55 protein-coding genes and 5 tRNA genes (1 of these 60 running past the window's edge) are annotated in these 57671 nt (G+C 59.3%); 30 read left to right on the top strand and 30 right to left on the bottom strand.

Going from position 1 to position 57671, the window contains the following annotated elements:
* The 5 genes from CQ017_RS08810 to CQ017_RS08790 all read left to right on the top strand — a co-directional run.
* Positions 1-952, top strand: partial view of an ABC transporter substrate-binding protein gene (locus CQ017_RS08810; RefSeq protein ID WP_105553403.1) — the 3' portion only. It extends 380 nt beyond the left edge of the window; only the last 952 of its 1332 coding nucleotides appear in the window; the start codon falls outside the window, past its left edge; its stop codon occupies positions 950-952.
* A 59-nt stretch (positions 953-1011) separates the two neighbouring features.
* Entirely contained in the window at positions 1012-2172 is a 1161-nt protein-coding gene (locus CQ017_RS08805; RefSeq protein WP_105553402.1) for a carbohydrate ABC transporter permease, read from the top strand.
* The gene (locus tag CQ017_RS08800) at positions 2165-3049 is read left to right on the top strand and encodes a carbohydrate ABC transporter permease (RefSeq protein WP_105553401.1); all 885 of its coding nucleotides are present in this window, start codon (positions 2165-2167) and stop codon (positions 3047-3049) included. The genes CQ017_RS08805 and CQ017_RS08800 overlap by 8 nt, the downstream gene beginning before the upstream one ends.
* Complete coding sequence (locus CQ017_RS08795; protein WP_105553400.1) at positions 3049-4467, top strand: GH1 family beta-glucosidase; 1419 nt, start codon at positions 3049-3051, stop codon at positions 4465-4467. The genes CQ017_RS08800 and CQ017_RS08795 overlap by 1 nt, the downstream gene beginning before the upstream one ends.
* Before the next feature lie 82 nt (positions 4468-4549).
* Positions 4550-5569 (top strand): LacI family DNA-binding transcriptional regulator, encoded by a 1020-nt coding sequence (locus CQ017_RS08790; RefSeq protein WP_105553399.1) that lies wholly within the window; start codon positions 4550-4552, stop codon positions 5567-5569.
* A gap of 70 nt (positions 5570-5639) precedes the next feature.
* Here the strand turns inward: CQ017_RS08790 and CQ017_RS08785 are convergent.
* Positions 5640-5713, bottom strand: a tRNA-Arg gene (locus CQ017_RS08785).
* Positions 5714-5903: 190 nt separating this feature from the next.
* On the opposite strand from CQ017_RS08785, the gene CQ017_RS08780 reads away from it, so the two are divergent.
* Together CQ017_RS08780 and CQ017_RS08775 are read left to right on the top strand one after the other, a co-directional pair.
* Positions 5904-7139 carry a sensor histidine kinase gene (locus CQ017_RS08780; protein WP_258133560.1) on the top strand — a complete coding sequence of 412 codons (1236 nt, stop codon included), beginning with the start codon at positions 5904-5906 and terminating at the stop codon, positions 7137-7139.
* A gap of 95 nt (positions 7140-7234) precedes the next feature.
* Complete coding sequence (locus tag CQ017_RS08775) at positions 7235-7909, top strand: response regulator transcription factor (RefSeq protein WP_105553397.1); 675 nt, start codon at positions 7235-7237, stop codon at positions 7907-7909.
* A gap of 16 nt (positions 7910-7925) precedes the next feature.
* Here the strand turns inward: CQ017_RS08775 and CQ017_RS08770 are convergent, their stop codons facing one another.
* From CQ017_RS08770 to CQ017_RS08730, 12 genes are all read right to left on the bottom strand, one after another.
* Positions 7926-8786, bottom strand: coding sequence for a hypothetical protein (locus CQ017_RS08770; RefSeq protein WP_105553396.1), 861 nt, complete (start codon positions 8784-8786; stop codon positions 7926-7928).
* 77 nt (positions 8787-8863) lie between these two features.
* Positions 8864-10093 carry a pitrilysin family protein gene (locus CQ017_RS08765; RefSeq protein WP_105553395.1) on the bottom strand — a complete coding sequence of 410 codons (1230 nt, stop codon included), beginning with the start codon at positions 10091-10093 and terminating at the stop codon, positions 8864-8866.
* Between the two features lie 9 nt (positions 10094-10102).
* Positions 10103-10963 carry a hypothetical protein gene (locus tag CQ017_RS17875; protein ID WP_146112459.1) on the bottom strand — a complete coding sequence of 287 codons (861 nt, stop codon included), beginning with the start codon at positions 10961-10963 and terminating at the stop codon, positions 10103-10105.
* Positions 10960-11598: a flavoprotein gene (locus CQ017_RS08755; RefSeq protein ID WP_096285377.1), complete on the bottom strand. Its 639-nt coding sequence runs from the start codon at positions 11596-11598 to the stop codon at positions 10960-10962. The genes CQ017_RS17875 and CQ017_RS08755 overlap by 4 nt, the downstream gene beginning before the upstream one ends.
* A gap of 92 nt (positions 11599-11690) precedes the next feature.
* Entirely contained in the window at positions 11691-11861 is a 171-nt protein-coding gene (locus CQ017_RS18090) for an LxmA leader domain family RiPP (RefSeq protein WP_176484142.1), read from the bottom strand.
* Between the two features lie 44 nt (positions 11862-11905).
* Positions 11906-12076 (bottom strand): LxmA leader domain family RiPP, encoded by a 171-nt coding sequence (locus tag CQ017_RS18085; protein WP_181148426.1) that lies wholly within the window; start codon positions 12074-12076, stop codon positions 11906-11908.
* A 172-nt stretch (positions 12077-12248) separates the two neighbouring features.
* Positions 12249-13196 (bottom strand): T3SS effector HopA1 family protein, encoded by a 948-nt coding sequence (locus tag CQ017_RS08750; protein ID WP_176484141.1) that lies wholly within the window; start codon positions 13194-13196, stop codon positions 12249-12251.
* Complete coding sequence (gene lxmK, locus CQ017_RS08745; protein ID WP_258133559.1) at positions 13196-14302, bottom strand: class V lanthionine synthetase subunit LxmK; 1107 nt, start codon at positions 14300-14302, stop codon at positions 13196-13198. Before lxmK ends, CQ017_RS08750 begins: the two co-directional genes overlap by 1 nt.
* Positions 14303-14376: 74 nt before the next feature.
* Positions 14377-14505: a hypothetical protein gene (locus tag CQ017_RS18370; RefSeq protein WP_258133558.1), complete on the bottom strand. Its 129-nt coding sequence runs from the start codon at positions 14503-14505 to the stop codon at positions 14377-14379.
* 40 nt (positions 14506-14545) lie between these two features.
* A complete protein-coding gene (locus CQ017_RS08740; RefSeq protein WP_096285373.1) occupies positions 14546-15451 on the bottom strand; it encodes an ABC transporter permease in 906 nt (301 codons plus the stop codon).
* Positions 15448-16422 carry an ABC transporter ATP-binding protein gene (locus CQ017_RS08735; protein ID WP_105553393.1) on the bottom strand — a complete coding sequence of 325 codons (975 nt, stop codon included), beginning with the start codon at positions 16420-16422 and terminating at the stop codon, positions 15448-15450. Before CQ017_RS08735 ends, CQ017_RS08740 begins: the two co-directional genes overlap by 4 nt.
* A gap of 749 nt (positions 16423-17171) precedes the next feature.
* Positions 17172-17248, bottom strand: a tRNA-Arg gene (locus tag CQ017_RS08730).
* 319 nt (positions 17249-17567) lie between these two features.
* Between CQ017_RS08730 and CQ017_RS08725 the strand changes: the two genes are divergently transcribed.
* A complete protein-coding gene (locus CQ017_RS08725) occupies positions 17568-19400 on the top strand; it encodes a phosphoenolpyruvate carboxykinase (GTP) (protein WP_105553392.1) in 1833 nt (610 codons plus the stop codon).
* A gap of 92 nt (positions 19401-19492) precedes the next feature.
* Here the strand turns inward: CQ017_RS08725 and CQ017_RS08720 are convergent, their stop codons facing one another.
* Positions 19493-20701, bottom strand: a complete 1209-nt coding sequence (locus tag CQ017_RS08720; RefSeq protein ID WP_105553391.1) for a multidrug effflux MFS transporter — start codon at positions 20699-20701, stop codon at positions 19493-19495.
* Between the two features lie 31 nt (positions 20702-20732).
* On the bottom strand, positions 20733-21653 hold the full coding sequence (locus CQ017_RS08715) for a DMT family transporter (RefSeq protein ID WP_105553390.1): 921 nt from the start codon (positions 21651-21653) through the stop codon (positions 20733-20735).
* A 158-nt stretch (positions 21654-21811) separates the two neighbouring features.
* Between CQ017_RS08715 and CQ017_RS08710 the strand changes: the two genes are divergently transcribed.
* Both CQ017_RS08710 and CQ017_RS08705 read left to right on the top strand, forming a co-directional pair.
* On the top strand, positions 21812-22339 hold the full coding sequence (locus CQ017_RS08710) for a PadR family transcriptional regulator (RefSeq protein WP_096285361.1): 528 nt from the start codon (positions 21812-21814) through the stop codon (positions 22337-22339).
* A complete protein-coding gene (locus tag CQ017_RS08705) occupies positions 22336-23334 on the top strand; it encodes an alpha/beta fold hydrolase (RefSeq protein WP_096285359.1) in 999 nt (332 codons plus the stop codon). Before CQ017_RS08710 ends, CQ017_RS08705 begins: the two co-directional genes overlap by 4 nt.
* Before the next feature lie 76 nt (positions 23335-23410).
* Here the strand turns inward: CQ017_RS08705 and CQ017_RS08700 are convergent, their stop codons facing one another.
* From CQ017_RS08700 to CQ017_RS08685, 4 genes are all read right to left on the bottom strand, one after another.
* On the bottom strand, positions 23411-24586 hold the full coding sequence (locus CQ017_RS08700) for a globin domain-containing protein (protein ID WP_105553389.1): 1176 nt from the start codon (positions 24584-24586) through the stop codon (positions 23411-23413).
* Between the two features lie 120 nt (positions 24587-24706).
* On the bottom strand, positions 24707-25159 hold the full coding sequence (locus CQ017_RS08695; protein WP_105553388.1) for an Rrf2 family transcriptional regulator: 453 nt from the start codon (positions 25157-25159) through the stop codon (positions 24707-24709).
* Positions 25160-25169: 10 nt separating this feature from the next.
* On the bottom strand, positions 25170-25643 hold the full coding sequence (locus CQ017_RS08690) for a hypothetical protein (protein WP_096285353.1): 474 nt from the start codon (positions 25641-25643) through the stop codon (positions 25170-25172).
* A 13-nt stretch (positions 25644-25656) separates the two neighbouring features.
* On the bottom strand, positions 25657-27081 hold the full coding sequence (locus tag CQ017_RS08685; RefSeq protein WP_105553387.1) for a phosphomannomutase/phosphoglucomutase: 1425 nt from the start codon (positions 27079-27081) through the stop codon (positions 25657-25659).
* A 144-nt stretch (positions 27082-27225) separates the two neighbouring features.
* On the opposite strand from CQ017_RS08685, the gene CQ017_RS08680 reads away from it, so the two are divergent.
* The 3 genes from CQ017_RS08680 (at position 27226) to CQ017_RS18080 (ending at position 30553) form a co-directional block, all read left to right on the top strand.
* Positions 27226-29346: an ATP-dependent DNA helicase RecQ gene (locus CQ017_RS08680; protein WP_096285349.1), complete on the top strand. Its 2121-nt coding sequence runs from the start codon at positions 27226-27228 to the stop codon at positions 29344-29346.
* A 30-nt stretch (positions 29347-29376) separates the two neighbouring features.
* Positions 29377-30303, top strand: coding sequence for a hypothetical protein (locus CQ017_RS08675; RefSeq protein ID WP_105553386.1), 927 nt, complete (start codon positions 29377-29379; stop codon positions 30301-30303).
* A 91-nt stretch (positions 30304-30394) separates the two neighbouring features.
* Complete coding sequence (locus CQ017_RS18080) at positions 30395-30553, top strand: hypothetical protein (RefSeq protein ID WP_181148424.1); 159 nt, start codon at positions 30395-30397, stop codon at positions 30551-30553.
* A 145-nt stretch (positions 30554-30698) separates the two neighbouring features.
* Here CQ017_RS18080 and CQ017_RS08670 read toward each other — a convergent pair.
* A tRNA-Ser gene (locus CQ017_RS08670) sits at positions 30699-30790 on the bottom strand.
* A gap of 63 nt (positions 30791-30853) precedes the next feature.
* A complete protein-coding gene (locus CQ017_RS08665; RefSeq protein ID WP_105553385.1) occupies positions 30854-32944 on the bottom strand; it encodes a prolyl oligopeptidase family protein in 2091 nt (696 codons plus the stop codon).
* Positions 32945-33074: 130 nt separating this feature from the next.
* Here CQ017_RS08665 and CQ017_RS08660 point away from each other — a divergent pair, with 130 nt between their 5' ends.
* On the top strand, positions 33075-35093 hold the full coding sequence (locus CQ017_RS08660; protein WP_105553384.1) for an FAD/NAD(P)-binding domain-containing protein: 2019 nt from the start codon (positions 33075-33077) through the stop codon (positions 35091-35093).
* Between the two features lie 48 nt (positions 35094-35141).
* On the opposite strand, the gene CQ017_RS08655 is transcribed toward CQ017_RS08660, so the two are convergent.
* Positions 35142-35229 (bottom strand) — tRNA-Ser (locus CQ017_RS08655).
* A 62-nt stretch (positions 35230-35291) separates the two neighbouring features.
* Here CQ017_RS08655 and CQ017_RS08650 point away from each other — a divergent pair.
* The 5 genes from CQ017_RS08650 (at position 35292) to CQ017_RS08630 (ending at position 40309) form a co-directional block, all read left to right on the top strand.
* Positions 35292-36269: an NAD(P)H-quinone oxidoreductase gene (locus CQ017_RS08650; RefSeq protein ID WP_105553662.1), complete on the top strand. Its 978-nt coding sequence runs from the start codon at positions 35292-35294 to the stop codon at positions 36267-36269.
* Positions 36270-36378: 109 nt separating this feature from the next.
* Entirely contained in the window at positions 36379-38613 is a 2235-nt protein-coding gene (locus CQ017_RS08645) for a carbon starvation CstA family protein (RefSeq protein WP_308729558.1), read from the top strand.
* A 1-nt stretch (position 38614) separates the two neighbouring features.
* Positions 38615-38806 (top strand): YbdD/YjiX family protein, encoded by a 192-nt coding sequence (locus CQ017_RS08640; RefSeq protein WP_105553382.1) that lies wholly within the window; start codon positions 38615-38617, stop codon positions 38804-38806.
* Between the two features lie 151 nt (positions 38807-38957).
* The gene (locus tag CQ017_RS08635; RefSeq protein WP_105553381.1) at positions 38958-39407 is read left to right on the top strand and encodes a hypothetical protein; all 450 of its coding nucleotides are present in this window, start codon (positions 38958-38960) and stop codon (positions 39405-39407) included.
* A 59-nt stretch (positions 39408-39466) separates the two neighbouring features.
* On the top strand, positions 39467-40309 hold the full coding sequence (locus tag CQ017_RS08630) for an aldo/keto reductase (RefSeq protein ID WP_105553380.1): 843 nt from the start codon (positions 39467-39469) through the stop codon (positions 40307-40309).
* Positions 40310-40800: 491 nt separating this feature from the next.
* Here CQ017_RS08630 and CQ017_RS08625 read toward each other — a convergent pair whose 3' ends face one another.
* Entirely contained in the window at positions 40801-41112 is a 312-nt protein-coding gene (locus CQ017_RS08625) for a hypothetical protein (protein WP_105553379.1), read from the bottom strand.
* A 245-nt stretch (positions 41113-41357) separates the two neighbouring features.
* Between CQ017_RS08625 and CQ017_RS08620 the strand changes: the two genes are divergently transcribed.
* Positions 41358-41633 carry a hypothetical protein gene (locus CQ017_RS08620; RefSeq protein WP_146112458.1) on the top strand — a complete coding sequence of 92 codons (276 nt, stop codon included), beginning with the start codon at positions 41358-41360 and terminating at the stop codon, positions 41631-41633.
* Between the two features lie 82 nt (positions 41634-41715).
* Here the strand turns inward: CQ017_RS08620 and CQ017_RS08615 are convergent.
* From CQ017_RS08615 to tmk, 4 genes are all read right to left on the bottom strand, one after another.
* Positions 41716-41787: transfer RNA gene (locus tag CQ017_RS08615), tRNA-Thr, on the bottom strand.
* A gap of 83 nt (positions 41788-41870) precedes the next feature.
* The gene (locus CQ017_RS08610; protein ID WP_258133557.1) at positions 41871-43409 is read right to left on the bottom strand and encodes an alpha/beta hydrolase; all 1539 of its coding nucleotides are present in this window, start codon (positions 43407-43409) and stop codon (positions 41871-41873) included.
* A gap of 49 nt (positions 43410-43458) precedes the next feature.
* Positions 43459-44613, bottom strand: a complete 1155-nt coding sequence (locus tag CQ017_RS08605; protein WP_105553377.1) for a DNA polymerase III subunit delta' — start codon at positions 44611-44613, stop codon at positions 43459-43461.
* Entirely contained in the window at positions 44610-45263 is a 654-nt protein-coding gene (tmk, locus tag CQ017_RS08600) for a dTMP kinase (RefSeq protein WP_105553376.1), read from the bottom strand. Before tmk ends, CQ017_RS08605 begins: the two co-directional genes overlap by 4 nt.
* Positions 45264-45408: 145 nt before the next feature.
* Between tmk and CQ017_RS08595 the strand changes: the two genes are divergently transcribed.
* From CQ017_RS08595 to CQ017_RS08580, 4 genes are all read left to right on the top strand, one after another.
* Entirely contained in the window at positions 45409-46566 is a 1158-nt protein-coding gene (locus CQ017_RS08595) for a PLP-dependent aspartate aminotransferase family protein (RefSeq protein WP_105553375.1), read from the top strand.
* 55 nt (positions 46567-46621) lie between these two features.
* Positions 46622-46933 carry a DUF2516 family protein gene (locus tag CQ017_RS08590; RefSeq protein WP_096283063.1) on the top strand — a complete coding sequence of 104 codons (312 nt, stop codon included), beginning with the start codon at positions 46622-46624 and terminating at the stop codon, positions 46931-46933.
* A 117-nt stretch (positions 46934-47050) separates the two neighbouring features.
* Positions 47051-47797: a phosphoglyceromutase gene (locus tag CQ017_RS08585; protein ID WP_096283064.1), complete on the top strand. Its 747-nt coding sequence runs from the start codon at positions 47051-47053 to the stop codon at positions 47795-47797.
* Positions 47798-48000: 203 nt separating this feature from the next.
* Positions 48001-48303: a DUF4193 domain-containing protein gene (locus CQ017_RS08580; protein WP_096283070.1), complete on the top strand. Its 303-nt coding sequence runs from the start codon at positions 48001-48003 to the stop codon at positions 48301-48303.
* 109 nt (positions 48304-48412) lie between these two features.
* Here the strand turns inward: CQ017_RS08580 and CQ017_RS08575 are convergent, their stop codons facing one another.
* Together CQ017_RS08575 and phoU are read right to left on the bottom strand one after the other, a co-directional pair.
* The gene (locus tag CQ017_RS08575; protein WP_146112457.1) at positions 48413-48616 is read right to left on the bottom strand and encodes a hypothetical protein; all 204 of its coding nucleotides are present in this window, start codon (positions 48614-48616) and stop codon (positions 48413-48415) included.
* A gap of 481 nt (positions 48617-49097) precedes the next feature.
* Positions 49098-49751 carry a phosphate signaling complex protein PhoU gene (gene phoU, locus CQ017_RS08570; RefSeq protein WP_105553373.1) on the bottom strand — a complete coding sequence of 218 codons (654 nt, stop codon included), beginning with the start codon at positions 49749-49751 and terminating at the stop codon, positions 49098-49100.
* A gap of 191 nt (positions 49752-49942) precedes the next feature.
* Here phoU and CQ017_RS08565 point away from each other — a divergent pair, with 191 nt between their 5' ends.
* Both CQ017_RS08565 and CQ017_RS08560 read left to right on the top strand, forming a co-directional pair.
* Entirely contained in the window at positions 49943-51157 is a 1215-nt protein-coding gene (locus CQ017_RS08565) for a cell wall metabolism sensor histidine kinase WalK (RefSeq protein WP_105553372.1), read from the top strand.
* Positions 51154-51834 (top strand): response regulator transcription factor, encoded by a 681-nt coding sequence (locus CQ017_RS08560; RefSeq protein ID WP_096283068.1) that lies wholly within the window; start codon positions 51154-51156, stop codon positions 51832-51834. The genes CQ017_RS08565 and CQ017_RS08560 overlap by 4 nt, the downstream gene beginning before the upstream one ends.
* 104 nt (positions 51835-51938) lie before the next feature.
* On the opposite strand, the gene CQ017_RS08555 is transcribed toward CQ017_RS08560, so the two are convergent.
* Positions 51939-52478 (bottom strand): hypothetical protein, encoded by a 540-nt coding sequence (locus tag CQ017_RS08555; RefSeq protein WP_105553371.1) that lies wholly within the window; start codon positions 52476-52478, stop codon positions 51939-51941.
* A gap of 351 nt (positions 52479-52829) precedes the next feature.
* Here CQ017_RS08555 and CQ017_RS08550 point away from each other — a divergent pair, with 351 nt between their 5' ends.
* The 4 genes from CQ017_RS08550 to rlmB all read left to right on the top strand — a co-directional run bounded on the left by CQ017_RS08550 (position 52830) and on the right by rlmB (position 57223).
* Positions 52830-53315, top strand: coding sequence for a CarD family transcriptional regulator (locus tag CQ017_RS08550; protein WP_096288501.1), 486 nt, complete (start codon positions 52830-52832; stop codon positions 53313-53315).
* Between the two features lie 115 nt (positions 53316-53430).
* Entirely contained in the window at positions 53431-54672 is a 1242-nt protein-coding gene (gene ispD, locus CQ017_RS08545) for a 2-C-methyl-D-erythritol 4-phosphate cytidylyltransferase (protein ID WP_258133556.1), read from the top strand.
* 69 nt (positions 54673-54741) lie between these two features.
* Positions 54742-56193, top strand: a complete 1452-nt coding sequence (gene cysS / locus CQ017_RS08540; RefSeq protein WP_105553369.1) for a cysteine--tRNA ligase — start codon at positions 54742-54744, stop codon at positions 56191-56193.
* Between the two features lie 46 nt (positions 56194-56239).
* The gene (gene rlmB, locus CQ017_RS08535) at positions 56240-57223 is read left to right on the top strand and encodes a 23S rRNA (guanosine(2251)-2'-O)-methyltransferase RlmB (protein WP_096288490.1); all 984 of its coding nucleotides are present in this window, start codon (positions 56240-56242) and stop codon (positions 57221-57223) included.
* Positions 57224-57671: the final 448 nt, after the last annotated feature.

Genomic DNA, 57671 nt, shown 5'->3' with positions numbered 1-57671 from the left:
AGATCTCAAGTCACAGTGGGTCGATTGGAAGGTCGAACAGGCCACCGACGCCGAAGGGCGGATCATCGGCTACGGCACGGATATCGGTCCAGAAGGACTCTGCTACAACACCAAGCTGCTAGAACAGGCAGATATGCCGGCAGAGCGCACCGAATTCGCGGAACTCATCGGTGGTGATGATGCCAGCTGGGAGGCCTACTTCGCAGCCGGCAAAAAATATGAGGAAAAAACCGGCAAAGCCTGGTTCGACCAGTCCGGGTTCGTCTGGAATGCCATGGTCAACCAACTCGATGAGGGCTATTACAAGTCAGATGGTTCGCTGAATATCCAGGGCAACGCAGAATTGAACGAACGCTGGAAGCAGCTGGCAGGGGCTGCCGAAGCAGGGCTCTCGTCGGGGCAGACCCAGTGGGACTGGGGTAAAGGCCAGGCTTTCCTGGACGGCTCTTTCGCCACTATGCCCTGCCCAGGCTGGATGTTAGGAGTAGTCAAGGGACAGGTTGAAGGTGCTGGTGGAGATGCATCCTCTGGTTGGGACTTTGCAGATGTCTTCCCTGGCGGTCCGGCAAACTGGGGCGGAACCTTCTTGACCATTCCCGCCACCTCGAAGAATCCAGCCGAAGCGGCCAAACTCGCCACCTGGCTGACCGATGCGCAGTCGCAGGCAGCCGCCTTTGAAACTGCCGGGACATTCCCCAGCAACCTCGAGGCTCAGGGTTCCGAACAGGTCACCGGAAGCAACGAGCTGACTAAGTTCTTCAACGATGCTCCCATCGGCCAGCTCCTGGCAAACCGGGCCGAGGGCGTGAAGGCACAGTTCAAGGGGGCAGATGATTCGGTCATCCAGGAGCAGGTCTTTGGCCCGGCAACTATCGCGTTGGATGGCGGCAAGGACGGCCAAGCCGCGTGGGATGAGGCCATGTCGACGCTGACGAACTTGGACATCAAGTAATCACCATCTGTAGGCCGGCCGGCAATGCGGCCGGCCTATGCGGAAAGAGAATCCGATAAATGAGCATCTTGACCAACAACGCTTCGGGCACCCCAGGTGCCGCGGCGCCGACGGGGGAGCAGCCCCCAGGCAAAAGGCACCGCAGGGCTGATCCGGCAGCCGGGAAGAAAACGCGCCGGCGTCAGCGTTGGGGACGGCTGGACTTCAAATACTCCCCGTATCTATACGTTTCACCTTTTTTCATTCTCTTCGCCCTGGTGGGGCTCTTTCCGCTGGTCTACACCTTCGTGGTTTCAATCAATGACTGGGACCTACTCGGGGGAGCCGGTGACTGGGTAGGGCTGGAGAACTACGCCGCAGAACTTAGCTCACCACTGTTCTGGAATTCGCTGTTCAACACGTTCAGCATCTTCCTGCTCTCGGCGATTCCCCAACTGCTCGTGGCCACCTTCATCGCAGCCATGCTGGACCAGAATATTCGTGCCAAGACGTTCTGGCGAATGAGTGTGCTGATTCCCTATGTGGTGACTCCGGTGGCCGTGACGCTGATCTTCTCCTCGGCCTTCGACGAGAAATATGGACTCATCAACAACCTGCTCCAAGTGATCAACATCGATCCGGTGGCGTGGAAGAGCGAGGTACTTCCCTCGCACTTGGCTATTGCCACCATGGTGAACTGGCGCTGGACCGGTTATAACGCGCTGATCCTGCTGGCAGCCATGCAAGCGGTGCCACGCGAACTGCACGAGTCCGCCGCGCTGGACGGAGCGGGGTCGATGCGTCGGTTCTTCTCCATCACGCTGCCGAGCATTCGCCCCACGATGATCTTCGTGATCATCACCGCGACCATCGGTGGCCTGCAGATCTTCACCGAACCGAAACTATTCAACGCCAGCAGCTCGGTGCCCGGCGGTCCCGAGCGCGAATACCAAACCACGGTGCTCTATCTCTGGGATCTGGCGTTCAACCGCGGCGACTTTGGCCGTGCATCTGCGGTCGCCTGGATGCTGTTCTTGATCATTATCGTGATCGGCCTGATCAACTTCGTGCTTTCCGGTTCCATTGCCTCTGCTAGCGAAGGGGGAAGCCGCAAGCGGCGCCGTGCGCAACGGCTGGCGCACCGAAACGCCGTGCGGCAAGCAAAAGCCAAGGTCGCCTCGAAGGGTGAAAGGTTAACAGACGCAGCAGCGAGCCCGAAGGACGGGGATTCCCATGACTAGCACCTCCTTGGACCGAACTGTGGAAGCCGGGAAGCCTGCAGCCAAACGCAAAAACTTCTCCATGGATCGCCGCCCAGGCTTTCTCACTTACGGGTTGCTGATCGCGTTCTTCCTCGGGAGCACCTACCCGCTGTGGTATTCGATGGTGATTGGTTCGAATACCGGGGCGGTATTCGCCTCGACGTACCCACCACTGCTTCCCGGAGGTTCGTTCTGGACGAATGCCGCCGAAGTTTTCCACACCATCGATTTCTGGGGCGCACTGGGAAACAGCATTCTCGTCTCCTCGGTCATCACGATCTCGGTGGTGGCATTCTCGACATTGGCCGGATATGCGTTCGCAAAGTTGCGCTTCCGCGGACGCCAGGGGCTGCTGGTTTTCGTGATTGCCACCCTGGCGGTGCCGACCCAGCTGGGGATCATCCCGTTGTTCATGGTGATGAAGGAATTTGGCTGGACCGGATCGCTCGGTGCGGTCATGGTGCCCACCTTGGTCACCGCGTTCGGAGTGTTTTTCATGCGCCAGTATTTGGTGGATGTCGTGCCAGATGAGTTGATCGAGGCAGCCCGAATCGACGGTGCCAGCATGATCGGTACCTTTTGGCATGTAGGAGTACCCGCGGCCCGTCCGGCGATGGCCATCTTGGCGCTCTTTACCTTCATGACCGCATGGACCGACTATCTGTGGCCAATGCTGGTCGCACCCCAAAACCCCACCTTGCAGGTGGCATTGAGCCAACTGCAATCCGCACGCTATGTGGACTACACGATCGTGATGTCCGGTGCGCTGATGGCAACCATCCCGCTGCTGCTGCTTTTTATAGTGGCGGGTAAACAACTTGTATCCGGAATTATGGCAGGAGCTGTAAAGGGCTAATGACAACCCACTTATCAGAGAATTTCGCTTGGCCCAGAGAATTCCTCTGGGGCTCGGCCACCGCGGCGGCGCAAATCGAAGGCGCCAGCCACGCCTACGGTAAAGAAGACTCCGTCTGGGATGCGTTCGCTCGCAAGCAGGGGGTGATCGCCGGCGGCGACAACCTGGAGACTGCGGTGGACCACTACCACCGGTACCGAGAGGATGTCGGGTTAATGCGTGAGCTCGGTCTGGATTCCTACCGCTTCTCCACCAGCTGGGCGCGGGTGGTTCCCGGCGGGCGTAGCGTCAACCCCGAGGGCCTGGATTTTTATTCGAGGCTAGTCGACGAGCTGTTGGAGCAGGGAATTCTGCCCTGGCTGACGCTGTACCACTGGGATCTGCCGCAGGCCCTCGAAGAGCAGGGCGGCTGGGCCAACCGTGACACGGCCTATAAATTCGCTGAGTATGCCGAGCTGGTTTACGCAAAGCTCGGTGACCGAGTCAAGCACTGGACGACCTTTAACGAACCGTTGTGTTCTTCGCTCATCGGTTACGCAGCCGGGGAACACGCACCGGGACGCCAAGATCCCGCGGCGGCTTTGTCGGCCGTGCACCACCAGCACCTCGGACATGGCCTGGCGGCAAAGCGTTTGCGTGAACTCGGCGCCCAAGAGCTTGGCATCACGCTGAATCTGACCAACGCGGTGCCAAACGATCCAACGGACCCGGTGGATCTGGAAGCGGCCCGTCGTATCGATGCGCTGTGGAACCGGATGTTCTTGGATCCCTTGCTGCGCGGTTCCTATCCCGAAGACCTGCTCGTAGACGTGGATGGCTTGGGGCTGGCCGAGGTCATTATGCCAGGGGACCTCGAGATCATTCATCAGCCCATCGACTTTCTCGGGGTGAACCATTATCACGATGACAACGTGTCGGGGCATCCGCTTGGCGAAGGCGAGCCGGAGGCGGTTGTACCAACTGATGCGCCGAAGTCCTCGCCTTTTGTAGGAAGCGAATATGTCAGCTTCCCGAGCCGAGACCTGCCGCGTACTGCGATGGGTTGGGAAGTTAATCCGCAGGGCCTGCGGATACTGCTGAACCGGTTGCAGACCGAATACAAGGATCTTCCGGCCTTGTACATCACCGAGAACGGAGCCTCCTATGCCGACGAACTGTCAGCGGACGGAACCGTGGCCGATGTCGAACGTCGTGAATACGTTTTTAGCCACCTGGATGCTGTTGCCGGTGCCATCCAAGACGGAGTGGACGTGCGGGGCTACTTCCTCTGGTCCTTGCTCGATAATTTCGAATGGGCCTGGGGCTATCAGAAGCGATTCGGCATCATTTACGTCGACTATGAAACCCAGAAACGCATTATTAAGGACAGCGGCAGGGCCTACGCGGGACTAATTGCCGCCAACCGTACAATGGCATAGCACTGGTGCGTGGCGCTTAGCCAAGCGCCACGCACCACACGCTAGTCACAAGGACCCGCCCAGCTACCGCAAAGAAGTAACGATGCCCGAACCACGCAAACAACAGCCGACGCTGGAACAGGTTGCCGAACGTGCAGGAGTCTCCAGAGCCACGGTGTCTCGCGTGGTCAACGGGTCGGACAAGGTCAAGGCCGATGCGGCGCGGGCAGTGGAAAAGGCCATCGCGGAACTGAACTACGTCCCGAATCGGGCGGCCCGTTCCCTCGCACAGGGTCGTACCAATTCCATCGCGTTAGTCATCCCCGAAAGCACCGCGAAGTTCTTCGCAGACCCATACTTCGCTGCGGTGATTCAGGGGGCTGCGATGTACCTGAGCACCACCGAATTCACGCTGTCCCTGTTGATCGCCACCGAGTCTGACCCCGCGAAAACCAGCCGCTACCTACGCGGCGGAAACGTTGATGGGGCGTTGATCCTTTCGCACCACGCGGATGACAGCTCATACAGCGAACTGGCCGGAGCGTTGCCGTTGGTCTTCGGCGGCCGCCCCATGAGCAACGAAGACGGCGACGTGTTCGTCGTTGACGTAGATAACGCGGCCGCGGCACGGGAAGCAACTGAAGCCATGCTCAAAGCGGGTCGCAAATACCCGGCGGCGATCTCGGGACCGCAGAACATGGGTGCGGCCCTCGACCGCCAATTGGGTTTCGAACAGGCGGTGCACGCCGCCGGTCTTGGCGTTGCCGCGGTTGCGGTGGGCGATTTCACCCCGGGCAGCGGAGAAACCGCCATGCGCGATTTGCTGGCCAGCGGCATAAAAATCGACTCGTTGTTTGCCGCCAGCGCGCAAATGGCCTTTGGCGCGATGAAGGTGATCGCTGAGGCGGGGCTTTCCGTGCCGAGAGACATCGCCATCACCACCATCGATGATGATTCATTTGCGCGCAATGCCTCGCCTGCGTTGACTACCGTGGCGCAGAATGCGGAAGAGCAAGGAGCCAAAATGGCGGAGGTTGTGGTGCAGCGCATTAATGGTGAAATGGTGCCCGAACGAATCATCATGCCAACAAAGCTGATTTTGCGCGGGTCCCACGGCGGCTAAATAAGTGCTTGGAGTTAAGCAAACAGTAAACCAAAAAATTCCCACTCCGGAGAGTGGGAATTTCAAATTGTGCGCCCAGAGGGATTCGAACCCCCGGCCTCCTGTTCCGTAGACAGGCGCTCTATCCAGCTGAGCTATGGGCGCATATTTAGTTGTTTTTCGCCTTGACGACTCCAATGACTTTACACCAGATTATCCGAAGGGCAAAAGCCGGAGAGGTCAAAGTGTGGCGTTTCACATCGGCCGTGGTGAATGTCGCCTGGGTCCGTCAAAACTGCCTTGGGTATGCAACCAGTGGAGCGTGCTTGAGTGCTGAAATGACACAATAGCTGGTGTGAATACTTGGACTGCATGGACTGGTGAAATTAAACCGTTACCTGGCGGGCGCCTCGGTCGTTTTGTCCCGCTGGCGCTTGCGCTGTTCATGTACGCGGGTGATGTGTGGCTGGGGACAGCCGGCTACCTCGCAGAACTTGGCGTGTTGTACCTGGCTTTTCCGTACCTGCCCCTGGCGGCTTTGTCGCTTGGGGTCCTGCCAAGCATTGCCGCATGGTTTGTGGGGTTGCTGCTTATCGCGGCGGTCGGTATGCCCGGGGTCTTATTGGCCAGCATGGTTTTTCCCTCGGTATTTGTCATTGTGCTCTCCTGCTATTTGCTGCCGTGGCGGGCGGCACTCGCTTTTCCCTCCGCAGCCATGGGCATGTTGTTCCTGCTGTATCTACTCTTGCCGGAGGTGGAGCTCCTGGCGGTCATGTTGCTGTGCGGTTTCGGCGTCATGTCGGCCGTGGCCGGGTTGAGCCTGAATGTCTATCGCCGGAAGAATGAAACGAGCGCCAAACGAATCAGGGATCTGGAAGTCGAACAGGCGAGAATTCGCTCCGAGGAACGAACGCAGCTCGCTCATGAGCTGCACGACATTGTTGCCCACGATGTCACGATCATGGCTATGCAAGCCCGTCGGGCCGAGTTCGTCAACGACCCGAAGAAGACTGCGGAAATCCTCGCTGGAATTGGCAATGCCGCGCAGCAAACCCTGCAGGATCTTCGCAGCCTTGTCGTCTTGCTGAAAACGGAAGCCAACGAAAATGAATTTCAGAGTCCCTCGGGGCTGGAAGCAGAAGAAGGCCAACAGATCTTGGAGTCCGATGAACTTTCCGGGGAGACCACTACCGCGGTAGGGCTGGTACATGATTTGGACAAGGTCATGCAAGCGCTCAAACGGGCCGGATTCGACGTGGCCTTCGCGCTAGAAGGCGAAGTAGCGCGTATTCCGGCGAGTTTGCGCCAAGCCCTTCGGCGAACCATCCGGGAACTGGGAACCAATATCCTCAAGCACGCGAATCCTGACGGAGCAGTGGAACTCCAGCTCCGTATCCGGCCAGACCGCGTATTGCTCAGCTCGACAAATGATATTGGACAGGGCACTCCCATCATGTCGTCGCAGACAGGTTTGGAAGCGATGCGCGCACGCTGCGAGGTATTTGGCGGCACCGTGGAGACCAGCGATTCCACCGGCCGCTGGTCGATCGGCGTAACTATCCCGCTTGAAAGCTTGCCCGCTACCGGATAACGACGGCAACCATGCAAAAATAGTGACCAGATGCGCTATCACCGTACGCGCATGAGAACCAAGTGCGTGGACTACCGCCAAGCGAGGAGTTATCAGTGACAACAGTGCTGCTTGTGGATGACGAGGCCTTGACCCGGGAAATTTTGCGAGATTATCTCTCCTCAGACCCCACCATTGAAATCGTCGGCGAAGCATCCAATGGGAAATCCGCCGTGGTCCAGGCGGCCTCGTTGCAGCCCGAGGTCATCTTGATGGATATGCAAATGCCGGTCATGGACGGCGTTGCGGCAACAGCCCAGATCCACCAGAGCAACCCTGAGATCGCGATTCTCGGTTTGAGCACTTTCGCCACCGACCGATATGTGGTGGACCTGCTGCGTGCTGGTGCCTCGGGCTACATCGTCAAGGATGCTAAGCCCCAGGAAATCACCGATGCGATTAATAAAGTGGCAGCCGGTGAGTCCATTCTGTCGCCGCAAGTGGCTCGACATGTGGTCAGCGGGCTGGCGAACTCAATCCCAGCCGAAGTCGAAGCCGATGCAGAACTGATCGATGCCCTGACCGACAAGGAACTGGAAGTCATCAAGCTTCTCGGGCGGGGCATGAGCAACAAGGAGATGGCCACGGAACTTTTTGTCACCGAGTCAACTATCAAAGCTCGCTTCGTGAAGGTTATGGAGAAATTTGGTGTGCGGGACCGCGTGCAGATTCTAGTCAAGGCCGTGGAACAGGGGCTTCTGGACATGAAGCCGGGGTCACGCGCACGCTAGGCGCAACGCCGGTAGCTTAGGATTTGCCGAGCACCGCACGCGGGGAGCGCAACAAGCCTTCCAACGCCAATTCGAGGTCGGCGTTTGCGACTTCATTCACCTGCGACTCGGGATTCAGAATCAAGTCGCCACCCCAACCCATGACCTCGTACTGGGCCAGCGCCCGAACCAACTCCACTGGTGAGCACCAGGCACGATTCAGATTGGCGATCGCAAACTGCTTGATTAGCAGCTCCTCATCCCGGGTCACCCGCAGGCCAAGATCTGCGACCGCGTCCAGCGTTGATTCCAAGGAGCCCAGCGAGTGGTTCTCCTGAGCAATGACCTGCCACATGATCGCAGGCTGGCGGTCCTTCAGGACGCGCCTTATTTGAATCAATGCAGCGTGCCCGGCCTGTTTCGTGGCCTTGGGCAAAAGCGCGACTGGACCTCCGGACAAGGTGGCAAGGGCCAAAAAAGTGGCCGCCGAACCGAGAGCCGCGGAGGGGTCGGCACCTGTAACCGTGATTTGTTCATAACCTTGGGTAGTCGTTCGCTCCAGGCGGTCCGAAAGCCCCGGGTTGTCTTTGCTTTCGAGGTGCCCGAAAAGTTCTGCACCGGGTGCTGCTAAGTTTTCTAGCTGCGCTTGCGGCCCGACCAGCGCCAGGGCGGGAGCGCCGGCCAAATCCGGGTCGATTTGCTGGGCATGCTCGGCGAAGGTTTGGAGCCACCGCTCCGCACCGCGCAAGGGAAGTGCTGCCGTCACATTGACTGCTCCAGCGCTGACCGCCCAGTCGTGCCAAATTGTTCCGGAATTCGAGGCGCAGACTCTGTCGGCTACCGCGCGCAGGGTTTGCTCCGCTTCGGAGGAACGCCGCTGATCGGTGCGCCAAGCCAAACTGACTAGGGTGAAGTGCGTTCGGTCATCTGGTATGGATCGGACGGGAGGGAATGCGCTGTTCACGGCTGGGACTCCTATGCGGGTTCAAGGGTCAAATGGTGGTGCTGCTGTGCAGCGAGACGTTTAGCCGAGGTTTGGAGCGCAGCGCGCAGGCCGGGCACATCGCCTAAGCCGTCGCGTAGTTTTTGCACTAAACCGGCCGCGAAACCGGGGGCATCTCGCAGCAAGATATCGCGGGCCACGGCGCGGGCGAACCGTTGGTCGTCATGCACAAGTTTTTCGGCGGTAAATAGTGCTCGCTGGCCGGCACGCAGCAATAGGTCATCATCGCAAAACCTCAGGGCAGCGAGGCGTTCGACAGGTTCGATTCCCGAGTTTGTGTCATCAACCAACACAAAGAGATCGTTGTGGACACGGTCGCCTGGGCCAAACATGCCCGCGCTGGCATCCAATCCTGAAGGCAGGGACAGCATTGCTGCGGCCAGCAGGTCTCCCAAAATTTCGGAATGCACTCGTGGTGCCGGCGCACTGCGGGTGGCTACGAGCAGGCGGGGGCGCTGCAGTCCTGGAACGGTTACGGTGCGCCGGCTGGCCGTGCGGAAAATGGACTCCTGCGCGGGCGGCACCGCCGGGGCCTCGGGGGTTTCAGTGGGCAGGGCATCTTGCAGACTCTGCAACATGTCCGCCGGTTCTTTGGGCCCGAAAGCGACCATTACCGCGTTGGAGGTGCGGTAATGGCGTGCGTGCAGCTCGCGCAACCGCCCTCCGGTCGCGCGCCCGAGGAGGTCGGCGTCTCCCGAACCGTCATGGGAATTTGCATGATCTTGCCAGCAGTGCGCCGAAAGATGCGGCCAAGGCAGAACGCCGCCGGGCGCCGAGGCGAGGCGGCTAGCGCGCTCAGTGGCCACGGCAGTGACCTGTGTGGTGATCTGTTCTTCTCTGAGCCTTGGGTAAAAGACCTGGTCCGCGATCCGCCGAGCCATGTCGTCAATCTGGTTTACCGGAGCAGTTTCATAGAATTCGGTGTAGTCCATATGCGTATGACCGCCGAGGACCCCGCCGGCGTGGAGCACCTGCAGTTCACGGTCCGCTCCGGTGATCGTGGAACTGTCCTGATAAATTAGGTGTTCCAGCAGGTGCATCATTCCCTCTTCGCCTTCCCGCTCATGACGCATTCCAGCGGCGACGCCCAGTACTACCGAGGCATTGCGCGTTTGGGGAGCATGAACGGCCGCTATGCGTGCCCCCGATTTCAGCGAGCGGAATTGTATGTGCCGTGTGCTGGCATCGATACGGGTGAGCAAGGCCTTCTCCTAAAGTTTCGCGTACTGGGTAGACAGATGGTTGACGGCCAAGTCCAAGAGCAGTTGGGCTTCGCGCAACGAGGCATGTCCGTAGTGGTGCCAGTCGTAGGCATGCTGGGTCAGCCGGTAGGCGCAGGCCAAACTAAAGCCGGATTCGCCAATGGCCTCGGGATAGGTATCCAGCAGTCCCAAGCGCAGCGGGTCGAGGTTTGTGCGCAATGCGGGGTAGAAGGCATAGAGCTCGGCAATTTCACCAAGAACCCATCCGAAGTCATAGGCGGGAGCCGCAAGTCCAGTGTCCTCTCCGGTCAACAGCGATCCACTACGGCCATTTGCGGTGAGCACCCAATGAGCCATGCCGGGGGAGCCATGCGCCAACGCCGAATCCTGAGTGCCCAGCATTCGCTGCGACCACCGCTTCAGTTGGCCTAGGGCCATGGGGCCCAACGTGTGCAACGCAGGCAACCATTTTCCACTCAGCCAGCCTTCGGCCCGTTGCAACGTGCGCGGTTCGCGAAGCGTTGTTTGACCGGTTATGGGGGTAGCGTGCAGATTATTGAGCGCCTCACCCCACAGCAGACCTATGCGGTGCATGTCCTTGGGGGAGCGTTGCTGGAGTTGTTCAGCAACGGTTGTGCCGGCAGTGGTAGCGTAGCTGCGAAATGTGGCGGTTCCCTCTCCCCACACAATGTGTTGCCGCTGATTCTCCGCAGAAGGGTTTTGCGTCTGGGAGAAATCGAGTGGTGCCTGGGCACCCAATCGTCGAGTCCACACGGCTTTGCCCTGCCCCAAATGCAGCTCCGTGACGAGCAGGCCCGTCGTGAGCCGGCGCCTTGGCGTGCTGCGCGGTTGCACTTCGGTTGTAGTCATTGCCGCTCAACCCCCGTAACAAGATCAACGAGTAAACGACGTTCCGACTCGAGGCGGCGCAATACTGCTGGAAAGGCGGGTGGAACCCAGGCGTCGGAAATAGCGCTGGATTCGCTCGGGCCGGGGACAGGATTGATCACGAGGAAGTTCTTCGGTTTGCGCAACTTCTCCAGAATATCCCTGACCAGTTGGTTTTCCATTGCACGTGGAGGAAGCGACGGCGCTATGCACACCCTTGCATGGGTGCTCAGCGCCGCAAGCAGTGAGGGGGAATCGCTGATGCCGTGGGCAAGCCGCGAAGTGTAGTCCAACGTGGCCGGGTAGATCAGGATCAGATCCGCCCACTCGGCCAAATCGATATGGGCCGCGATAATTTCATCGTCCCAATGGTCGGATTGGATCCGGGCCCGTAGCCGAGTCTCAAGGCTATGACGGGTGATGAAACGGCTGGCAGAATCGCGCATGACGATCCTGAACTGTGTTTCGGGGGCAGCTTCTAGGGCCCATTCAAGCCAAAACGGCATCATTTGAGTGGCAGCGGATCCGGTAAGGACCAGCACGACTTTTCGGTAGCCGAATCCTTCGAGCGTGAGATCCAGCTTGGAGGCGTCGGCCTTACTTTCTGCGGTGGTCATGGTGTTCCTTTTTGAGGGACTTGATGGGTCCGGTTGGGCGACGGCCCGAATAACGGCTCTGGGGCCGTCGCCTGACCGGGGTAGGACGGGGACTAGCAGCCCATCGTGAGCGTTGCGCCAATGAGCACGCCAGCGCAGAACGGGCTGGTGGCGGGTGCTTCGGTGGCGGCGTCGGCGCCGAGTTCACCGGCGGTGGTGAAGGTGTTGTGCGCCTGGGCGAGGTCGGTGAGGTTGGCTTGTGGTGCGAGTGCGTTGTTGTCCATGTCGTGCTCCTTTTTGGGTGTGATGGGTTGGTGGGTGTGGGGGCTTAGCAGCCGGCGCCGAGGGTGGCGCCGATGATGATGCCGACGCAAAGCGGGCTGGTGGCGGGTGCTTCGGTGGCGGCGTCGGCGCCGAGTTCACCGGCGGTGGTGAAGGTGTTGTGCGCCTGGGCGAGGTCGGTGAGGTTGGCTTGTGGTGCGAGTGCGTTGTTGTCCATGTCGTGCTCCTTGAGATAATTGCCGTTGAAGGCTGATGGTGTTGTTCCTCGGATGAGGTGTGAACGCGTTTCCAGAGGCTGCGGGGGCGCCTCGACGGTACGCAAATTTTGGGGGGTGCTTCACCGAGGCGCTGAATTCGCTGGCTCGTGAATGCGGAAAGGTAGGAGAAGCTCAGAGATTGGTTGCCGGATTACGAGGATCGATCCTGGCTCTGGTCGCCTCAAATGCCCAGGCATCCTGCAGTCGCATCTCGTTCTTGGCCGCGGTCAGCAGTGCATCGGTGAGTACCCGGGAGCGGTGCTGTCCGAAGCTCAGCCCTCGGTGGGAAGGCCGTGGATCCGCCGATTCTCCCGCTTGCGAGAATCTTGGAGACAGCCGCTGGGTAAAGATCGAGTGCTCCGTGTGCGGGGCTGAGATCCGAGCCGTTGCGGCGGTGAGACGGTCGGCGATCTCCTGCACAGCGGTGTCTGGCACGTAGAGCACCATCGCGTCGCTGCGCGGATAGGCGAGGGAAGAGGAAAGCGCTTTAGCCTGATAGCCGCCGGCTGACTTTGCTAAGACATCTAGGACGATAGGCCAGAGTTCCAAGGCTTGAGCCGCCGAATCGCAGGTGACATAGATTCGTGCAGTGACCTGCTCCGCATCGATTCCGCTTGCTCCGAGCGCCAAGACGTATCCGGGAGTGGTCCGGGTGCGCCAGCTGGGCGTGCGCACGGCCGCTTCGGATGAGGGATCCAACCGAGACACATCGTGGTGTGGGACAAGTACCTTGACGCCGCCGAGGGTGACTACGTGGTGCTTGAGACCTTGGACATCGACCGTTTGCCTTGCGGGCGATCCGGATTGCTGCCAGATGCTTCGGTGGGGGATATCCGCGATTAATTCGTCCGCGAGATCCTGGTACCCGGTCGTTGGCATATTCTCGATGAGCGGATTTCTGATGTGCAGGTGAGTGTAGGTGGCCGCGCTAAGCTGCGATCTGAGCTCACTTCGACTTCCTGCGCTCAATGAGGTGCTCCCGATACGCGCCGTATTCGCCGCCAAGTCCACCCTGACGTGATCGGCCAATCCTTCAAGTATTCGCTCAAAGCTCGCCCAGCGGGTGAGGGTCGGTGGCATCAGTGTTCACTCCTTCCGAATCCAAGGGCTTGGTAATAGCTGCCAGGACTAAGCAACGCCTTTCGTCCGACGCCGGCTGCGGCTCGTTCGATGCCAGGTAGCCGGGAGACCATTGCAGCTCGGGCAATTGAACGATCGATGAGATGCCAACCCAGATGCGCGGTGGCGCGCACGGGGAGCTGCTCGTCATAGCCGGTAGCGATGCGGGTGTAGCTGCGCCAGAGTTCCTGGATCTGCGGGACCACCATGCCCATGCGTTGCGCCATGACCGCTGTGGCCAGCTCTTCGTCGAAATGTTCCGGGGGCGCCCCGGCATTGCCCCGGCTGGTGACCGTGTCGAGAACCGCGCGGTAGATCCATTCTCCGGCCAGCATGCCGAGATCCCGGGCGGGATCTCCTAGTCCGAATTCCTCCCAGTCGAGCAGGAGTAGCTCGTTCTCCTCAAGATGAAACTGGTCGAGCCGCAGGTCCGCGTGGATTGGGCTGGTTTGATGCTGCAGTTCCCAGTCACGCAGTTCAACGGCTGCATTGATGAGTAGATTATCGGACTGCAACTGCGCCCACAGCGCGATTTCGGCGAGGGTAAAATTCTGGTACTGGGCCTGCGGAACGCCGAGGTGCAGCATTTCAATCGGGGGACTGGAAATGGTGGTGGGCTCCAGACCTGTCGGGGCAGCGGTATGCAAACGTCCAAGGATTTCACCGGCCCGTGACGCGAAATCTGCCGGCACCCGTTCCTCAACCACCATGCTGGCTAGGCTTTCACCGGGGCAGTAGTCAAAGATGAGAAGGCGTTCAATTTCATTCGAGGCGATCAGGCGTGCGCTTGCCGGCGCATGGTGCGGATGCGTGTGGGCGAAGCGTGCGAATTCCAAGGAGCGATTGAACGCTCGCGGCGTCGAAGATTTTTCGGAGAAACGTTTGGCAAAGACCTTGCTGCCATCGGCTAGCGTCAGGACCCAGGTCCCGTTGCGCCCGGCAAAAGCTGCCGGAGAAATACTCCGGACCGAGGCCCGCCCTAGCTGTTCCAATAGCGCATCAGCCAAAAGTGAAGCCTGATGAGCCTCGGGGTTCAAAGATCGAGGATAAAGCGTAGTCGTGCTCATGATGATCTGCTTCCTTCCTGTTCGTACCGGCGACGCCGATACGAACAGGGAATCTCGAAGAGCTGACGGGGTCGCTAGCGGAGGAAATTGGTGACGACGTAGGCAATGGCGACGCCGAGGGCGAGCAAGGCGAGATTACGCAGTTGCTTTCGAATATTCGAGGGCTTCTTGGCGAGATCCTGATGATTGTCGTTGTCAGTCATGGGGTGTCCTTTCGTCATTGACTGTGTGAAGCGGGAGAATCTAGGCGGCATCGTCGGAGCTGAGCGCATCGCGTAGCGAGACTCGCGAACCGGTACGCAGCGCGTTGTTCCGGTAGAGCTTGGTGGCCATCCAGAAAAGCACTGGAATAGACAGCACCGCGATTGCGGCGGAGGTCGCCATCTGCCAGGCATCTACTCCATCGAGTCCGACGCGCATCGGCATGAGGTACGAGGAGAACAGCGGTACGAACGACAGGGCGTGCAACCAGCCGTTCTCAAGATTATTGGGCAGGACATAGAGCGCTAGTACCAGCAGCACCATCTGCAAGACCGACAGCGGCATAACCGCAGAAGCTAAATCTTCTTGGCGGGCCACGGTGGCCGCCAGCGCCGTGTTCAATAGCGCAAAGATGGCATATCCAAGCAAGAACCAGATCAGGAACCACACCAGGATAGGTCCAGCTTCCACGTCGAGTAGCGAGAAGCCTCCCACCACTGAGAACCCGAGCACCCCTGCGCCACCGATGACCAGTAATTGCGTGAGAGTTACCAGGCCGATGCCGATGAGCTTGCCGAGCAGCAACGGCGTGATACCGATTTTGGTCAGCAGGATTTCGACGACTCTCGAAGATTTTTCCTCCACGACCCCGGTGGTCAGGCTTTGAGCCGAATAAACCAGAGAGGTAAGGAGCGCACAGATCATGGCCGTGGCAAAGAGCATTCGAGGATTAAGCGTGAAGGCCTGAAATTGCTCCATGGAGTTCACGAGGAACCAACCGCCGATGCCTGCTGCTGCGGCGACTCCCAGGGCAAGTAATCCGGTGGTAATCAAGATGGTTCGATTGGCCGTCCGGGTGAGGATTTCGCGCCGAATTACCAATCCAGTTTCGCGGAACGTTCCGCTCAGGCCCGGCATGGTGTTAAGGCTTAGCGGCTGGGTGGTCATGAGATTCCTCCTGCATTCTGGGCGAGTTGTGCGTTGATGGTCAGTTCGCCACGTCCGGCGGAAATGAAGTCCTGGGACAGCAAGTCGTCCAAGGATCGCTGAATTGCTTCGATGCTGCGCAAGGAACCATGACGTTGCGCCGCCGCCAGTAGCGCCGGCGGCAGGTCCAGATCGGTTCCGGACATGGACACGAACACCGTGCTGTGGTCATCGGCGGGCAACGTGACTGTGAGCCCTCGGATCATGGCGATCTCTGCTGCGAAGCCCTCGGCATTCGCCGAGAACCTCAGCTGCCATCTGCTCTGGCCGTCGTTTTGCAATTCGGCGACACTGCCGCTGGCCTTCACTCGCCCTTGGTCGAGGACGCAAACCTTGTCGCAAAGACGTTCTACCAGGTCAAGCTGGTGGGATGAGAAGAGCACCCCCACACCGCGGGCAGCCTGTTCGCGAAGCAGCGAACCCATCGTGGCCACCGCGGTTGGGTCCAAACCAGAGAACGGTTCATCGAGGACCAGAAGCGCAGGATTGCCGACGAGCGAGACAGCCAACTGGACACGTTGCTGATTGCCCAGCGACAGGTCCTGGATTAAGGTTTTTTCCCGCCCGGTCAAGCCCAGGGAGCCGATAAGATCGTCGGCAACCGCTCTGGCCTGTTTTCCCATATGGCCTTCCAGCAGGGCAAAATGAATAATTTGCTCGCGGACGGGCATTTGCGGGTAGAGTCCGCGTTCTTCTGGCATGTAGCCGATGGCTCGACGATCTGCCGTGGTGATTGGTGATCCATCCCAGGTGATTTCTCCCCGGTCGGCGTTCAGCAATCCGAGGATTAGCCGCATCGTGGTGGTCTTGCCGGCGCCGTTACCGCCAATGAACCCGACGATCTCGCCGCGTTGAACCGAAAGGTCCATATCGTGCAGAACCGTGCGGTTGCCGAAGCTGCGGACGATGCCGGTGAGCTGCAGTCCGTTCATGAGGTGCTCCTCGTGTTGGTTTCGTTATCGATACCGACTCTATGGAGCGAAGAACGAGCTGACCCTGTACTTGAGTACAGTTCTGCATTGTTCTAAAGGCCAATATTCCTTCCTGAGCGGGAATTGATCAGCACTCCTGGCAGATTAGTTGAGCGTATATTCGCAGACTATCGATTCGCTTCCCGCTGTTCGAAGTGTGGGTATTCGGCCTGCCGCCATTTAATCCAGCTGAATCATATAGAGCGGAATTATTGGTCTTTTGTATATGTGCCGCATGCGCGGACCGGTGAAAAGTTGTTGGTGGCACAAAGCTGCCGGGCACGTCATCATCTAGATCGCGAAAACTGGAGAAACTCATGGTCAAGTTGCTTACCGCTGGAACCGTTGCACTCAACACCACACTTATTTCCTTGGCCGACGCGGCATTCAGCGGAGCATTGCTATGCCAGTACTTCGGATTCTCTTGCTAGCTCAGGTTGCGAATTCCACGCTGAGTAAAGGTATAAACGTTGCTCATGACTCAGTGGGCCATGGGATTCAGCAGCTGCCGATAGCCCCATGACGCGTTTTCGCGCAAATGCAGAATAAGGTGCTACAAGCCGCGCTGAGTCCATTGGCTCCTGCTCGCTGACCCTTGCGGCGCCGACATGGGACGCGGACAGCGGGATCCGGCATTAAGGACTTGCAGAAGGTTAAACGAAAAAGTCTCGGGACATCAAATCAACGATGTCCCGAGACTTTTACTTTATTGGTGCGCCCAGAGGGATTCGAACCCCCGGCCTCCTGTTCCGTAGACAGGCGCTCTATCCAGCTGAGCTATGGGCGCATATTTAGTTTGCTTGATTCACTCTCGCGAACCTCGAATAACTATACAGATGAAATTCGATCGGTACAAATCGCAGGTGGACGGTATCTATCGAAAGTGAACAGAAGGTTATGTGAAGAATCCAAAAGGGTACCGGTCTACGTGACCTTGGTCACATAAATGGGTTGATGTTCATCGATAAACCCCCGAAATTTCGGGAAATTTATCTTCCCAAGTCTAACATCAGCCCAATGCTGAGGATTGGGTCACACAATGTGCCAGCTGGAGTACCCCTAGCCTTGATTTATTGACAAATTCAGCCCAATGGAGGGAATGGATAATGAGCACGAGCTCCGATCAGAACGTAATCGACGCAGCGCCAACCACGCACGCAAAGTTGGCAGCTTGGGTTGAGGAAGTTGCCGCGCTGACGAAGCCCGAACGTGTTTATTGGGTCGACGGCTCCGCTGCGGAGAATGACCGCCTGACCGCTGAACTGGTTGAGGCCGGCACTCTGGTTAAGCTGACCGACCCGAACTTCCCGAATTCCTACGCAGGATTCTCGGATCCGAAGGACGTCGCCCGTGTTGAGGAGCGCACCTTCATCTGCTCGGAGAAGGAAGAAGACGCCGGCTTCACCAATAACTGGGAAGACCCAGCGAAGATGAAGTCGATGCTCAACGGACTGTTCGACGGATCGATGCGCGGACGCACCATGTACGTCATTCCTTTCGTCATGGGCCCGCTGAACGCCGACGAGCCTGCATACGGTGTAGAGCTGACCGACTCCGCCTACGTGGTCGCTTCGATGCGCGTCATGGCCAAGATCGGTAGCGAAGTGCTGCGCAAGATGGAAGCCGAAGAAGCCTTCTTTGTTCCTGCGTTGCACTCGGTCGGCGCACCGCTTAAGCCAGGGCAGGAAGATGTCGTCTGGCCATGCAACGAAGACAAGTGGATCGTGCACTTCCCCGAAGAGCGCGCCATCATGTCTTACGGCTCGGGCTACGGCGGAAACGCCCTGCTGGGCAAGAAGTGCTACTCGCTGCGCATTGCCTCGGCAATGGCCCGCGACGAGGGTTGGCTCGCCGAGCACATGCTGATCCTGAAGCTGACCAGCCCACAGGGCAGGTCCTACAACATTGCAGCGGCCTTCCCCTCGGCCTGCGGCAAGACGAACCTCGCCCTGCTGGAACCAACCATTGAAGGCTGGAAAGCCGAGACGCTGGGCGATGACATCAACTGGATGCGCATCGGCAAGGACGGCGAGCTGCGCGGGGTGAACCCGGAATACGGCCTGTTCGGTGTGGCGCCGGGCACCGGGTGGTCCACCAACCCGAACGCCATGCGTGCCATCACCAAGGGCAACTCCATCTTCACCAACGTAGCGCTGACCGACGAAGGCGGCGTCTGGTGGGAGGGCATGACCGACGAGGCTCCGGCGCACCTGACCGACTGGTTGGGCAATGACTGGACGCCAGAGTCGGGCACCAACGCGGCGCACCCGAACTCCCGTTTCTGCACCCCGATCGACCAGGTCGATATGCTGTCCGAGGATTACTACTCGCCAAACGGCGTGAAGATCGACGCGATCCTCTTCGGCGGACGTCGCAAGACGACCATCCCGCTGGTGACCGAGGCACGCAGCTGGACCAACGGCATCTTCATGGGTTCAACCCTGTCCTCGGAGACCACCGCCGCCGCTTCCGGCGCAACCGGTGTGATCCGCCGCGACCCGATGGCCATGCTGCCATTCATTGGCTACAACGCAGGGGACTACCTGAACCACTGGGACAAGATCTCCGAGAAGCTCAACCCGGAGCAGATGCCGAAGATCTTCTTGGTCAACTGGTTCCGCCGCACCGCCGACGGCGGCTTCGCATGGCCTGGTTTCGGAGATAACTCGCGCGTGCTCAAGTGGGCCATCGAGCGTATCGAAGGCACCGCGGACGCCAAGGAGACCATCATCGGCAACGTGCCAACCGGCGACTCCCTGGACCTGACGGGTCTGAAGGATTTCACCCCAGCCGACGTGGAGGCCGCCGTGGCGGTCAACAAGGACGAATGGGCCACCGAGGTCGAGGGAATCGAAGAATGGTACGAGAACTTCGGTGACGCGCTGCCAGCATCGCTGCGTGCCGAGCTCGACGGTTTGAAAGCCCGCCTCAGCGCCTAGCTTTCGGTGGCAGAAGATCCCGTGGGATCCGCAGAACTGCGGATTCCGCGGGATCTTCGTTTAACCACGCGGAGTTGATTGCCCGCCCATCGCTAGGGGTGCTCCATGGCGCCGGGGTGGAAACGATCCGCGGTGTAGAGGAGCGCGCCAAACGCGATCAGCGAACTGGCCACCGCGGTGAGCGCAAAGGCCAACGCGGAATCCGCCCCGGACAGACCGACCAGCGGGGTGGCTAACGCGCCGATGAGGAATTGCGCCGACCCCAAGAGTGCGGAGCCCGAGCCCGAAACATCGCGCACCTCGGCCAACGCCAATCCGGTGGTATTGCCCATGGTGAAGCCGATCGAGGAGACCAGCACGAAGATCACCGCCGCCAGGCCCAGACTGCGTATCTGGAGCATCGCCAGCAGGAGGATCACCAGGCTTGCGCCCAGCAGAATCGTCAGCGCGACCGATATGGTGCGGCGTAGCGGGACCCGGCCCACCAGCCGTGCAGAGACCAAGCCCGAAAGGATCAGGCCCGCCGCGTTGAGGCCGAAGCATAGGGCGTAGCCCCGCGCGCTGAGACCCAGCACCTCTTGATAGAGGAAGGGCGAGGCCGAGACATAGGCCATCATCGCGCCGAAAGCGAAGCCGAATTGGACCAGGTAGCCGACAAATCGCCGGCGGGAGAGCGCCAGCTTCAGCGGGGCAAGGAAATTTCCGCCCGAACGTGCCGCGGGGGCGAGGGTTTCTCGGTAGATGGCCAGGGATCCGGTGACCATGAGCAGCGCGGCGGCGCTGAGCACCCACAGCACCAGGCGGAAGCCGCCTAGCTCACCGAGGTAGGCTCCCAAGAGCGGCGCCACCGCCGGAGCTATTGCCCCGAAAGTCATCAAAATGCTGAAGGTTCGTGCGGTCTGGACGCCCTTGGTCGTGTCGGCCACGATCGCCTTGGAAATCACCACGCCCGCCGCTCCGCCGATGCCTTGCAAACCGCGGGCGATGCTCAACGCCTCCAAGGATGGCGCCAGCGCGGCGGCCACCGAGGCCAGCACGAATAATGCGGTGCCCCAGCGCAACGGCCTGGCGCGGCCTAGCCGGTCCGAGAGCGCTCCCCACAGGAGCTGTCCAAGGCCCATCCCCAGCAGGAAGAAGGTCAGGGTCAGCTGGATCGCCGAAGCGGAAGTGGAGAACTCCTGCGTCATCGCCGGGAAGGAAGGCAGATACATGTCCGTGGCCAGCGGGCCGGTGGTGCCCAGCAGGATCAGCAGGGCAAAAAGCGGTGGGGTCAAGCGTGAGCGCTCGAAGGCAGAAGGCATAAGCCCATTCTAGAAGCGGAAACCGCCCTAGCTACGCTTGTTCCCTAGCGAGGTCCGTCGCGGGTACCTGCTCCAGCGGACCGGGCGGTTTGGCGGCAAACCAGGTCACCCCGGCACCGGCCAGCGCCACGCAAAGGATGCCGAGCAGGGACAACCAACCCAGCTGCTCACCGAGCACCAGCCAACCGATCAGCGTGCCCATGGCCGGGTCGATGGCGAACAGCGTACCCACCACGCGGGCCGAGGATATGCGAGCCGCCAGGGTGTCCACCAGATAGGGGATGGCCACCCCGATCGCGCCGCTCAGGGCCAGTAGTCCCCATTGCGCTCCGGTCACCTCGGCAACCTTCGGGATGCCGAAGGGCAAGGAGACCAGCGCGGCGATCGACACGGACAGCGCCAGCGAGCTGACGGAGGAGTCGCCTGCCTTGCCTACCTTCTCGGCCAGCAGGGTATACAACGCGAAGCAGAGTCCCGCCCCGATGCCGAAGGCGAAGCCGAGCAGATCGAAATGGCCGCCGGGCCCGGCAATGAGAATCACCCCGCCCAGGGCGAGCAATGCCCAGGCGGCCTCGCGGATACGGCGGGAGAACACCAGCGCCACCACCGCAGGGCCCAGAAAATCCAGGGTGACGGCAACGCCTAGGGGCAAATATTCGATCGCCTTATAAAGCAACAAGTTCATCGCCGCCATGACGATTCCGTAGCAGGCAATCGCCGACCACGCGCTCGCGCTGTGCCCGCGCACGGTCGGACGCAAGAAGACCAGCAGCACCACGGCCGCAAGGACTAGCCGCAAGGAACTGACGGCGGGTGAGCCGAGTGCCTCGAACATGCTTGCCGAGATTGCCGAGGAGCTCTGCACTCCGATCGAACCCAGCACCACGAAAAGCGCCGCGCGGCCACCCGAATGTGGCGGGGCGGCCGGTTTGCTTTGAGCTTGGGAGTTCATAGGGGGACAACCTTTTTCGAGTCGGGGCCTCTCTGATTGAAGTGCAGGCAGGTCAGTTGGCCAAGAATACGGCGTGGAATTGTCACAATCCGGGTTCAGTTTCCAGCTACCGACGGGTAAGTGGGTGCAAAATCAACTAAATATGAAAAGATGAATCCATGGTTTTGGCACGATTGATTCTAGGGTTGCTTTGTTTGGCACCGATGACTGGTTACGAGCTCAAGAAGCACTTTGACTCCTCTATTAATCACTTCTGGAACGCCGACAAGGCACAGATCTACCGCACGTTGGCGCAGCTGGTGGATCAAGGCTGGGCCACGGTGACCACCGTGGCCCAGTCGAATTATCCCGACCGCCAGGAGCACCACATCACCGATGCGGGGCGCGAGGCCCTGGTCGGGTGGCTTTCCAACGGCGCGGCCCACGGTGCCGAACGAGATCCGTTCATGGGCCAGGTCTTTTTCGCTGCCGAGCTGCCGCGCGAGGACATCGACCAGCTGCTGGTCGAACGCCGGGCCAAGACGCAGGCGATCCTGGATGACTACCTCTCGCAGCGCGAGGGCATCGATATGCGAGCTGCCGCGGACCGTCGTAGCTTCCTGATGGCCGCCACCTTGGACCATGCAATCCGACAGCAGGCCGCCGAGCTGGAGTGGCTCGACGCAGTATTGGAGCATCTGCCATGACGCTAGGCAAAGATCAGGGGCCCACGGCGAAGAAATTCACCCGCGAGGCTACCGATTACCCCGAGCTGCATCCGGCTCGCCGGCAGGCGGGGCCGCATAAGCACGAACAGACGCTGGTGTTCCTGCATGGCGGAAACGTTGGCAACTGGAGCTGGGATCCGCAGGTCCTGGCCTTTGGCGACTATAACGTCTTGACCTTGCACCTGCCGGCCTTCGGCGCGCGCAGCGAAGAAACCTGGCAGGGACTGGATTCCGCCGCAGACGATGTGGCGGCGCTGATCGCCGACGAAGTATCCGAAGGCGGAGTGCATCTAGTAGGGATGTCGCTCGGCGGTGTCATTGCCTTGCATGTGGCGGCCCGGCATCCGGAACTGATCGATTCGCTGTTGCTGACCGGCACTCCGGTCACCGGAGTTCCGGCCGCGGCACGTGCGGTGAACCGGATGCAGCTCAAGCTCATCGGCAGCGAATGGTACTGGCGGTTCCAAGCCGGCGCCTACGGCATGGTGGATGACGAAAGGGAGCTGTTCACCGAACACGGGGTGATGCTGAAGCCGGAGAATCTGCGCGCCATCATGGACGATCTGGATCCCGGAGGAGTGCCGGAAAGGCTCTCTGCCTACACCGGCCCGGTGCTCGCGCTGGCTGGGGGCAAAGAACCCAAACTCGTGCAGAAGTCTTTCGCGGCGCTCCGCGAGGAGCTTGGGCAGGCGGTGACCCGGGTGGTCCCGGGAATGCACCACCAATGGAATATTGAGAACCCCTTGCTGTTCAACTCCGTGGTGCGGCGTTGGATTACCGACTCGACGATCCACCCGATCCTCGTAGATCCGTTAACCGCCAAGCCATCGAAACAGCCCAAGGCTTCCAAGCAGGCAAAGCCCGAGCGCGCGGCAACTGTTGAAGCGCCCGCAGAAAAGCCGGAGCGAGCCTCAGCGCCGCAGTCCGCGGTCCCGGACGAGAAACCGAAAGCTAAAAAGCCCGAGAAGAAGTGAATGGCTTCGGCTGACAGCTAAGCGCGGTGCAGCTGCCCCCATTGATGTAGCTGCACCGCGCTTAGCCGGTCTATATTCAGGCTGCTAGCCAAACATCCGGTCCGAAGACCTCGTAGTGGATGTGCTGGGCTGGGACGCCGGCGGCCAGCGCCTGGCCGCGGACCGCGTGCATGAACGGCAGTGGCCCGCACAGGTAGAGGTGGCTGCCGGCGGCAACCTGATCGCTCAGGTCCATGAAGCCCGCGGTGGCCTCGATGCGTTCCGGAAGTTCTCCGCGTTCGAACCAGGTGCGCAGCTTCGCCTGTGGCAGCTGGGACAGCGAATCGAGCATCTGCTCGCGCAGCGGCCAGGAGGCGTAGTCCCGGTCCGCATGCAGCACGGTGATTTCACGGGTCGAGCCGTGCGCCGCCAGGGTGCTCAGGGCCGCGGCGCTCGGAGTGCAGCCGATGCCAGCGGTGGCGATGACCAGCGGTGCGCCAGAAACGTCGATGATGAGGTCTCCATAGGGATTTGAAAGTTCGACTTCGTCCCCGACCTGCAGCGCGCCATGCAGGACCGGGCTGAACTCGCCAGCCACATCAAGTTTCACGGTGAACGTGCGCCGTGCGGTGTTCTCGATATCCGCGCTGAGCGTGTACTGGCGAACCTGGCGCAGGCCATCGGCCATCGGCATGCGCACCGAAATGAATTGTCCGGGCTTGGCTAGGGTAGCCGCGGTGTCATCGCCCGGCTCGAAGCTGAAGGTCAGCGAGCCGTTGGCAGCTTCGGTACGTTCGATGAGCCTCCACGGGCTGTAGACGACGTCGTTTGCCTGCTGAGCGTACAAGCCCTTTTCGATCTTGATCAGCGCGTGGGCCATCAGCCAGTACACCTCGCTCCAGGCCTCCGCGATTTCCTGGGTCAGCGCGTCGCCAAGGTCCTCGGCGATGGCGGCGAACAGGTGCTCATGCACGATGGGGTACTGCTCCTCGACGACACCGAGCGAGCTGTGCTTGTGCGCAATGCGGGCCAGCATGGTTTCGGGCAGCGTCGCTGGCGAATTCAACAGGTGGGCGGCGAAGACCGCGATGGAGCCGGCGAGAGCCTGCTGCTGCGTTCCGTTCTTCTGGTTCGACCGGGAGAAGATTCCGTCGAGCAGCTGCGGGTGAGCGGCAAAGAGCCGCTCATAGAATTTTGGGGTGATGCTGGAGATGCGCTGACCAATAATCGGCAGCGTGGCTTCGATGATTGGGCGGGACTGGTTTGAAAGCATCTGGTCTCCTTGAAGGCGGGAATAACTTGTATTTGAAATACAAGATTATGCTTTTAGTTCTACTCCTTGTAGAAGATGATTGCAAATCGATCAGGAACTTAGCGGAAGCCCAGGGCTTGGCTACGCGCCATGACGAACAGTGGGGAAGGGGAGGAGACCAATTGCCGGCGAGTTTTCGCAAATCTCTTTGACCGTCAACGGGTCTAGGGAAGCATAAAAGGCTTCTCTGGCCGCCCGCAATGCCAAGCGCAGCCGGCAACCGCCAGCCAGGGGGCAATCGTCCGTTGCGTCATGAGATGTGCAGTCCACGACATCTTCACGCCAATCCAGCCGGCGCAAGAGCGCGCCCACGGAGAACGCTAAACCTTGCTCGGTCATCTGTGCGCCACCATGACGCCCACGGGTGACCTCGATGAGGCCCAGGGTGCGCAATTCCAGTACGGCCTTGGCCACGTGGTTATAGGGAACCCCGACTAGGTCGGAAACTTCACGGCTGGTCAGTTGGCCTACGCCCGGTGCGCCTAGAACCATTACGGTTCGTAGGCACACGTCGGCGAAGGCGCTGAGTTTCATGAACTCAAGTCTACTGCTGGGTGTTGGCCCACACCGACTCGGCGGATTCCGCGGCAGGATCTTCGAAGGTCCACTCGCCGCCTGGTTCGGATGGCATGGCGTATGGCTGGACAATCGCCAGCGCCGCGCCGACCTTGTGCTCGGCCACCACATGGATGGCGTCGCGGTCATCTGCTTCGAGCAGCACGTCCGAGGCGATCGCAATCGCATCGAAGTGGGTTCCCTGCTGGTTGAGCACCTCAACCAGATCCGCGGCCATGGCCTCGGTGTCGATGTCCGCATCCGGGTCTTCGGGGTTGTCCGTTGGTGGAACCGCGATCAGACGCAGCTCTGGCTCGCCATCGGCTTCCGTGGGTTCCAAGGCGATAGCGAAAGGCAGGAAGACGCCCTGCTCCTCAAGCTGCTCGCGGGCCACACCCAGTGCGGTGCCCAAAACCTTGTTCAGTGCGTCCTTGACGGACTCGTCTAGTTCTTCGAGATTCATGGCTTTGACCCCTTTACTTGGTGGTGTTTGCTTCGCGCACGATTGCTAAAACCGTATCGCGAATCGGTTCGATATGCTGCGCCGTGGCGCCTTCACCGTTGAAACGCAGGAACGGTTCGGTATTCGAAGGACGCAAATTGATCCACCAGCTGCCGTCCTGTGCGCTGAAGGTTGTGCCATCCAGCGTGCTGACGTCCACCGGCTGGCCGGCAAAATGCGCTACCACCCGAGCGATGGCACCAGCCTTGTCCGCGACCTCCGAATTGATTTCCCCGGTGGCAACATAAGGCTCGTATTCCCGGCCCAACTCGGAAAGCGGCAACTGCTGCTCACCCAAGGCCGCCAACACGTGCATGGCAGCGAGCATGCCGGTATCGGCATTGTAGAAATCACGGAAATAGTAGTGAGCCGAGTGCTCACCGCCGAACACCGCCCCCTGGACCGCCATCTCGGCCTTGATGAACGAATGACCCACACGGGTCTCCACCGGAACACCACCGAACTTCTGCACAAACTCGGGCACCGCCTTGGAGGTGATCAGATTGTGGATGACCACCGGTTGCTGCTCGCCCTCGGCCTGCACCCGCGCGATCTCCCGGACCGCCACCAAGGCGGTAATCGCCGAAGGAGACAACGGCAGGCCGCGCTCGTCGATCACGAAGCAACGATCCGCATCCCCGTCGAAGGCCAGCCCCAGGTCCGCGCCGTGCTCCAGCACCGCCGCCTGCAGATCCTTGAGGTTTTCCGGTTCCAGCGGGTTAGCCGGATGGTTCGGGAAGGTCCCATCGAGGTCGAAATACAGTGGCACGATCTCCAGCGGCAGGCCGGGAAGGACCTGATCTCCGAGAACCGCGGGGGTGGTCAAACCGCCCATGCCATTGCCGGCATCAACCACCAGCTTCAGCGGGCGGATCGCGGAAAGGTCCACCAGCTCGCGCAGGTAGCCTGCGTAGTCGGCCAGCACGTCGCGTTCGCTGACGGTGCCCTGGGCGCCGTCACCGGAAACCGGCAGGCCCTCATCCAGGTACTGCTGAGCTAAGTCACGAATGTCGAAAAGCCCGGTGTCCGAAGAAATCGGCCGTGCCCCGGCCTTGGACATCTTGATGCCGTTGTACTGGGCCGGGTTATGGCTGGCGGTGAACACCACGCCGGCGGCCTTGTGCTTGCCGGAGGCAAAATAAAGTTCATCGGTGGAGATCAGGCCGAGCATCACCACATTGGCGCCGCGGTAGGTGGCGCCCCGGGCGAAAGCCTGGGCAAAAGTCGTGCTTGACGGGCGCATGTCGCCGCCAACGAGGACATCCTTCCCGGCCAGGGACAACACGTCGACAAAAGCGGCGCCGATAGCTTCGACGGCTTCGGCATCCAGGCTTTCACCGACTACGCCTCGCACGTCATAGGCTTTGAAACTCTGGTTCAGGTCAATTTCTTCACTCACAGCATTCAGACTACCGGTTTGGCGGTGCCAGGCGGTGGCGAATGGCCAGTTAGTACATGGGAAATGGCTTACACTTCCACGCGGTTGTACCCAATGCGCGCCGAGGAGAACAAAAACGTGGGCCGATACTGAAATACTGTGGATATGGAAGCCACACAGCACAATGATCTGAAGAATCTCGCGCTGCAGAAACTGCGTGCCCTCGTACAGCATCCCGAGGCACAGTTTCACGACGGACAGTACGAAGCGATTAGCGCGCTGGTCGAAGAACGCCGCAGGGCGCTGGTGGTGCAACGCACCGGCTGGGGTAAATCTGCGGTGTACTTCATTTCCTCGTTGTTGTTGCGTGAACAGGGCTTCGGCCCCACCCTGATCGTCTCCCCGCTGCTTGCCCTGATGCGGGATCAGGTGGCCGCGGCAGAGCGTGCCGGAGTGCGGGCCGCGGCAATCAACTCCGCCAATGTACTCGAATGGCGCGAGATTCTGTCCAAGCTGGAACGCGACGAGATCGATGTGCTGCTGGTTTCGCCCGAGCGCCTGAACAATCCCTCTTTCCGGGAACAGCAGCTGCCGATGCTGATGAGCCGCCTGGGGCTGTTGGTGATTGACGAAGCCCACTGCATTTCCGACTGGGGACACGATTTCCGCCCCGACTACCGACGCATTCGTGACCTGATCAACCGTCTCCCGCAGGGCCTGCCGGTGCTTGCCACCACCGCAACCGCGAACTCCCGCGTGGTGCAGGACGTGGCCGAACAGCTCTCCGGCGGAACCCAAGAAGTCTTCACCTTGCGCGGCACGCTCGCCCGCGACTCGCTTCGCTTAGGGGTGCTCCGCCTGCCCTCGCCCCGAATGCAGCTAGCCTGGCTGCTCAGCCACATCGACGACTTCCACGGCTCGGGAATCATCTACACCTTAACCGTCTCTGCCGCCGAAGACATCGCCCGGCTGCTGCGCGATGCCGGGCATCCGGTTGCCGCCTACACCGGACGCACCGACATAGAAGAACGCGAAAAACTCGAACGCGCGCTGAAAGCCAATGAAGTCAAGGCGCTCATCGCCACCAGTGCCTTGGGCATGGGCTTCGACAAACCAGATCTGGGCTTTGTCATCCACGTGGGGGCGCCAAGCTCACCGGTTGCCTATTACCAGCAGGTCGGTCGCGCCGGTCGTGGCAGCATCAATGCCGATGTCTTGCTGCTGCCGGGCTCGGATGACGCAGAAATCTGGGACTATTTCGCTACCAGCTCCATGCCCGACCAGAACCGGGCGAACCAGGTCCTGGAGGCCTTGGCCCAAACCGACGGGGCGATGAGCGTGCCAGCTCTGGAAAGCGCAGTGAACCTGCGGCGCTCCCCGCTGGAGCTGCTGCTCAAGGTCCTCGCAGTAGATGGTGCCGTCGAACGCGTGGCCGGCGGATGGATGCGCACCGACATGCCTTGGGCCTACGACGCAGAGCGCTATAAGCGAGTGGCGCAAAGCCGGGTGCATGAACAGACCCTGATGATTGATTATGAGAACACCCGGGGTTGCCGAATGGAGTTCCTCACCAAGGCGCTTGACGACCCGGAATCAGCCCCTTGCGGACGCTGCGATAACTGCGCTGGCACCTGGTTCGATGACCACATCCCGGATGCGTCCAAAGACAACGCCCAAGCCGCCCTGGTGCGTGCCGGCGTCCAGATAGAACCACGCAAGCTCTACCCCTCGGGTCTGCAGCGACTGGGGCATTCGCTGAAGGGCAAAATCCCGGTGGATGAGCAATTGGCCACCGGCCGCTCGCTGGCACGACTGACCGACCTAGGCTGGGGTAACCGGTTGCGTCAGCTCTTCGCTGACCCGGTGGACAAGCCAATTGACCCCGCCATGCTCGAGGCCTGCACCAAGGTGCTGGCCGAGTGGAACTGGGAACAGCGTCCGGTCGCCGTACTGGCGATGCCCTCGACCAAGCGTCCACAGTTGATCAGTTCGTTGGCTCAGGGGCTGGCGCAGATCGGCCGGCTACGTTATCTGGGGCAGCTGGAATACCGCGGGACGCCGCCACAGGGCGGACCGGGCGGTAACTCGGCCTTCCGTCTGGCAGCCGTGGCAGACGCCTTCGAAATTCCTGCACAGATCGATCAACTGCTGTCCACCGCACCGGGGCCGGTGATGCTGGTTGACGATCTCGCCGACTCCCGCTGGTCCTTGGCGATGGCGGGCCGTGCATTGCGGATCGCCGGAGCACCGGGTGTTTTGCCTTTCACTCTGGGCATAGCAGGGTAATTGCACAGTTAAACGAAGTAGTCTGGATGTATGGAGATCGTCATCTGGCTCGTTGTTGCTATTGCTGTTATTACCCTCGGTTACGTGTGGCTTCAATCTGTCCGGAAGAAAAATACTACTCAGATTTCGCAAGCTATCAGTCGGGAAGCAGCGAAGGATGCAAACGCGAAGCTCGATGACAGCTCACGCAACGCCATCTATCGGAACCTTGCTAAGGGCGACGTCATGGGGGCCGTGCAGAATTATCGTGCGGTAACCGGTGACACGGTAAAGAACTGCGTGATCGCAGTGCGTAGCCTCGACGCTTATCCGCAGACCGCGCCGGTTAAGGAACTGCCGGTTGATGAAGCCGAAATTCAGGCGCTTCGGGACAAGCTGGAAGCTCAGATCGCCGATTCCGAAGAGGACTCGGGCGTGGCGACGTCTCCGGCCGTTGCCCCGGAAGCCGATGAGGATAAGTCTGACGATCTGTGGGTAGTTCCCGAAGAGTGGAGCAATCAGTTCGGCTCCGAGCAAGAACATAGCGCCACGCATTTTAAGATGGCCTTCGAAGTTGAGGGAGAGGCGCACGAGTTCTCCAGCGAAGAACTGCCACCCAACGAATACGATCAGCTGTTCTCGATGCTGCGGGACGAGAACTTTTCTGGTGCCGCCGAAATCCTGCACGGACACACGGGACTCCCCGTCGAAGACCTTGAACGCATGATCTCTACTTCGCCAATTGCCGGGCAAAGCTCGCATGGGAACGTGGCAGATTTTCGTTTCGAAGGCCAAGGCCCAGATGGACCGGTGCACTTCGACGCGGCCGATCTGCCCGAAGCAGAACGCGAAGCGTTATTTGACGCCATCGCGCACACCGACCTTGAACGAATGTCCGAGATCATTGTGCGCCACACGAAATTGCCTGATGACGTCGTGCAAAACATGCTTCGCACCTTCGTGAAGCGCAAGGACTAGATTCGTCGCCAATTTCGTTGCTTCGTGCTCAATGGATGGCTATCGTGAGGAGATACCAGCCAGTTCGACCGCTCACGAAAGGAACCTGACCGTGGATCCAAGCGACAAGGATGCGGACGAGAACTTACCTCCGATCGGCGATGACCAGCAGCAGAACGAGCAGCTAAATGAAGAAGCCGCAGCCAAGCTGCGCGAGGCGGAAGAACGGATCAAGGAAGCCGCGCACGATGTAGAGCGCGACCTGAAATGATCATCGAAAGCCCCTGAACTTTCGGCTCAACCGCCGGGTTCGGGGGTCTCTGCGTTAACGTGCCAATACCGGGCGGACATCCGGAAGCAGTAATTCTGCAAAGACCTAGAAGAAAAGTAAAACCCCCTAGTCACCTAGGGGGTTTTGGCGGACACGGGGAGATTCGAACTCCCGGTCGAGTTTAACCCCGACACTTCATTAGCAGTGAAGCCCATTCGGCCGCTCTGGCACGTATCCATCCGCTGTTTCCAGCAGAATCTAGCCTACCCGAACATGGTCGAGTGTTCCAAAACGAGAGTGTTAACGTACCTGTCGCCACAGGAATTCGTAGCTCGTAGCCAACATTCTGGCGGTCGATTCGTTGTCCGTGGAACCGGCATGCCCACCGTCTTCCGGTTCGTGGTAGCGAACGTTGGCGATGCCCTTGTCGATCATTCTCGCCGCCATCTTACGGGCTTGAGAGGGGCCAACTCGGTCATCGGTGGTAGTCGTCCAAATCAGCGATGCCGGGTAATCATCGGTCGGGTGCGGTTGATCATCCAAGCGATGCAGTGGGGAGAACGTGCGCAAGAACACCCAGTCCTGTGGAACGTCGGGATCTCCGTACTCGGCAATCCACGAGTGCCCCGCCGCCAGCTGGGTATACCGTTGCATATCCAGCAATGGCACACCGCAAGAGATCGCGCCGAACAGCTGCGGGTAGCCGGCAATCATATTGCCCATCAACAGGCCACCGTTGGACCGTCCGGTCGCCGCCAGCCGGGCGCGACGGGTCACACCGCGGGTGACCAGGTCTTCGGCTATGGCTGCGAAGTCTTCATAGGCACGATGGCGGTTTTCGCGTAATGCCGCACGATGCCAGCTGGGGCCGTATTCGCCGCCGCCACGAATGTTGGTCATGACGTATACCGGCAGGCGCCCATTGCCGGAGCGTCTACTCAACCATCCGGCTCCCATAGCCGGGGCATAACCCGGAGTCATGCTGTGCTGGAAACCGCCATAGCCGTCCATCAACACAGAATTTTCGCCGTCGAGTTTCAACCGCGCATCGGCGACTTGGAAGTAGGGCACACGAGTCCCATCGTTGGAGCGCGCAAAATGCTGCGTCACGCTGAACCCGGCAGCGTCAAAACGCTCGGGAGATCGCTTTACGACTTCTGGCTCCGCTCCGATCGACCCACGAAATAAGGTTGTCGGGGTGGTGAAGCCGGTGACCGTCATCCAATAATCATCGGCGGTCGCGGCATCCTCATCGTCCACCGCTCCCACCGAAACGCTGAGCATCGGGTCGGCGAGCGGCAGGGATGTTTCGGCAAAGTTCTCGCGCAGGTCGAATACCCGAATCTGCGCGGCCACATCGTGTAGCAACGAGACCAGCAGGTAGTTGGCGGTGAAGTCCATGCCTTGCAGGGAAGTCTTCGCATCCGGTTGGAAGATGACCTTCTGGATGCGGCCGTCGTTCAGGAAATCGGTGAGATTGCCGATTGCCAGGGACCCTGCAGGAATGAGCTCTGCATGATGTTCCCAGTCGGTTTGCGGGGCGAACAACACCCATTGGCGGTGCAGGCTGACCTGCACATCGGTCGGGACCTCAATATTATGGTGGGTCCCGTCGAGGATGACGCCGGTGCGTGAGTTGTAGAAGTCGATGGCATCGGTAGTCACGATGCGTTCAAAGCCCGGAGCCGAATCGAAATAGCAGAAGGCCGCTACATGTTCTTGGGCAACTTCAAAAACGACCTCGGCATCTTCCAGAGCTGTACCGCGGGTGAGCTTTCGTGCGGTGCGTGCATAAGTTGAACGTGTCGTATCGGACTCGTTGGTAGCCGAAGCGACCAGCAACGTATTTTCATCGATCCAGCTTGCCGAGGTCTTTGCAACGGCGAGGTCGAAACCGTCATCGATGAAGCGCAGGGTTTCCAAATCGAATTCACGCACACGCACCTGATCTCCACCGTCGGGGCTTAACCGGATGAGTGCCCTGCGGTGTGGCTGTCCTTCTGCCGGCCGCAAAAACGCGGACCCGGCGAAGTGCCATGGTTCACCCTGCTGCAGGGCATAGCCGTCCATGTCCAACAGAATTTCCCACTGGGGATTCTCGGTGCGATATGAATCCCACGTGGTACGGCGCCAGAGGCCCAGGCGGTGCTCGGCATCCCGCCAGAAGTTGTAGTAGTAGTCTCCGCGCTTGGTGACCATCGGGATGCGGTCCTGAGCATCCAGTACCCGGCGAATAGCGTCGACCCTTTGCGAAAAGTCGGCATCGTGAAGTTCGGCTTCGGTGCGTTGAGTTTGCGCGCGGACCCATTCCAACGCGGCATCATCGTGGGTGGCTTCTAGCCAGGCATAAGGATTGGTCGTTTCCAGGGATTCAGACGGCGTTGAAGGCATAGCCACAGTCTATGCATTCAAGGTAGATCATGGGCCAGCGACGCTCTTTTGAATTTGGGCCGCAGCTTTTGCCGGGAGGCTGGGGCGCTTGATGGCGTGACAAGTTGCTTCTAGGCAATAATCTTGGAAGGTGAGCAACTTCTGGGAAGAACCCCAACCACAGTACAACGTCGCTATAGTTGGCGCTGGCCCGCGCGGTACCAGTGTCATCGAACGCCTAGCTAAGCTGGCCGTCAAGGTGCCCAAGCTGGCTACCTTGGTACGTGTAACGGTGTTCGACCCGTACCGCCCGGGGTCCGGGCATGTATGGAATCCAAAACAGTCGCTACACTTCCTGATGAACACCCCTGCCTCATTTCCAACGGTAGCTCCCGAAAGGGTCGCAGCTGAACCGGGGCTTAGCTTCCGGCAGTTTGTGGAGGCCAATGGGGATGGCCTCCGGCTCGAAGAGCGTCAAGCCGCTGCGCTGCGCGCCACGCAACCTGGCACCTACCCGCCACGAGCAATTTACGGTCGTTACCTAGAACACGTTTATGACTCGTGCGCCCGCGTGCTCGATGAGCATCCGAATTTCGTTTTGAACTACATCCGCGCTGAAGTGTTGGCGGTTCGCCCGCAGGAGGCTGGCTACCGACTGGATTACCGGTCCTTTGCCCAAGGAGATCCTGGCGCCGGGCACTTAGAGTTCGACAGCGTCGTTCTGGCATTGGGGCATCAGGATGCTGAATTGAACCCGTGGCAAAAACAGCTGCAACGGGCAGCCGAACAAGATGGTGCCACATATCTGCCGCCAAACATTCCGGCGGATGTCGACTACTCGAACTTCAAATCAGGCGAGTCGGCACTGCTGCGCGGAATGGGGCTAAATTTCTTCGACGGCATGGCCGAATTGACTAGCGGCCGCGGAGGAATTTTCAAGGAAGTGAGCCAAGAACCGGGACACCGATTCGAATACATCGCCTCGGGGAAGGAGCCCAAGCTGATCGCGGCTTCACGTCGGGGCACCCCCTATTGGGGGAAACCGGTCGTAGAAGAATTTATTCCAGCGGAAATCACCTTGCGTTTCCTGCACGCCGAAGAGCTGATCGGAAAGGTCGCCGAAGCTCGTCATTCGAATCCGGACGCCGCCTTAAGCTTTTCCCGCCATATCTGGCCCCAGCTGCACCGCGACATACTGTGGGTCTACTACTCAAAATGCGTCGCCACCGAGGCGGCCGGACCGACCGCGGACTCCAGCTGGTTGCTAGCCGGGTTGGAACGGATCCTCGAAGCTGAACACCACGAAGGCAATCAGGTGTGGCTCAGCGAACTGCGCGACTATATTGATCAGTTCCCGCACCTGAAATGGTTGGACATTCCGGCTTTGGCGCGACCTTTTGACCAGGTTGGCTTCGGTTCCCATGAGCAGTACCAGCAGGCGGTGCGCGACTATCTCGTTGGCAATGCGCAGCACAGTTCCGCCGGGCTGCGCGACCCGCTGTCCTGTGCCATCATGACGATGAACGCCGGGCGCATGGTTATTAAGGACCTGGTAACCAAGGGGATCTTGGACGAGCAGTCCCGAATTGAAGAAGTGCAGGCCCACTTTGAGCCGCTGGTCGAAGGCCTGTCCTCGGGGCCACCCCTGGAACGGATCGAACAGCTCCTGGCGCTGTCCCGCGCAGGGCTGGTGAGCTTTATCGGGCCAGAACCCGAGTTCGGATTCGACGATGTACGCGGAAAGTTCACTGTTTCCTCGCCGTGGGTAGATACCGAGATCTATGGCGCGAAGGTCTTGTGCGAAGCGATGATGCCCAGCAACAGGGTACTGCAGAACAACACCCCACTAATCACCCAACTGCTAGCCGACAAGGTGGCCCGCGCGCATACCTGGCGCAACGCCGAAGGCGAACAGATGACGGGATCCGGATTCGACGTGGTGGGCGAGCCCTACCGGCTGATCAACGCAGAAGGTCTGGCCCATCGCGGAATATTCGTGCTCGGCTTGCAGCTTTCCTCGGCACAGTGGGGGACTGCAATTGCGGCCCAGGCCGGAGACCCGACGCACCCGGCCGCGCAAACCTTGCACGATGCGGAGCAGGTGGTCATCGAGATTGCCCGCATGGCGGGAGTCAATCTGGAAGAACTGTTGGCGGGCAGTTCAAAATAAGAAGTCTGGGGCAGCAGATCAATTGATCTACTGCCCCAGACTGTAACGCGGATGGTAAGAGATTTGAACTCTTGGTACGGGGTTACCGCACACTGGTTTTCAAGACCAGCTCCTTAGGCCGCTCGGACAACCATCCAACCCGAAAAACTATACGCTATGAGGAAGCCAAGAAGGGAATCGACATACATGAATGACACGATGCAGGCCTATATCTACACCGGCGCAGGGGGACCAGAAGTGCTTGAAGCACAGGCTCGCCCAATCCCGGAAACGGCAGATCATGAAGTACTAATTGAGATTGCCGCCTTCGGCCTGAACCGGGCAGATGTCCAGCAGCGCAAGGGTGTTTACCCGCCACCTGCCGGTGCCAGCGACATCCCAGGGCTGGAAGTTTCCGGAACCATCGCCAAGGTCGGCAAGCAGGTCACCGAATGGAACGTTGGAGACCGCGTGGCAGCTTTGCTTGCCGGAGGCGGCTACGCCCAGTACGTCAATGTCGAATCCTCCCACGTGCTGGCCGTCCCTGCCCAGATGGATCTAGTCGAAGCCGCGGGGCTCCCCGAGGTGGCCGCAACCGTGGTCTCGAATATCTTCCTTGAGGGAGCGCTCAAGGATGGAGAAACGATTCTGGTCCATGGCGGTTCCGGTGGAATCGGATCTATGGCAATCCAGCTGGCGAAGGCCGCCGGCGCGACAGTGATTGTCACTGCTTCGTCAGACGAGAAGATTGCGTACTGCAAATCGCTGGGCGCTGATGCGGGGATCAACTATCGCGAAGAAGATGTGCTGGAACGGGTTCGTGAATTGACCGCGGCCAAAGGTGTTGACCTGATTCTCGATGTGGTTGGTGCGAAATATCTGGCGATGAACGTGAAGGCGCTCGCCGTGGGCGGCCGCATGGTCGTCATTGGCTTGCAGGGCGGCGCCAAGGCGGAACTGGATTTGCGCATTCTGATGTCTAAGCGTGCCAGGGTTATCGGCACCACGTTGCGTGCTCGTCCGGCGAACGAAAAGACCATAATCGTCAAGGAAACTTCAGACCGTATTGCACCGTTGCTGGCAGAAGGGAAACTCAGTCTGAACGTCACCAGAACTTATTCTTTCGAAGCTCTCGTCTCGGCGCATGAACATTTTGATTCCGGGACGCATCTGGGAAAAATCGTCGTGCGGGCTTGATTTATCCATACCTCCGTCGCGTAAAGTGACCCGTGGTATTACCACGTGACTCGTTCCACAGGAACTAGTCATCCACGTCACTTGAAAGATTCCGAGGAGGCTACTCCCAGTGAGTACCCAAGAAGCCCTGCCGCCGGCGGGCGTGGACCCAGAGATTGTCGAACGCGAAGATAAGCGGTGGACTCCGTTGCGCATCGCCGTCTGGGTTGTCATTGCATTGATCGGCGGCGTGGCCTGGTCCATGCTCGCATTCTCCCGCGGTGAAACCATCAACGCGATCTGGTTCGTTTTCGCCGCGGTGGCGACGTACCTGATCGCTTACCGGTTCTATGCGAAGTTCATTGAGCGCAAGATCGCCAAGCCGGATGATTTCCGGGCCACTCCCGGCGAGTATATGAATAACGGCCGAGACTTTGTGCCAACCGATCGACGGGTGCTTTTTGGGCACCACTTCGCGGCAATCGCTGGAGCCGGGCCGCTAGTTGGGCCGATCCTCGCAGCGCAAATGGGCTACCTACCGGGAACCATTTGGATCATCCTCGGTGTAGTTCTGGCCGGTGCGGTGCAGGACTACCTGGTCTTGTTCTTCTCGATGCGCCGTGGTGGGCGTTCGCTGGGCCAGATGGCCCGTGAAGAGTTGGGTCTGATTGGTGGCACCGCGGCGTTGATTGCGACTCTTGCCATCATGATCATCATTGTTGCCATCTTGGCGCTGGTGGTTGTCAACGCGCTGGGGGAATCTGCATGGGGCATCTATTCGGTGGGGCTGACGATCCCGATCGCATTGTTTATGGGGATTTATCTGCGCTTTATCCGCCCGGGCAAGGTACTGGAAATTTCGGTCATCGGCTTCGCGCTATTGATGTTCGCGATCATCTCGGGCCGTTGGATTGCTGAATCGGCGTGGGGTGCTGAGTTCTTCCACATGGAACGCACCACCATTGCATGGGCGATCATTGTTTACGGTGTCATCGCTGCGGTACTTCCGGTCTGGCTGCTGCTTGCGCCGCGCGACTACCTGTCGACCTTCATGAAGATCGGTGTGATCGGTCTGCTGGCCGTGGCCATTGTCGTAGTCCGACCTGAGATCAGTACCCCGGCCATCTCCGAGTACGCCTCACGTTCAGACGGCCCGGTCGTCTCCGGCTCGCTGTTCCCGTTCTTGTTTGTCACCATCGCTTGTGGTGCGCTCTCCGGCTTCCATGCGCTCATCGCCTCGGGAACCACCCCGAAGCTGGTCGAGAAGGAACGCCAGACCCGCTTCCTGGGCTACGGCGGCATGCTCATGGAGTCCATGGTGGCCATCATGGCATTGGTTGCGGCGATCTCCATTGATCGCGGCATTTACTTCGCGATGAACTCCTCCGCCGCCGCGACCGGTGGCACCGTGGAGACCGCGGTGGCGTTTGTGAACTCCTTGGGACTGGCCGGCGTGGACCTAGTTCCAAGCCAGCTGACCGAATTGGCGGCCAACGTGGGCGAACCGTCGGTGGTTTCGCGAACCGGTGGCGCTCCAACGCTAGCGGTCGGCATTGCGGTGATCATGAATCAGTGGTTCGGTGGCGTCGCCATGATGGGCTTCTGGTACCACTTCGCGATCATGTTCGAAGCGCTGTTCATTCTGACCGCGGTAGATGCCGGGACACGCGTGGCTCGCTTCATGCTGCAGGACGCTATCGGTAACTTCGTTCCAAAGTTCAAGGACACTTCGTGGCGCCCCGGAGCCTGGATATGTACGCTACTCATGGTGGCCGGATGGGGCTACATTCTCATTCTCGGAGTCACCGACCCGCTTGGCGGCATCAATACGTTCTTCCCGCTGTTCGGTATCTCCAACCAGTTGCTTGCCGCTATAGCTTTGGCGGTGGTCATGACGATTGTGGCCAAGCGAGGCAACTTCAAGCACCTGTGGGTCATTGTGCTCCCGCTGGCGTTCGCCGTCGTGGTCACCTTCGTCGCCTCGTGGCAGAAGATTTTCTCCACGAACACCAAGGTTGGCTACTTCGCAAACCACAACGCGTTCAAGGAAGCCTTGGCCAACGGTGAGACTTCCTTCGGATCGGCAAACGGCGTTGAAGCCATGGAAGCCGTCGTGCGCAATACCGGTGTGCAGGGCTGGCTTTCGGTAATCTTCTTGGTGCTATCGGTCATCGTGATCGCCGCGGCGGTAGTCGAAACGGTCAAGGCGAAGTCCCTTGGCGGCGGAAAAGACACCGAGGACCCATACACGAAATCGAAAATCTTCGCTGCGCAAGGCCTGATCTCTTCGCCCGCAGAAAAGGCACTTGAAGCTCAGTGGAAGAATGTTCCAGATAGCCAAAGAGTGAGCCGTGGTGGACACTAAAATGGAAAAACTTCGCGAAAAGCTCGGCCAAGCTAGGCGTTTCATGGAAGGCATACTCGGTGCAGATAAGTACCGGCACTACCTGGAGCACTTGGCTAACACCCATCCCGAAGCCGAACCGATGACGGAACGCGATTTTTGGCGCGAATACACCAACTGGCAAGAACGCAACCCGCAAGGCCGCTGCTGCTAATTGGAGGGTAGCGCGAAGGAGTCTTGGAACTCGATTTCGAGTTCCAAGACTCCTTTTCACGTCAAGCGAAGCCACGAAGCTGGGGAGTTTTGAGCAGCGACCGGTAGTCTGGTACTAGTCATTTCGTAGCGACCTAGCAAAAAAGAGTGTGATGGGGTTTTTCTCGCGTCTGCGCGAACAACGCGCAACAAACCGTGACCTTGGGCAAGGCGTATGGCGTCGCGCCCATGACAGGTTCGTGCGCTCTTTGGACCGCGTTTTCCAGGTCTTAGAAGGAATCGAAGACAACGACCTGTACAACGAGGTAGTTACGCAAGCCAATGAGCTGGCAGATCTGCTCCCGCGGGTGCGTCAGCTGTGCATCGATGCCCAGCGGGTGACGCCAAGCGATGACGAGCACATTCCGCAATCCACCTCCAAGGTGCACCGAGCGCTGACCAAGTCAGCCAACGACTTAGCCGCTACGGCTCAGGCAATTGCGATGATGCGCATGCAGGCCAAAGGTGGAGCAGAAAACAATATGCAACCGGTCGAACACCGTGCACAGATCGTCAAAGACGACATTTCGCACGCAGCCAAAATGCTGGCTGACGTGAGCTGAACCGTTGAAACATGGTGCCTTTCACCTCAAGTTCCGCTCCGATGCACTAAATTAGTTGCATGATCCAAACTATTCCACAATCTAATTTCCACGATGGCAACTGCATCGACCAGATCGGTTACGGCGTCTGGAAGATATCCGATGCCGACGCTGAGATCGCAGTTGGCAAGGCGCTGAAAGCCGGATACCGCCATATCGATACAGCCCGTATCTACGGCAACGAAGAAGGCGTGGGGCGCGCAATCGCCACCAGCGGCATTCCGCGTGGCGAAATCTTCGTGACCACCAAAGTCTGGAATTCCGACCAGGGCTACGACAAGACATTGGCGGCGTCCGAAGCCTCCCTCGAACGTTTGGGAACGAGCCACGTCGATCTTTACCTGATTCACTGGTTGCAGCCTCAGCGCGGCACCTATGTGGACACGTGGAAAGCCTTGATTCAGCTACAGAAAGACGGAAAGGCCACGTCTATCGGCGTCTGCAACTTCACCATTGAGGCCATGGACGAGCTCTATGAGCACACCGGTGTGCGTCCGGTGATCAACCAAGTTGAAACTCACCCGTACTTCCCACAGGCCGAGTTGCGCGCTTACGAAGCTAAGCATGGCATCGCCCACGAATCATGGTCTCCGCTTGGCCACGGCGGCGAGCTCTTGACCGACCCGGTCCTTTTAGGGATCGCCCAAAAGCATGAGGCCAGTGCGGCGCAGGTAGTCATCGCCTGGCATTTGGCTTTGGGCAACGTGGTGATTCCAAAGTCAGTCACCGATTCGCGAATCATCGAGAACCTCGAGGCAGTCGAGTTGAAGCTTGATGACGAGGACCTTGCTGCGATCAACGGGTTGGACCGTGGTCCCGAGGGGCGCATCGCGGCAGATCCGGCTACCTCAGACTTCGAATAAATCCGAATCTGCAGAGCATTGAATTTTGGACCCTGGTTTCGGTAGGAACCAGGGTCCTTGACTGCTTGAAACCCAGAGCGGTTGTCGAGATCCGCACTAGGCTGAGATCGGTGCATAATATCCCTCTTGCGACGGAACGCCGTCAGGCTTTCGGTGCAAGGCTGATCCTCACTGCGTTGAGTGCCGAAGCTTTAACTTCCAGCGGGTGCGGTTCCCCGGTATACATGATCGGCCCAGGATGGCCTGCGGTGCCCGGGCAAGCCGGTAATGCGCGGGGTACCGTCGCCCTTGACTGAAGTCCCAATCGTGTTCGTTCGCTCGGCGCTATTTTGGGGCATCTGACGAACTGCGGTCAGGACTCCTTGTAGCCGATAGCTGAAGCTCTGCGCATCGAACCGTGCGCAGGCTTATCTCGTATTTGGTGAACCCTGCTCATGTTCACATCGGATGTCCGCGTCTAGCTCCTTCCTGAAAGATGGCGGGGCTGCGAATTAGGAACCCATGAGTGTGCCCGTATCACGGAGCTTGTTGACCGCTGTCTGGCTTAGATTCGTACTGTCAGCAATCAGGCTTACCGCAACCCCGTTGCCAAGTGCTTCAAGGATCGAGTTTTCGAACTCTGCGATGCTCTGCTGTGCGTCTGCCAATTCGGATTCGTCTAGTTCGGCGTTTCCTTGGGACGCACGCCGCATACGTGCCTGCGCCGCCAGCATTGACCGCGTAGCGGCTTGAATCCGCGTCCAGTCATATCCCGCTGCCGGGGGCGGCGCATCGTTGCCGAAAACGAACATCCAGTCGTCCATTGAATATTCCCAACCGGGGAAAACCTGAGTTCCCCGCTCTTTGGAATGGATCCTACCTTCGTGAATAAACGGTGTCAATGCGTGACCTGTCAGCCGAGGTGAGAAGAGGCGAAGTTGAATCTAAAGAGGCCGGCCTTGGCTCTTTGGCGAACCTTTACTTGTGTAGGCAGATTCGTTGCCAGCGATTCTTCGAAGTCTTTTTTAGGGTAAAAGATGCATGATTGATTATCATTGTAGTAATCAGAATGAATAAAATTAAGGATGACTTCTTGCCTATGAAAAAACCGGGATATGACACCCTGATCTATTTTTGGTTGAGCATCGCGCTGAGTTTTTTAGGATTCTTCCTGCTGTTCTTCGGGGCTCAGCTGGCATTTCGAGACGGGGATCCTAATCCCTTGGCGCTTTCACCATTCGAGCTCGCCTCGACCGGCTGCTTCGCATTGGCCTTCATATTTGGGCTCGTCGTCATTCATAAAATCATCGCCATGTTGATGTTTTTGGTGCATAAGAAGCAGTGATGAGCGAGGCTCGGTGTCCCAAGACAGCGAAAAACCCCGGAAGCACACGGTAGTACCGGTGTCCGGGGTTTTTCTTCACACGAGCCCCCTGGCGGATTTGAACCGCCGACCTGCTCTTTACGAGGGAGCTGCTCTACCCCTGAGCTAAGGAGGCCGATACCTGAAAACAGGCACCTCGCTACTTTATCTGAGTACTCGAGAGATCGTCAAAACGAGCTGTTTCTGTGAAGCCTTAGATCAGCACACGGTGCCATCTTCGGGCGCCTTGCCATCGATCAAGTAAGCATCAACCGCCTCGGTGATGCAGTCATTCGAACGACCATATGCGGTGTGGCCATGCCCTTCAAAAGTCAGCAACGTTGCGCTGGACAATTGCGAGGCCAGCGACTGCGACCATTCGTAAGGCGTCGCGGGATCTCCGGTTGTCCCGACCACCAGGATCTCGCCGGAGCCCTTCGCCTGCAGCTCCGCAGGTGCCCCAGTCGCGTCATGCTCCCACTCGTTGCAGGTGATTGCGCCGTAGGAGAGATATTTCCCTAGGGTGGGGGCTACGCGCATTAACTCTTCGGCTTCGGTCTGCATCGTGGCTGGGTCTGCATCCATTGGCCGGTCCAGGCAATTGATAGCCACGAACGCGTCGGACGAATTCGATGTGTAGGTGCCATCTTGGCTTCGGTCGCTGGCGAGGTCTGCAAAGAGCAAGACCTGATCTACATCGCCTTCCATTGCTTCACGCATGGCAGTGGTCAGTATCGGCCAGCTCGAATTGTCATAAAGCGGAACGATGAATCCGTTGATGAAATCGATAATCGGTACGGTTCGGCCGTCGCTGGACACGAGCGGTTCATTTTCGATTTGAGCAAAGAACAGTTGCAGTTGCACTTTGGCTTCTTCAAGAGTCCCGTCAAATGGGCATGCTTCACTGTTCAAACAGCTTTCGAGCCAGGCATCGATCTCTCGCTCAAATCCCACGGCCTGCGCCCTGTTCACCTCAGCGGATGAAACTGAGGGATCCATGGCGCCATCTAGGACGAACCCGCCAACCCGCTGCGGAAAGAGCTCCGCGTAGGTGGCGCCGAGGAACGTGCCGTAAGAGAAACCAAGATAATCGAGTTTTTCGTCTCCAAGGGCTGCCCGGATGATGTCCAGATCCTTGGCCGCCGAAACGGTGTCCACATGACCGAGCAAATCCCCGGTGTTCTGCGCGCACTCCTTGGAGTATTCCTTAGATTGCTTGATGATTTCTTCTCGGTCTTCTGGAACCCAGGCGCGTAGGTTCTGTTGCCGGCTCAGGTCGGTTTGCTCATCTGTCTGACATTTCACCGGGGAGCTCTTGCCTACGCCACGTGGGTCGAAACCGATCGTATTGAACTCACGCTGCAGATCATTGCTGAAAATATGGGGCACAGTTTCGGTGACCATGCCGAGGCCTGACCCGCCCGGACCGCCGGGATTTACCAGAAGGTTTCGTTTCGTACCTTCCGAAGCACGTCGATTCAGCGCAAGATCAATGCCCTCTTGCTCGGGGTTTTCATAGTCCAGGGGCACCTGGATAGTCGCGCACTCCACTGTGCTGCCGCATGGTTCCCACATCACGTCTTGATCGTAGTATTCGGCCAGTTCGCCCTGGGCTTCAGGAGCCGCAGTAGGCGGGGATTTGGTGGCCGAAGGGGCAGCGTCCGTATCGCTCGGCCCGGAGCCAGCGCAGGAAACCAAGGCGAGGGACAACGCCGCGCCCAGTGACGCGAACCGGAGCAGGGAAATACGTGCAGTCACTTTTGCGTCTCCTGTTGAAGTTGGGGTATCGGTCGTGGCAGCTGCTGATCTAGCGACGGCCTGGCTTTGGAAGTAGCCGGGCCATGAGCGCCTCAAGGGCGATCAGTTGATTAACGTTGGCGGCCAGGCGCTGACGCGTTTCGTTGATTGCATCAAGCTGGGCGAGTGTCTTCTCGCTGGGTTGCGCCGCTGCGTAGGCTTCTAGCTTCGAGCGGAGATGTTCGTTGATGAGTTCTATGCCCGAATGCAGTTGCAAACTAAGCACATCGCGGAAAAAGGTCGTCAGATCTATCAGAGTGCGGTCCAAGGAATCAAAAGTAGCGCGCCTGGCGAAACGCTTGGCATTTTCCTCTAGGGCCTTGAACTGTCCGCGCAGTCCCGGAGGAATATTTTCCTCTTCGCCCAAGCCATTTGCGTGGCGAAGCTCGGCAATCTGTGCGCTGAGCTGCGAACCGGTCATGGCTTCGGCATGCTCGCTGGCCAGCGCAGAGATGTCTGCCGCGGCAGACATCGCCTGGGGGAGGGTAGAGAGCCGCAGCGGCAGCGTGACGACCTTTTCACGACGCTCGCGAGCCTTTTCATCTCGGGCTAACATACGGGCAACGCCAATATGGGACTGCGATACTCGCGCGGCAAACTCTGCCATCTCCGGTTCCAAACCGTCGCGACGCACCAAAAGCTCGGCGACCTCCGCGGCCGCAGGCACCGACAAGTTGACCGCGCGGCAGCGCGAGCGGATGGTTACCAGCACATCGGCCGGTGAGGGCGCACAGAGGATCCAGATCATCTGTGCAGGCGGTTCTTCGATGGCCTTCAACAGCACATTGGTAGTGCGTTCGGTCATACGGTCTGCATCTTCGATGATGATGATGCGCCATTTGCCGTTACCGGCACGTTCTTGGGCGCGCGTGATCAGATGCCGGACATCTTCGATCTGATAGGCGACCTTGCTAGTGGAAACGAAAGAAACATCTGGATGGTTGCCCGCCATTACTTTCTTACATGCATCGCACTGTCCGCAGCCCGCTGGAGTTTGTGTACATTGCAAGGCCGCGGCGAACGCCCGGGCCGCGGTGGTCCGTCCGGAACCAGGCGGACCGGTCACCAGCCAAGCATGTGTGGGGTTGCCTTGATCAACCTCGGAAATCAGCGAGTCGACCACACGCTGCTGACCGGCGAGCTCGGCAAATACCAGCCGGCTCACAACAGACCTGCAAGGTGTGTCGTGATTTCCTGTTGGAGCTGCTCAACGCTGCCTGTCGCATCGACAACCAGATAACGCCGTGGATCCTTGGCGGCAAGTTCGAGGAAAGCGCCGCGGATGCGTTCGTGGAAATCATCTGGTTCGGCTTCCAGCCGGTCCGAATCCTCCACCCCGCCGCTGGCAGCGATTCGCCGAGCGCGACCATCCGCGGCAGAGATATCGAGGATGATCGTGGCATCCGGTTTCAAACCGGTGGTCGCAAAGTCATTGATGGCCGAGACAGCCGAAAACCCTAGGGATCGGCCCATGCCTTGATAGGCCAGCGAAGAGTCGACAAATCGGTCGCAAATCACGTGGGTACCCTCCGCGAGCTTTGGAGCGATGAGCTGCTGCACGTGGGCTGCGCGGGCCGCCGCATAGATAAGAGCCTCGGTGCGTGAATCGATGTCGCCGTGACCGTGTTCGAGCACCAAGGAGCGTAGTTTCTCGCCGATTTGGGTGCCGCCGGGTTCCCTAGTGGTCGCTACGCGGGCACCACGATTTTCCAACCACTGACGGGTCATGGCCACCTGCGTGGACTTGCCGGCGCCGTCGCCGCCTTCAAAGACGATAAACAGGCCGCGCTGGGATGCAGTCGAATCGATACTCACACCTCTACCCTAACTAACCGGGGTCGGGAAAAAGGACAGATTCCAGGGCTTCTGGCCAAGAGTGACGAACAAGCCGGGTAACACGGGCGGACATGCACGTAAACGCTTGTGCATTGCGCCGCTATGCGGGCGTAATCTGGTGCTCATGAGCCAACTGCCAGAATCAGCTACCGAAGCACAAACTTGGGACCCGAACACGCTTATCGTGGCCGGGGGACGTCCTGCGCACACCAATGACGGCCCGGTGAATCATCCGATCACGTTCACCTCGACCTACCACTCGCACGGGCTTGCCGGCACCGGGGATCGCGTGTACGCGCGATTCTCCAACCCAAGCTGGGACCCGTTCGAAGAAGTCTTGGGTCAATTAGAGCAGGCACAACATCCGGCATTGGTGTTTTCTTCCGGGATGGCGGCGATCTCCGCGGCGCTGACCCTGGTGCCCGAGGGCGGCGTGCTGGTCTTGCCAAAGCATTCCTATAACGGTTCGTTGGGGTTGAGCGCTGAACTGCAGGCAGCCGGACGCTTCAGTGTACGAGCTGTGGATGTGGCAAATACCGATCAGGTGCTGCGCGCGATGGACGGTGCCGACGTGCTGTGGCTGGAGTCTCCAACAAACCCGATGCTTGAGGTTGCGGATCTTCCCGCGCTGTTGGCGGCGGCCAAGTCCTCGGGTGTGCTCAGCATCGTTGACAACACCTTTGCCACCCCGCTATTGCAACAGCCTTTGACCTTGGGGGCTGATCTGGTGGTCCACTCGGTGACCAAATATCTGTCGGGCCACTCGGATCTGATCCTCGGCGCGGTGGTCACCAACGACGGGCAATTGCATAGCAAGCTGCACGGGCACCGCACCTTGCATGGAGCCATCGCCTCGCCAATGGACGTATTCCTGGCCCTGCGCGGGGTGCGTACCCTGTCGGTCAGGCTCGAACGCTCGCAGGCGAACAGCCAAATCCTGGCCGAGCGGCTGGCCGCGCATGCGAAGGTGAGCGCAGTACGCTACCCCGGTCTGCCAACGGATGTCGGACATCAGCGGGCCACCGAGCAAATGAGCGGCTACGGTTCGGTGATTTCATTTACCGCAGGTTCAACCGCCAAAGACGCGGACCGGATGATCGAAGAGCTCCGCCTGATCACCGGCGCCACCTCGCTGGGCGGAGTGGAAACTCTGGCCGAGCGCCGGGCGCGCCACGCGAATGAACCCGCCACCGTGCCGGAAAACTTGATCCGGCTTTCGGTGGGTATCGAAGCCGTGGAGGATTTGTGGCGGGATCTTTCCGGAGCCCTTGAACGAATCTGAAGACTCACGACCCCCAGGCCGATGGACGCGCCGGAGAGAAAGGTAGAGTGTAGATATGGACTTGGCACGAATAATCGAGATGTACTTGATGTATGCGCTCAGCATTGTTGTCGGCGTCGTCGCCGTCTGGGCATTGATCGATTGCCTGCGCCATCAGGCGTCGCGGTTTACCCAAGAAGGTAAGCGCACCAAGGGCTGGTGGATGGCATTGACCGGCGGCGCCACCATCATTTCGGTGTTGATGGTGCTTTCCGGCCCAGCCAGCAGCGGCGGCTTCCTGCAGCTGATCGCGGCCTGTGTAGCCTGCGTTTACCTGGCGGATGTCAAGCCCGCGGTCAGCGGCCAGAGCGGCAACTGGTACAACTAAGGGCAACAAGCTTTTCAACGCCTCGGACTTCGTCAAGCGAAGACCGGGGCGTTGTTTTTTGCTGACATGTCTTAACTTTCGGCTACGCGGTGCATCGCATTGGATAGGATGGAATGTATGACCCATACTTTGATCTTGCTTCGCCATGGGCAGAGCGAATGGAACGAAAAGAATCTGTTCACCGGTTGGTACGACGTGAACCTGACCGAAAAGGGACGGGCCGAAGCCGCTCGTGGCGGCGAGCTGCTGGCTGAAGCCGGCTACAAGCCAGAGGTGCTTCACACCTCGCTATTGACCCGCGCGATCACCACAGCCAACCTCGCACTGGAAACGGCTGGTCGTTCGTGGATCCCGGTCAACCGCAGCTGGCGCTTGAACGAACGCCACTATGGTGCGCTGCAGGGCAAGGACAAGGCACAGACGCTGGCCGAGTTCGGCGAAGAGCAGTTCATGCTGTGGCGCCGCAGCTACGATACCCCGCCCCCGGTCCTGGACGATGCTTCGGAATTCAGCCAGGCAACTGACGAGCGTTACGCGGACCTGGGCGACCAGGCGCCACGCACCGAGTGCCTCAAAGATGTGCTCGAGCGCATGCTTCCGTATTGGGAGAATGAGATCAAGACGGACCTGTCCGCAGGCAAGACCGTCATGGTCACCGCGCACGGCAACTCGCTGCGTGCGCTGGTCAAGCACCTGGACGGCATCAGCGACGAGGCCATTGCCTCGCTGAACATCCCGACCGGCATTCCGTTGGTGTACGAACTGGACGAGAACTTCCAGCCAATCACCGCCGGTGGCACCTACCTGGATCTGGAAGCTGCCGCAGACGCGATCAAGGCAGTCGCGAATCAGGGGCGTAAGTAGCACGTTCTGAGTTTGTACGGGGCGCACCAGCGCCGGCACTTTTGGGTGTCGGAAGCGGTGCGCCTCGTCGTTTCTTAAGCGCAAAGTTCAAATGAATGTCAGGCTGTGAGCGAAACAACGACACAGGATTGTGTTTCTGGCATTAGTATGCTGTAATCTCCTATTTCGAATAGGCTCAATGGCTCACGTTAGGAATGCAATTCGTGGCAACTGATTACGATGAAGTCCGCCCGGACGTTGCCGAGGCGCGCAAGGCTTCTCTAGACGCGGTTAAGTCCGCAAACGCACCAGACGCGAAGAGCGTCGTGCGCGAGCTCGACGAGGCCGATCACACCGACGGTATGGACCTTCCAGGCGCAGACCTGTCCAATGAGGAACTGACCGTTACGGTCGTCCCGCAGAAGGAAGACGAGTTCATCTGCGGCTCGTGCTTCCTGATCCGCCACCGCTCACAGCTAGTTCGTGAAGAGGGCATTGTAGGTTTCTGCGTCGAGTGCGAAGGCTAAAGCCGGAAATACTCTAGCCTCCGGCATGTCCGGGGGACGCACACATGAAGGGTGGGACACCGATACGGTGTCCCACCCTTACTGCGTTAACTTCTGACTCTCGGGTCGCTTAGCACCAACCACTAGATATTTTGGTGACCTTGGGGGTTGCGCTATCCCACTCGATAGTGCCGCGGAAGGTTGTCTCCAGATCTTTCGTTTCGTATTCGTAGTACTCGGTGTCGTTCTTCTTGTACTTGAACTTGGTGCTTTGAGCGATGAAACTGTTCTGGCTCAGGCTTTCCAGGCCGCCGGTCTGCTCCGTCAACTTCATCGATGCGAGATCTTTCTGGCGTAGCTCGTAGGGACAGCCATCCGCCATATTCGTAGGAGGCGTGACACACGCCGTAGCGAAGTCCTGCACGGCCTTCAACGCGAGTTCTCGTGGCCGAAGACAGCTCCCGGGTAATCTCCACATGTGCGTTGCCGTCAACGCTGGAGGTGAGGCGAAGCGGTTCGGTCGATGCGGCGATGAAATCCGTGGACTTTCCCTTGACCTCATAAATTCCAGGGAAGGCAAAGAACTCGCCACTGAAATTTTCCTGCTCTGCGAATGCTTAATAGGAAGTAATCGGCCATGTAGCTCGTAGTGACTATATATTTCTGTGAACCGCCAGGCAGAGCTGTTGCCCTGGATCGTGACTAGCGGTAGGCAATAGACTTGGGCGCCCGCAAAAATGGCCTTGGGCCGGTGAGGAAATCACCGGCCCAAGGCCATCGAAGTACGTCGGCGCTAGTGCGCTAACTTGCGGAGCTTAGAACTCTGCTGGATCCCATTCGCCGGTTACCAAGTAGGTCACTTTGCGGGCAACGGAGACGCCGTGGTCACCGAAGCGCTCGAGATAGCGGCTGGTGAGCGAAACATCCACGGTGGTCGGCGCCGTCTCGTCCCACGCGTCGTCGGCGATCACGGTGAACACACTGGAATGCAACCCATCCAGCTTGTGGTTCAATTCGATAATTGCCCGGGCAATGGCCAAGTCACGAGTTTCGAGCAGTTGACCGACTTCCTTGGCGATCTGAATGTCGATCTCTGCCATCTGTGAGAATGTGTCGGAAATCTGCGCGGGGATCGCCGGGTTCGGGAAACGCAGGCGGGTTAGCTGGGCTAAGTGGCGCGCCAGGTCTCCCATGCGCTCTAGCGAAGCGCTCATGCGCAGCGAGCCTACGATCATGCGCAGATCCGAAGCCACCGGCCCCTGGAGTGCCAAGGTGTCGATGGCGCGCTCGTCGAGCTGGTTCTGCAGGAAGTCGATCTTCGCATCGGCTGCGATAACTTCCTGAGCCATATCGACATCGGCGTTTGCCAGCGATTCCCATGCACGGTCCATCGCGATGGCAACCAGCTTGGACATCTCGATCAGCTCTTCACCGATTTGCTGCAGATCTGCCTGAAATACCTTGCGCATTGAAGGTCCTTTCGAGTTACGGAATCCCACACCCTGATTTTGGGCATGACGGAGGGTCTGCCTCCACCTTGTCAGCGGGTTATTAACGAATATCCCACGGAAAGTGAACGTTTGGTGAATAGGATAGCGAAAAGTCCTATTTCGCGTCATTTGAGACCAGCCCCCAGCGCGTTGGAAGCTAGTCTGATTATGTGAACGAAGTAATTTCGACCTTGCTCGCCGGCCTGCTCGGTTTGACCTTGGGACTTGTCGGGCTTGCCGCCTACCGTTTCTCGCAGCGGCGTGCCTCCGGCCTTCCCGATGTTGACGAACCGGTGCTGCCCGAAGGCGCCGCCTCGGTGCTTTCGGTCATTGGCCGCGCGTTCGTGATCCTGGACGACGTGGACGGAGTGGTTCGCGCCAACCCCGCCTCCTATGCCTACGGGCTGGTACGCGGGCATACACTGGTCCACGAGGAGCTGGCGACGCTGGTGCGTCAGGTACGCGCCGACGGTGTGATCGCCGAGAGCCAGTACGAGCTGCAGCGGGCCACCCTGGGCGCCGGACAGCTGATCGTGCACGTACGTGTTGCGCCGTTGGGTGATGAGTACATCCTGCTGCTCGCCGATGACCGCACCGAGATCACCCGCACCGAGGCCATGCGCAATGACTTCGTGGCCAACGTGTCGCACGAGTTGAAAACCCCGGTGGGCGCGATGTCGCTACTGGCCGAGGCGATCAGCGACGGCGCCGATGACCCGGTGGCGGTGCGCCGTTTCTCCACTCGGATGCAGAAGGAATCCCGGCGCCTGGCCGCACTGGTCCAGGACATCATCGAACTCTCCCGGCTGCAGTCCAGCGACTCAATCCTGCACGGGGCCGATGTGGCCATCGAATCGGTGATCAGCGAGGCGGTTGACCGCAACAAGCTGCTCGCCGAGGAAAAGGGAATCAGCATTACCGTGGGCGGTCAGCTTGATGCCGCGATCTACGGCGATGCGGATCTGCTGATGACTGCCCTGCGCAACCTGATCGACAACGCGATCCGCTACTCACCGCCAAACACCACCGTGGGTGTGGGGCTGCGCCAGCGTGACGGCTACGCGCAGATCTCCGTCACCGATCAGGGTCCGGGCATCTCCGCCGAAGAGCAGGAGCGCGTCTTCGAACGCTTCTACCGGGTGGATGGGGCACGCTCACGGCAGACCGGCGGAACCGGCCTGGGACTGAGCATCGTCAAGCATGTGCTGGCCAACCACGGCGGCGAAGTATCGCTCTGGTCGCAGCCCGGGCAGGGATCCACGTTCACACTCAGACTTCCCATAGTGGATGAAGAAGGGGCCGAGCCATCGGAATTGGCCACCGATACGACGAAGGATAAAGCGAACGCCACGCGTGTGGCGGATCGTGAAGGAGGACGCCGATGACCCGCATATTGATCGTTGAGGACGAAGAGTCGCTCTCGGACCCGCTTTCTTACCTGTTGGAACGTGAAGGTTTTGAGGTGCGCATCGCCGACGACGGTATTGTGGCTGTCACCGAATTTGAGCGCCACGGCGCCGATCTGGTGCTGCTAGATTTGATGCTTCCTGGACAACCCGGTACCGAGGTGATCCGTCAGATCCGCGCCACCAGCCAGGTCCCTGTCATCATGCTCACCGCCAAGGACTCCGAAATCGATAAGGTGGTGGGCCTCGAGCTCGGCGCCGATGACTACGTCACCAAGCCGTACTCCTCGCGTGAACTGCTGGCCCGCATTCGAGCGGTGCTGCGCCGACAGGGCGAAGTCGAGGAGCTGATCACCAACGTGGTCACCGCCGGGCCTGTGCGCATGGATGTCGAACGCCATGTGGTTTCGGTCAGCAATACCGAGGTCGCGATGCCGTTGAAGGAATTCGAGCTGCTCGAAATGCTGTTGCGCAACGCAGGTCGCGTGCTGACCCGCGGACAGCTGATCGACCGGGTCTGGGGCAGCGATTATGTCGGGGACACCAAAACTCTCGACGTGCATGTCAAGCGCCTGCGGTCGAAGATCGAGGAAGATCCTGCAGTCCCAGAGCATCTGGTGACGGTACGCGGGCTCGGATACAAATTCGTCGCTTAGCTCGTCGCTGAACTAGCGCAGAAATGCAAAAGGCTTCGGCCTTCGAGAATCTTCCATCGAGGAGGAATTCTCGAAGGCCGAAGCCTTTGTCGTTTAGAAAGCGCTTAGTGGCCCGAAGTGGATTCGTGCTCTACCGGCTTCAGGTGTTCGGTGGTGGCCGAGTCGTATCCGCCCGGAACGAAGTCGCGGTATTCGGCGAGGGTGCCGTCGACTACCGGAACGCTGAACTCGACGGTTTCGCCGTCCGCGGTGAAGATGGTGACGGCGTGCTCGCCCTGGTTGACGCCAAGCGAGGAGATGACGGTTTCGTTAGCGTCGTCTTCCAACTTGATGACCTCGTTGGCCGGAACCTCGATCGTCACGGCAGATGCCGAGCCGGCCTTGATGCTCACGCTTACTGCGCTGTCTCCGTCATTGACCACTGAGCCGATCAGGCGGGCCTCGGAAGCGTCGGTGTTTGCGACGAACATCAGGTTGCGAACCTCGGCGTCGGCAACATCAACGTGGATGCCATCGGATGCGTTGTACTGGGTGGTAGTCGCCTGCTGGTTGATGGCGCCACAGCTGGTGACACCGAATGCCAGGGCAGCCACGGCTAGGGACGCAGCGATGCGGCGTCCAGCGGTCATGCGTGCGGTGATCACGACACTAACTCCTCGGTGAGAATAATGAGTTGCGGGTTTCGCGGCCATTTATCGGTGTTCCGCACCCAAGGCGCGGGGCAGCACGAAGACCACGACTGCTACTAAGCCTAACCGTAATTCGCGCCAGAACGTGATTTAGCGACGGGCAACACATCGATTTCGACAAGTTGTAGATAAGTTGAGGCGGCTTGTGGGAGAGGGGTGAGCCGCGCAACCTATTAACTTCATACCACGTTTCTCCCGCAAGTGGAAGAGGGAATTCCGCGTCTTTTCGGGGTTATTGGGGTCATGGTGAAGATTTCCCAGAGCGTGCCCGTGGTAGACTGGGAGGTGGGAAAGGGGTTTATTCACATGGTTTTTGAGGTTGGCGAGACTGTTGTCTACCCGCACCACGGCGCGGCAATGATCGAAGAGATCAAAATGCGCAAGATCAAGGGCGAAGAGAAAATGTATCTCAAGCTCAAGGTGGCTCAGGGCGACCTGACCATCGAGGTTCCAGCAGAGAACGTTGATCTCGTTGGCGTGCGTGACGTGGTAGGTCAGGAAGGCTTGGACCATGTGTTCGATGTCCTTCGTGCTGAATTTACTGAAGAGCCGACCAACTGGTCGCGTCGTTACAAGGCAAACCTAGAAAAGCTTGCCTCCGGTGATGTCATCAAGGTGGCAGAGGTCGTTCGTGACCTTTGGCGCCGTGAGAATGACCGTGGCCTGTCCGCAGGCGAAAAGCGTATGCTCTCCAAAGCCCGTCAGGTATTGATCAGCGAATTGGCTCTTGCCAAGGACCTGGACGAGACCAAGGCAGAAGGCCTGCTGGACGAAGTTTTGGCCTCCGCCTAAATTTCGTCGAGTTATCGAAGCCTGATGCCGAACGACAAGTAACCGTGGGACGCTGGAAAGCGACCCACGGTTTAGTCATTTAACTGCAGTTCTAATGCGGGATAAGCTGGGATTCGTGAGTGAGCAACGAGAAGAATCGGTAGCGGTCATCCTGGTAGCGGCCGGCTTGGGGACTCGCCTAGGTGCGGGCCTGCCCAAGGCGTTAGTTGAGGTCCACGGCAAATCGCTGGCCGAGCATGCACTGGACCGCATTCTCGAAGTGGGTGGAGTCAACGACGTAATCGTGGTGGTACCGCCGAAGGACTCCCGGCTTACCGAACGCCTTGCCGACTACCCGTCGCTGGTGCGTACAGTCCCCGGCGGGAACAGCCGCGCGGCCTCCGTGCGCAATGGTCTGGCCGCGGTCTCCGCGCAGATCACGCGAATCCTGGTTCATGACGCGGCACGCGCCTTCGCCCCGGTATCCCAATACGAGCTGATACTCTCCGAGCTGCGCAAGCCCGCAGTCCAGGCAGCCATCCCGGCCCTGGCGGTGACCGACACGATCAGCGTGGTCGGCACGGACGTGGGCTTGGGTTCGCCGACTATCGTAGAAACGCCGGATCGCAGCACCTTGCGGGCGGTGCAAACCCCGCAGGGATTCGACGCCCAGACCCTCATCGATGCTCATGCGCAACTCGACCACTACAGCCCCGAAGAATTAGCACGCGTCACCGATGACGCTTCGATCGTTCGCGTCCACGGGGTTGAAGTGCACGTCGTGGCTGGCGACGCGCGTTCGCTGAAGGTCACCCACCCTGAGGATTTGGATACCGTGGGGCGATTGTTCACCACCGCCGCAACGAAGAACCTGGAGAAAAACTTGGCCATCCCACGCATCGGCAATGGCATCGACGTGCACGCGGTCAGCACCGACCCATCACGGCAAATGTGGCTGGCAGGCCTTTTCTTCCCCGACGATATCGGTCTGTCGGGACACTCGGACGGGGACGCGGTAGCCCACGCTGCCTGCGACGCATTGTTCTCCGCCAGCGGGATTGGCGATCTGGGAACCCACTTTGGGGTGGATCGACCCGAATTTGCCGGGGCAAGCGGTGTGAGCCTGCTTGCAGAAGCTGCGCGTCTGGTCCGAGGCGCGGGGTTCGAGATCGGCAACGTTGCGGTGCAGTTCGTGGCCCGCCGTCCACGCTTCGCGGCGCGCCGCGAAGAAGCCAATCAACTGCTCTCTGAAGTCCTTGGTGCCCCAGTCAGCGTCACCGCAACCACCAGCGATGGATTGGGCTACGAGGGGGAGGGCATCGGGGTCACCGCATACGCCACCGCGCTGGTCTATCCGGCCACTCGGGCAGGGCAGTAAACAACGCGTCAGTGCGTTCCTTGTCGCATCCCCGCACAACCACCGGTTTCTTCGGATAACCTTAAAGATGTGAGCCTGCGATTTTATGACACCAAGACTGCGTCCGTACGAGACTTTAAGCCGTTAACCGACGGCGAAGTCAAGCTGTACTACTGTGGCGCAACTGTGCAGGGCATGCCGCACGTGGGCCACGTGCGCAGCGCTATTGCCTACGACATCTTGGTGCGCTGGCTGGAATACCGGGACTTTACCGTCACCACCGTGCGCAATGTGACCGATATCGACGACAAGATCTTGGAAAAGTCGTCGAACTCCTTCGCCGAGGAATTTGCCGCGGATCAGCACTACCCGCCACGGGAGTCTTGGTATGCGCTGGCCTACCGCTTCGAACAAGAGTTTGCCAACGCCTATGCAGCGCTCGGAGTACGCAGACCGACCTATGAGCCACGCGCTACCGGCCACATCACCGAAATGCATGAGCTGATCGAAACCTTGATCTCCCGCGGTCATGCCTACCCGGCCACCGATGACTCCGGAGACGTGTATTTCGACGTACGCTCCTTCGAGGCCTACGGTTCACTGACCCGACAGAAAATCGACGATATGCAGGCTGCCGCCGACGCCGATCCGCGTGGCAAGCGAGATCCGCGGGACTTCGCCCTGTGGAAGGGACACAAGGAAAGCGATCCCTACACCGCGTCGTGGACGAGCCCCTGGGGCCGCGGGCGACCGGGCTGGCATTTAGAATGCTCGGCTATGGCCGCCAAGTACCTCGGCACGCACTTCGACATCCACGGTGGTGGGCTAGATTTGCGCTTCCCGCACCATGAAAACGAATTGGCGCAGTCAACCGCCGCCGGTCAGGGCTTTGCCAATTACTGGATGCACAACGGCATGGTCACCTATGCCGGGGAAAAAATGAGCAAGTCCATTGGCAACACCATCTCCCCGGAAGAAATGCTGCAGCTGGCCGAACCTCGCGTGGTGCGCTACTTCCTAGGTCAGGCGCAGTACCGTTCGCAGCTGGATTACCGTCCCGATTCGCTCACCGAAGCCGCCGCCGCCGTAGAACGCATCGACACTTTCATTTCCAACGCCACGTACCGAGCCGCCAATACCGGGCTCAGCGTGGAAGCTACTTCGGTACCCGAAGCTTTCGGCTTCGCCATGGATGATGACCTGAACGTGCCGATGGCCTTGGCTGTGCTTCATGAGACGGTCCGCCGCGGCAACGCCGCACTGGATGCGAACGAAGAACAGACTGTAGCCGAGGCGCTCGACCAGGTACTTGCCATGACGCAGGTTCTTGGACTGGACGATGCACGTAGCGTCGGCACCGGGCAGGGAAGTGCCGAAACCGAAGCGCTGGACACGCTAATTCAGGCACAACTGGCCGAACGTACCCAGGCGCGAGCCGCTAAGGATTGGGCTCGATCAGACGCCATTCGCGACGCGCTAGCCTCCGCGGGCATCACCGTTGTTGATTCCGCGGACGGTGCCCGCTGGACCCTGACGAAGTAACCGCACCCGCGGCCATACGAAGAATTCAAAACAAAGGACACATCAAATGAGTAATCCTCAAGAACGCGCGGGAGCGGTTCGCAAGGGCAAGAAGGGCCCAACCAAGGGAAGTGGCGGCAAGGGCCGCCGTTCCCTGGAGGGCAAAGGCCCGACCCCGAAAGCCGAGGATCGTCCTTACCACAAGGCCTACCGCACCAAGGAGCTGGCCGACCGCGCAGCTACCAAGCGCAGCGCGGCTAAGCGTAATGACCGGATTAAGGTCAATGCCGAGATGGTGACCGGCCGTAATTCGGTCGTTGAAGCGTTGCGCGCCGGCATTCCGGCGAAGGCACTGCACGTAGCCATCCGCATCGAAGTTGATGACCGAGTGCGCGAGTCGCTGAAACTCGCCGCCGCTCAGGGTATTCCGCTGATGGAAGTGAGCAAGCCGGAGCTAGAACGCATCACCGACGGCGCGATTCACCAGGGCATGGCCCTGCAGATCCCACCGTACGAATACAAAGACGCCGTGCAGTTGGTGCAGAAGTCGGTCAAAGACTACGACCGCGGTTACTCACGTACCCAGCCGCTGTTCATTGCGCTGGATGGCATTACCGATCCGCGCAACCTAGGCGCGATTATCCGTTCGGCTTCGGCCTTCGGCGCAAACGGTGTGATCATCCCCGAGCGGCGCAGTGTGGGCATGACCGCTTCGGCGTGGAAAACCAGTGCCGGAGCAGCGGTACGTGTGCCAGTGGCCAAGTGCAGCAACCTGACCAACGCGCTGAAGGAAATCAAGGCCGCAGGCATCTTCGTCATCGGGTTGGACGCCGGCGGAGATATGGATCTGCCGAATCTGGAACTGGCTACCGGCCCACTGTGCATCGTGGTCGGTTCGGAAGGTAAGGGACTGTCGCGTCTGGTCCGCGAGAACTGCGATGCGATTGTCTCGATCCCGATCGACTCGGCCATGGAGTCGTTGAACGCATCCATGGCAGTTGGCATCTCGCTTTACGAGGTTTCGCGTCTGCGTAACGCCGAAAGCAAGTAAGTTCTTTCTTTTCTGTTGGGCCTGTTTCCTGTGATTCCGCGGGAAAGCAGGCCCAACTGCTTTAAGCGTGAGCTGCTTCATAAGAATGTTTTTGACGGTTTTTTCTCGGAGACCAGCTCAACGAGCCACGAATTCCCGTAATGACAGGGAAGTTTGGATGAATAACGGGCCATGCGCCCGATTTTGCGTTCACCTCAAAGACGTGTAGAGTTATTTCTCGCGCCGCTTGAACGGAAAGCCCGAAAGGGAACGAAATTCAAGAGACGTAAACAAGTGGAAAACATGGAGTTGACAACAGTCAACAAGATGGTAACCTTGTAAAGTTGCTCCGGAGCGAAGCAGCCGCCGATTGCGGTGGTTGTGGTGTCGAGAGTGTTTGTTGTTTGAGAACTCAATAGTGTGCCAAGTTTATTGATACCGAATTATTTTTAATTTGGTGGATATATAA

The organism is Arthrobacter sp. MYb224 (assembly GCF_002975455.1).
Lineage (GTDB): Bacteria > Actinomycetota > Actinomycetes > Actinomycetales > Micrococcaceae > Glutamicibacter.
This window is presented reverse-complemented; position numbering and strand designations above follow the sequence as displayed.

Coding starts and splice junctions, on each gene's coding strand:
- CQ017_RS17875 (WP_146112459.1), bottom strand. CDS start 10,963: ATGACTACAACCGAAGTGCAACCGCGCAGCACGCCAAGGCGCCGGCTC.
- CQ017_RS08560 (WP_096283068.1), top strand. CDS start 51,154: ATGACCCGCATATTGATCGTTGAGGACGAAGAGTCGCTCTCGGACCCG.
- CQ017_RS08750 (WP_176484141.1), bottom strand. CDS start 13,196: ATGCCACCGACCCTCACCCGCTGGGCGAGCTTTGAGCGAATACTTGAA.
- lxmK (WP_258133559.1), bottom strand. CDS start 14,302: ATGAGCACGACTACGCTTTATCCTCGATCTTTGAACCCCGAGGCTCAT.
- CQ017_RS08630 (WP_105553380.1), top strand. CDS start 39,467: ATGATCCAAACTATTCCACAATCTAATTTCCACGATGGCAACTGCATC.
- CQ017_RS08720 (WP_105553391.1), bottom strand. CDS start 20,701: ATGCCTTCTGCCTTCGAGCGCTCACGCTTGACCCCACCGCTTTTTGCC.
- CQ017_RS08700 (WP_105553389.1), bottom strand. CDS start 24,586: ATGCTTTCAAACCAGTCCCGCCCAATCATCGAAGCCACGCTGCCGATT.
- CQ017_RS08550 (WP_096288501.1), top strand. CDS start 52,830: ATGGTTTTTGAGGTTGGCGAGACTGTTGTCTACCCGCACCACGGCGCG.
- CQ017_RS08710 (WP_096285361.1), top strand. CDS start 21,812: ATGGTTTTGGCACGATTGATTCTAGGGTTGCTTTGTTTGGCACCGATG.
- CQ017_RS08735 (WP_105553393.1), bottom strand. CDS start 16,422: ATGAACGGACTGCAGCTCACCGGCATCGTCCGCAGCTTCGGCAACCGC.
- CQ017_RS08575 (WP_146112457.1), bottom strand. CDS start 48,616: ATGAAGTTGACGGAGCAGACCGGCGGCCTGGAAAGCCTGAGCCAGAAC.
- CQ017_RS18370 (WP_258133558.1), bottom strand. CDS start 14,505: ATGACTGACAACGACAATCATCAGGATCTCGCCAAGAAGCCCTCGAAT.
- CQ017_RS08585 (WP_096283064.1), top strand. CDS start 47,051: ATGACCCATACTTTGATCTTGCTTCGCCATGGGCAGAGCGAATGGAAC.
- CQ017_RS08680 (WP_096285349.1), top strand. CDS start 27,226: ATGGAAGCCACACAGCACAATGATCTGAAGAATCTCGCGCTGCAGAAA.
- CQ017_RS08715 (WP_105553390.1), bottom strand. CDS start 21,653: ATGAACTCCCAAGCTCAAAGCAAACCGGCCGCCCCGCCACATTCGGGT.
- CQ017_RS08795 (WP_105553400.1), top strand. CDS start 3,049: ATGACAACCCACTTATCAGAGAATTTCGCTTGGCCCAGAGAATTCCTC.
- CQ017_RS08705 (WP_096285359.1), top strand. CDS start 22,336: ATGACGCTAGGCAAAGATCAGGGGCCCACGGCGAAGAAATTCACCCGC.
- CQ017_RS08675 (WP_105553386.1), top strand. CDS start 29,377: ATGGAGATCGTCATCTGGCTCGTTGTTGCTATTGCTGTTATTACCCTC.
- CQ017_RS08640 (WP_105553382.1), top strand. CDS start 38,615: ATGGAAAAACTTCGCGAAAAGCTCGGCCAAGCTAGGCGTTTCATGGAA.
- CQ017_RS18090 (WP_176484142.1), bottom strand. CDS start 11,861: ATGGACAACAACGCACTCGCACCACAAGCCAACCTCACCGACCTCGCC.
- CQ017_RS08590 (WP_096283063.1), top strand. CDS start 46,622: ATGGACTTGGCACGAATAATCGAGATGTACTTGATGTATGCGCTCAGC.
- CQ017_RS08755 (WP_096285377.1), bottom strand. CDS start 11,598: ATGACCACCGCAGAAAGTAAGGCCGACGCCTCCAAGCTGGATCTCACG.
- CQ017_RS08595 (WP_105553375.1), top strand. CDS start 45,409: ATGAGCCAACTGCCAGAATCAGCTACCGAAGCACAAACTTGGGACCCG.
- CQ017_RS08690 (WP_096285353.1), bottom strand. CDS start 25,643: ATGAATCTCGAAGAACTAGACGAGTCCGTCAAGGACGCACTGAACAAG.
- CQ017_RS08650 (WP_105553662.1), top strand. CDS start 35,292: ATGCAGGCCTATATCTACACCGGCGCAGGGGGACCAGAAGTGCTTGAA.
- CQ017_RS08695 (WP_105553388.1), bottom strand. CDS start 25,159: ATGAAACTCAGCGCCTTCGCCGACGTGTGCCTACGAACCGTAATGGTT.
- CQ017_RS08790 (WP_105553399.1), top strand. CDS start 4,550: ATGCCCGAACCACGCAAACAACAGCCGACGCTGGAACAGGTTGCCGAA.
- CQ017_RS08800 (WP_105553401.1), top strand. CDS start 2,165: ATGACTAGCACCTCCTTGGACCGAACTGTGGAAGCCGGGAAGCCTGCA.
- phoU (WP_105553373.1), bottom strand. CDS start 49,751: ATGCGCAAGGTATTTCAGGCAGATCTGCAGCAAATCGGTGAAGAGCTG.
- CQ017_RS08635 (WP_105553381.1), top strand. CDS start 38,958: ATGGGGTTTTTCTCGCGTCTGCGCGAACAACGCGCAACAAACCGTGAC.
- rlmB (WP_096288490.1), top strand. CDS start 56,240: ATGAGTAATCCTCAAGAACGCGCGGGAGCGGTTCGCAAGGGCAAGAAG.
- CQ017_RS08620 (WP_146112458.1), top strand. CDS start 41,358: ATGAATAAAATTAAGGATGACTTCTTGCCTATGAAAAAACCGGGATAT.
- CQ017_RS08665 (WP_105553385.1), bottom strand. CDS start 32,944: ATGCCTTCAACGCCGTCTGAATCCCTGGAAACGACCAATCCTTATGCC.
- CQ017_RS08805 (WP_105553402.1), top strand. CDS start 1,012: ATGAGCATCTTGACCAACAACGCTTCGGGCACCCCAGGTGCCGCGGCG.
- CQ017_RS08625 (WP_105553379.1), bottom strand. CDS start 41,112: ATGGACGACTGGATGTTCGTTTTCGGCAACGATGCGCCGCCCCCGGCA.
- CQ017_RS18085 (WP_181148426.1), bottom strand. CDS start 12,076: ATGGACAACAACGCACTCGCACCACAAGCCAACCTCACCGACCTCGCC.
- CQ017_RS08725 (WP_105553392.1), top strand. CDS start 17,568: ATGAGCACGAGCTCCGATCAGAACGTAATCGACGCAGCGCCAACCACG.
- CQ017_RS08740 (WP_096285373.1), bottom strand. CDS start 15,451: ATGACCACCCAGCCGCTAAGCCTTAACACCATGCCGGGCCTGAGCGGA.